We start from the raw sequence: 55,450 nt of genomic DNA on the forward strand, positions 1-55,450 counted from the left end.
GCACGAGGATCCACGCGTCGCCCGGCACCGCGCCGGTGACGGCCGCCCAGCCGAGCGCCGGCGGCATCGCGCCCGACGCGCCGCCGATCACGATGTTCTGCGGCGTCATCGGCTTGAGCAGCAGCGTGTAGACCACCGCGTAGCCGACGAACGTCGCGATCGTCAGCCACATCGTCAGCGGATTCGTGAACGTGTAGAGCGTCCATGCGCCGACGCTGCCGAGCACCGCCGAGAACAGCAGGATCTGCGGCGTCGTGATCTCGCCGCGCGCGGACGGACGCCACGCGGTGCGGCGCATCATCGCGTCGATCTTCTGTTCGACAAGGCAGTTGATCGCGAACGCGGCGCCGGCCAGCAGCCAGATGCCGACGGTGCCGCCGATCAGCACGTGCCACGGCACCATGCCCGGCGTCGCGAGGAACATGCCGATCACCGCGCAGAACACCGCGAGCTGCGTGACACGCGGCTTCGTCAGCGCCATGTACTGGGAAAAGCGGCTACCGGGCGATTGGGAGAGGGTGCTTTGCATGGGGACGGTCACGCCGGGGCGACGTCGCGCGCAGGCTGCGCGACACGGCCGGGGCGGCTTGAAAGGATGCGAAAGTTTAACATGACGACGAGCAGCAGCAGGATCGCGGCCCCGCCGTTGTGCGCGACGGCGACGGGCAGCGGCCACTGCAGCACGATGTTGGTCAGGCCCGTCACGAACTGCAGCAGCACGACCAGCAGCACGCCGTTCGCGGGCCGCCGCAGCGATTCGAAGCGGCGCATCTTCAGCGCGAACGCGACCAGATAAGCGACCACGACGAACGCGAACGTGCGGTGCGTCCAGTGGATCGCGACCAGCGCGTCCTGCGTGATCGCGTCGCCGTCCTTCGTCATCCCGAGCGCGCGCCACAGGTGGAAGCCGTGCTGGAAGTCCATCGGCGGAATCCACTGGCCGTTGCAGGTCGGGAAGTCGGTGCACGCGAGCACCGCGTAGTTGGTGCTCACCCAGCCGCCGAGCGCGATCTGCACGACCAGCAGCACGAGCGCCGCGAGCGCGGCCGCGCGGTAGCGGCCGGCCTCCGGGTCATGCGACGGCAGCGGCGTCTGCCGCGCCGCGAGCCAGCCGAGCGTGCCGAGCAGCGTGAGGCCGAGCAGCAGGTGGATCGTGACGATCACCGGTTGCAGCTTCATCGTGACCGTCCATGCGCCGAACGCACCCTGCACGAGTATCAGCAGCAGCAGGCTCGTCGGCCACCACGGCGACACGTGCAGCGGGCGGCGGCGCAGCCGCGCGGCCCACGCGATCGCCACCTGCGCGATGATCAGCACGCCGATCGCCATCGCGAAATAGCGGTGGATCATCTCGATCCACGCCTTCGTCATGCTGACGGGCCCGGTCGGCATCGCCTGGTGCGCGGCCGTGATCGCGGCGTGCGCGATGAACGGCGACGACGTGCCGTAGCAGCCGGGCCAGTCGGGGCAGCCGAGCCCCGAATCGGTCAGCCGCGTGAAGCCGCCGAACATCACGAGATCGAGCGTCAGGAACGTGGTGATCCACACGAGCTTGCGGAACTTGTCGTCGTCGGCCTTCACCCACACGTACGACAGCGGCAGCAGCGCGATGCACGCGCCGATCAGGCCGAGTTGCAGTAGATACGACATCGGAATGGTGCCTCGTTCTCTCGCCTTAACCGATGCTCGACCACTTCAGCAGCTTCGTCACGTCCGACTTGATCTTGCTGGGATTCGGGTCTTTCGGGAAACGCATCATCAGGTTGCCGTTCGGGTCGACCATGTAGATGTGGTCGCTGTCCTTCGTGCCGGCATCGGCCGGCAGCCACGCGGCCACCGCGGCCGGATCGGCGACGAGCCGGCGCGTGTCCGGATACGCGTCCAGCACCTTCTGCGGCGTCGCGCCCGCATCGCTGCGCAGCCACACCATCGTGATCCGGTGCCGCTCGCCCGCCTGCGTGACGCGGATCTGGCGCATGAAATAGAGCTTCTGCGCACACGCGTCGTCGCACGCGCTGCGGTCGGTCATCACGAACAGCCAGACCCCGCGCAGCGACGACAGCGGCACCGTCTTGCCGGTTTCGTCGGTGACCTGCAGATCCGCCGGGATCGGGCGCTGCGGCTCGATCAGCGTGCCGTAGTTCGTCGATCCGCCCTTCGGCTTGATTACGTAATAGGTGAAGTACGACGCGATCATCGGCGCCGCGCACACGAGACCGAGCAGCACGAGCATCCAGCGGCCGCGCTTGCGGGCCGCAGGCGACATCGGCGCAGCGGCCGGACCCTGACGGGAAGATTGCATGGACAAATCAGACCTCTCGAAACGAACCCGCGGCGCCGGCGCCGCGTCCTGGCATGACGCTCACGCGCCGGCCGACTTCTTCGCCGCACGCCGCGCGGCGTACAGGCCGAAGCCGAGCGCGGCCGCCGCCATCGCCCACCACTGAAACATGTAACCGTAATTGCGCTCGACGCCGGTCGTCGCCGCCGGCCAGTCGCGCACGAGCTTGTCGCCGTCGTCGCTCGTCTGCTGGATCACGAACGGCTGCAGCGGCAGCCCGGTTTCCTTCGCATACGCGGCGACGTCGAGGTTCTGCCGGATCTTCTGGTGCGCGGCCGACCCGCCTTCGCCGAGCTCGAACGCCCGCGACGCATCCGCGCGCGCGATGCCGACGATCTCGACGTCGCCCGCCGGCGTCGCGAACGGCTCGATCGCCGTGCGATCGGCGATGTTGCGCGGCAGCCAGCCGCGGTTCACGAGCACGACGCCGCCGCCCGTGAGTTTAAACGGCATCACGACGTAAAAACCCGGCTGGTCGTTATACGGCCGATTGTCGAGAAACACCGCCTGCTCGGGCAGGAAACGGCCCTTTGCCCGTACGCGATGAAACTCGATCGACGCGAGCGGCACCGGCCGCGCGCCGAGCTCGACCGGCGCCGCCTGCTCGTAGCGCGCGATGCTCGCCTGCAGCGCTTCCTTCTGGTGCGCGCGGTCGCGCTGCCAGAAACCGAGCCGGATCGTGACGGCGACGACGACGAGGATCAACAGCGCAGGCAGCCAGCGAATCTTCATCGGGCGGCCCGCCCGGCGCGTTCGCGAAAGCGAAGTGCGATAATTATCCTCTTCCTTTCGAATTGCCGTCGTCCGGTTCGCGTCATGCACATACTCGTTCCCATCGCCTTCGTCCTCATCATTGCCAGCATGGGCTCGGCGCTCTACTTCATGATGCACGACCGCGGCCATACGAAGCGCATGGTCTGGTCGCTCGCCACCCGCGTCGGGCTGTCGGTGTCGCTGTTCCTGCTCATCCTGTTCGCGAACTGGATGGGCTGGATCCATTCGACCGGTTTGCCGGTCGGACGTTGATGCCGTCGCCGCGCCGACCGCTGTGACAATTAGCCGCACGGCCGCGCCACCAAGTAAAAGCGCCGCCTGACTGAGTCGCGGCGGCGCCAGGGTGGTGTCGCGCGCAGCGTCGCCGCCGCGCCCGCGACACCAATGAAAACGGCCCGCGCATCGCTGCGCGGGCCGTTTTTCCATTTACAGCCAGTAGACGACGACGTACAGGCCGAGCCAGACGACGTCGACGAAGTGCCAGTACCACGCGGCGCCTTCGAATGCGAAGTGATGATCGGGCTTGAAGTGGCCGCGGATCATCCGCACCAGCACCACCGCGAGCATCGTGCCACCGAGGAACACGTGGAAGCCGTGGAAGCCGGTCAGCAGGAAGAACGTCGAACCGTACACGCCCGAGTTCAGCGTCAGGTTCAGTTCGTTGTATGCGTGGTAGTACTCGAAGCCCTGCAGGAACAGGAAGCAGACACCGAACACGAGCGTCGCGGCGAGCCACGCGATCGCCTTCTTGCGATGATCGTCGCGCAGCGCGTGGTGCGAGATCGTCAGCGTCACGCCCGACGACAGCAGGAACGCGGTGTTCAGCGTCGGGATCGGCCACGGGCCCATCGTCTTGAAGTGACCGGCGAGCGCGGCGGGGCCTTCGTTCGGCCACACGGCGGAGAAGTCCGGCCAGATCAGCTTGTAGTCGAGGCTGCCGAGCTGGTGCAGCGCGATTTCACGCGCATAGAACAGCGCGCCGAAGAATGCGCCGAAGAACATCACTTCCGAGAAGATGAACCAGCTCATGCTCCAGCGGTACGACTTGTCGACGTTCTTGCCGTATTGACCGCCTTCCGATTCGGCGATCGCGTCGCCGAACCAGTGATACAGCGTGAAGAGCAACCACAGCAGGCCGAGCAGCGCCGCATACGGCGCCCAGTCGTGACCGTTGATCCACAGCGCTGTCGACCCGAGCATGACCAGCAGGCCGATGGCCGCGCTGATCGGATGCTGCGACGGATGCGGCACGAAATAGTACGGGGTCTGGTTTTGACCGCTCATGCTTGATTCTCCACTTCAGTCCAATTTGTGTACCGGAAACCGCTCCGGCTTTATTTCTTGCGCGGCGAGACCGCCACCGCTCTTCCCTGCACGCCGCGCCGTGGCGCCGCGCACTGCATTCTTTCGAGGCCGCGGGCCGCTAGCCGCGCGCCTTCAGCCCACGACCGCACGCACGATCAGGATCAGCACGCCGATGAACACGCCGGCCGCGAGCAACGCGACGATCAGCACGTGCAGCGGATTGAGCTGCGTCGCATCGGCCTCCAGGTCGCGCCGCTTGCGCACCCCGAAGAACGACCACAGCACCGCTTTCAGCGCCTGACCGAACGTCCCGCTCCGCTTGGTTTCCGTCATCGCCCCGTCTCCTTCGTCATGCGTCCGGCTTCGCCGCACCCTGCGCCGCCGTACTGCGCTGCGCCGGCGCCGGCGTGGCCGGGGTATTCAGCTCGAAGAACGTGTACGACAACGTGATCGTCTTCACGTCCTTCGGCAATTTCGGGTCGATCACGAACACCACCGGCATCTTGCGCGACTCGTTCGCGGTCAGCGTCTGCTGCGTGAAGCAAAAGCATTCGATCTTCTTGAAGAACTCGGTCGCCTGCTTCGGCGCGTAGCTCGGAATCGCCTGCGCGACGACCGGCCGGCCCTGCCCGTTCGTCACGTCGTACACGATCGTCGTCAGTTCGCCCGGATGCACGTCGAGGCTGTTGTGCTCCGGCTTGAACCCGAGCGGCCCGCGTGCGTTCGCATCGAACTCGACCGACACCGTGCGGCTGGTGTCGACCTGCGAGTTCTTCACCTCGCGCTCGCTGACATCGCGCTGCACCAGGTTGTTGATGCCGGTGATCTGGCAAATCGCCCGATACATCGGGATCAGCGCGAAGCCGAAACCGAACATCAGCCCGGCCACGACGAAGAGCTTCACCAGCATCGAACGATTGAACGCGCGATCCACGGCGCCCGCTTCCGGCTCTTCCGGCTTCGACATACGACGACTTCCTCGCTACTGCGTCAGTTGCTGCATCAGTGGGTGGACAGCCACCACTGCTTGATCACGACACCCACGAAAAAAACGGCGGCGATGACGAGCAGGGTGAGGCCGAGCCGCTTGTTGCCCGCGCGAATCTGCTCGGGCGTTCGTCTTTCTGATGGATTCCGGGTCATCTGAAACTTCGCTGAAACTTCCGTTCCGCGCCCGCCGCGCCTGCCTGCGCGGCAGGCAGCGGCGAAACGCTCGGTGAAACTTACTCGACGTGCGGCGGTTGCTCGAACGTGTGGAACGGAGCCGGGCTCGGCACCGTCCACTCGAGGCCCGTCGCGCCATCCCACGGCTTGTCCGACGCCTTTTCCAGGTCGCCGCCGCCGCGGTAGGCCGGCAGCGCGACCGCGAACAGGAAGTACACCTGTGCGAGGCCGAAACCGAATGCGCCGATCGTCGCCACCTGGTTGAAGTCCGTGAACTGCGCCGGGTAGTCCGCATAGCGGCGCGGCATGCCCGCGAGACCGACGAAGTGCATCGGGAAGAACGTCAGGTTGAAGAAGATCATCGACGCCCAGAAGTGGATCTTGCCGCGCGTCTCGTTGTACATCCAGCCCGTCCACTTCGGCGCCCAGTAGTACCAGCCCGAGAACAGCGCGAACAGCGAACCGGCCACCAGCACGTAGTGGAAGTGCGCGACCACGAAGTAGGTGCCGTGATACTGGATGTCGAGCGGCGCCATCGCGAGCATCAGGCCCGTCAGGCCGCCGAACGTGAACACGAACAGGAAGCCGATCGCGAACAGCATCGGGGTTTCGAACGTCATCGAGCCGCGCCACATCGTCGCGAGCCAGTTGAACACCTTCACGCCCGTCGGCACCGCGATCAGCATCGTCGCGTACATGAAGAACAGCTGGCCGGTGACCGGCATGCCCGTCGCGAACATGTGGTGCGCCCAGACCATGAACGACAGGATCGCGATCGACGCCGTCGCGTACACCATCGAGCTATAGCCGAACAGCGTCTTGCGTGCGAACGCCGGGATCACCTGCGACACGATCCCGAACGCCGGCAGAATCATGATGTACACCTCGGGGTGGCCGAAGAACCAGAAGATGTGCTGGTACATCACCGGGTCGCCGCCGCCTGCCGCGTTGAAGAACGACGTGCCGAAGTGGCGGTCGAACAGCACCATCGTGATCGCGCCTGCCAGAACCGGCATCACGGCGATCAGCAGGTACGCGGTGATCAGCCACGTCCACGCGAACATCGGCATCTTCATCAGCGTCATGCCCGGTGCGCGCATGTTCAGGATCGTCACGACGATGTTGATCCCGCCCATGATCGACGACGCGCCCATGATGTGGACCGCGAAGATCGCGAAGTCCATGCCCGGGCCCATCTGCGTCGACAGCGGTGCGTACAGCGTCCAGCCGGCGGCCGTCGCGCCGCCCGGCGCGAAGAACGAGCCGACCAGCAGCACGGCCGCGACCGGCAGCAGCCAGAAGCTGAAGTTGTTCATCCGCGCGAACGCCATGTCGGATGCGCCGATCTGCAGCGGAATCATCCAGTTCGCGAAGCCGACGAACGCCGGCATGATCGCGCCGAACACCATGATCAGGCCGTGCATCGTCGTGAGTTCGTTGAAGAACTCCGGACGCATGATCTGCAGGCCCGGCTCGAACAGCTCGGCACGGATGCCGAGCGCCATCACGCCGCCCGACAGGAACATGATGAACGAGAACAGCAGGTACAGCGTACCGATGTCCTTGTGGTTGGTGGCGAACAGCCAGCGACGCCAGCCGTGCGGGGCTTCGTGCGCGTGGTCGTCGTGCGCGTGGTCCGCGGCTACGTCGTGCCCGATGCTAGACATGAGAATCTCCTAATGCGAATACGTCGACTAACTCAGCGACACGTCAAGCCGCCGGGCCGATCTCGACACGCCGGGCTTCCTTCGCGTCAGCCCCGCCCGTGATCGTTTCCGGCTTTTTGAGAATAATGTGGTCTTCCGCCACGCCTGCTGCCTTCAGCGCATCGCGCACGGCCTGCGCCCGATGCTTCGCCAGTTCGGCGTTCGCGTCGGCCGAGCCCGTCTTGTCGGTGAAGCCCGACAGCGCGAGCTTCGCGTCCGGATGCGCCTTCGCATAGTCGGCCGCGGCGGCGATCGCCGCCTTCGCGTCGGCCGGCAGCACGCTCTTGCCCGTCTCGAAGTAGATCGTCGACAGCGCGGCCGATGCCGCTGCCGCCGGCTGCTCGGCGCCCGACGCGGCTTGCGCCGGCGCCGAAGCCGCTTCGGCCGGGGCCGTTGCCGTCGCCGCGCCTGCCGTGTCTTCCGGCAGCTTGCCGTTGCGTGCGTCGGCCACTTGCTTCGGCTGCAGCAGGTCGTTCTTGTGGTTGCCCCACGAGTTGCGTTCGTACGTGACGACCGAAGCGATGTCGAGGTCCGACAGCGACGCCCACGACGGCATCGCGCCCTTGCCGTGCAGCACGCGCTCGACGTGCGCGGCGATCGGGCCGTTCACGATCGGGCTGCCGTCCATCGCCGGGAATGCGCCGAGGCCCTTGCCGTTCACCTGGTGGCAGGCCGCGCAGTTCGCCTTGTAGACTTCCTCGCCGTGCGCGACGAGTTCGGCCATCGTGTAGACCTTGTTCGGATCGACCGCCGCGCCGGCCAGCTTCGCCTTCTGCGCGGTGACCCACTTCGCGTAGTCGTCGTCCGACAGGACTTCGACTACGACCGGCATGTACGCGTGTTCCTTGCCGCACAGCTCGGTACAGAAACCGCGGAACGTGCCGACCTTGTCGGCCTTGAACCACGTGTCGCGCACGAAGCCGGGGATCGCATCCTGCTTCACGCCGAACGCGGGCACGTACCACGAGTGGACGACGTCGTTCGCGGTCGTGATGATGCGGATCTTCTTGTTGACCGGCACGACGAGCGGATTGTCGACTTCCTGCAGATAGGTGTCGGTGATCGGCTTCTTGCCCATCACTTCGTCGCGCGGGGTGGTCAGCGTCGACAGGAAGCCGATGCCCTCGCCCGGGCCCTTCACGTAGTCGTAGCCCCACTTCCACTGGTAGCCGGTGACCTTGATCGTGAGATCGGCGTTCGTCGTGTCCTTCATCGCGACGACGGCCTTCGTCGCCGGCAGCGCCATCAGCACGACGATGACGAACGGCACGATCGTCCAGATGATCTCGACGGTCGTGCTTTCATGGAAATTGGCGGCCTTGTGGCCCTTGGATTTGCGGTGCGCGAAGATCGAATAGAACATCACGCCGAACACGCCGACGAAGATCACCGTACACAGGATCAGCATCATCGTGTGGAGATCGTAGAGCTCCTCGGCGATCTTCGTGACAGGCGGCTGAAAGTTGATCTCGTTGACACGGGGGCCGCCCGGGCTATCACCGACCGCCAGGGCCGCACCGGCAAAGAGCAATCCGCTGCATGCCAGCACGCCCGCGAGGGCTCGCTTGATTGTTTTCATAGCATCCTTACCCAAAATTTCCATTCAAACCCTCCCCCGTCGCAAGCACCGGCCCGTTCCGGCCGATGACTGCGCCTCGTCAGCCGCAGCGCCTGAGCGACACGCGCAGTTCGTCGGCGAACTGCGCACGCTTGTACTGCGCGAGATGCTGCCCGATTACGACGGTCAGCCCGCGCGATACCAGTCGAATCGGATCGCGTGGCGTCGCACCCGGCTCGACCCGCACCCAGCGCGGGTTGAATTCGATCTGCGTGAGCCGCTCCGCATCCATCCGCTCGATCACGAGCCGGTGCGGAAACAGCCTGATGCGCTCGTAATCGACCGCATGGCGAGCATAGATCGCAAATGCGACACCCACCGCCAGCAGCTCGATGCCGGTGAAGGGCATGACGAGCCAGGCCCCTCTCCACATCAGCAACGCCGCGATCGCCAGCGAGAAGCCCGCGAGCGACGCATAAAACAGCACGAACTGGCGTGGCGACACCGAACAGTTGCGTTTCATCAGCCAGTCTTCGAGGACCGGTTCGCTGTCCGCCGTCTTCGCCAAAACGCTCGCTGCTTCCATCGCCGCCTCACGCGAATGGCATGCGATGCATGCCTGCATCGGACTCGTCGCCCCGTATTGCGGGGACCCCGGGACGACAAGCTGACGCATTATAGGCGGGTTCAATGGCATCCACAAGCAAGCGCCTATCGCCCGCCAAGCCAAGCGCGACAAGCTTTCCGGCCGTTTTTGCCGCCAATTCGACCCCGCTTTGCGCCGCTAATTTCGGACATAACAAAACCCCTCTTTACCGCTTTACCGATTCTTCGGACGCCCCTTGCCGATGTCCTCGATGCGCACGATCCCGTGCCCTTCCGCGGTCGTGCGCGGCACGGCCTTCCATGCGTGGCCGTAGATCACCTCGAACGTGAGCGGGATCGTGCCGTCCTCGCGCCGGCGCGCGTCGAGCGCATCGCCGAGCGCCGCGCGAAAGCGCCGCGTCGCATGCTGCGGCGCCGTGCGCTCGAACGGATAGGCGCCCCAGCGGCGCACGTCGGCGAGCAGCGTATCGGGGGATTGGTAGGTGACGGTCAGCACTTCCTGGTCCATCACGGGAATTTCGAAGCCGCTCTCGACGAGCATGTCGCCGAGGTCGTGCATGTCGACGAAATCGATCACGCGCGCGGCGGGCGGCGCGACGCCGAGCGCCGCTTCGGCGTCCGCGCAGGCCGCGCGCAGCTCGCGCAGCGTGTCGGGGCCGAGCGTGCTGAACATCAGCAGCCCATTGACGCGCAGCACGCGCTGCCATTCGGGGAAGACGGTATCGGGACGCGAATGCCAGTGGAGCGCGAGATTCGACCAGATCAGGTCGAACGCGCCGCCGGCAAACGGCAGCGCGGCGAAGTCGGCCTGCGCGACGCGCGGGCCGCGCTGGCCCAGCGCCCGGCCGAGCGACGCCGGCAGCCAGCGGCGCCAGGTGGTCTGCTCGACCTCGCGCTGACCGGCCCGCGCGAGCATCGCGCCGGACAGGTCCACGCCGAACACCGGCGCTTCCGGAAAGCGCGCGCGCAGCGCCGGCAGGTCGTCGCCCGGGCCGCAGCCCGCGTCCAGCACGGCCGCGGGGCTCACCTTGATGTATTCGAGGCGCTCGTTCATCCGCTGCGCGATCTCGCGCGGCAGGAACGCAACCGCGTCGAACGTGGCGGCACGGCGGTCGAAGATCCGCCGCAGGCGCCTGGCGTCATTGGCCGGACGGCCGGTGGAAGTCGAAGCTGGGGACATGTCGGGCACACTGGCGAAGAGCCCGAAGTATACTCGCTCGCCTCGCAAGCTTCATTGAGGCGGCATGCCAGGAGTGTTGCGATGGTCCGCGGTTCCGCCGAGCGCACGATGCGCGTCGTTTTGTCGCAGGTTCGCGCGCTGGTCGTGCGCGTCGCCGCGGTCACGCTGCCGAATCGCTGTGCATTGTGCGGCAATTTGTCACACGCGGTGATTTGCGGCGCCTGCGATGCCGCGTACTGGAATGAAGCGCGGCTGCGCTGCGAGGTTTGCGCGGTGCCGCTCGGTGTCGGGCACGCGCGGTCACGCGGCGGCGGTCGCAGCGGCGTCGGTAGCACGTCCGCGTACCGGTGCGAAACGTGCTGCACCGCGCCACCGCCGTTCGACGCGACGCTCGCGCTCGCCGATTACCGCGCGCCGCTCGACGAACTCGCGCGCGGCCTGAAGTTTCACGCACGGCTCGCGCTCGGCGGCGAATTCGCGGCCCGGCTGGCGCGGCTGGTCGACGATACGCGCGGCGCGAGCGGCTTCGATCTCGTCGCGCCGGTGCCGTTGTCGCACCGGCGACTCGTCGCGCGCGGCTACAACCAGGCGTGGGCGATCGCGCGTCCGCTCGCGCGCCGGCTCCGCGTGCCGGCGGACGCAGCCTTGCTCGCGCGCGTCGCCGACACCGCGCCGCAGTCGCGGCTCGACCGGCACGCACGGCGCGACAACGTGATGGCGGCTTTCGCGGTGGCAGGCGGCGTCGCCGGCCGCCACGTCGCGCTCGTCGACGACGTGATGACGTCCGGCGCGACGCTCGCGGCGGCCGCGCAGGCGCTGAAGGCGGCGGGCGCCGTGCGCGTGACGAATCTGGTTGCGCTGCGCACCGCCAGGGATTAATTAGATAGAGAGGCCGGCCGCCCGCAGGCGGCCGTCACGAACCGGCCGGCCGGGAACCCGCGCGCATCGCGCGGCCCCGTCGGCCCAGCCAAACCGAAACATGTTCAACGTCGTCCTCGTCGCCCCCGAAATTCCGCCGAACACCGGCAACGTGATCCGCCTGTGCGCGAACACCGGCGCGCACCTGCACCTGATCGAGCCGCTCGGCTTTCCGCTCGACGACGCGCGGATGCGTCGCGCCGGCCTCGACTATCACGAGTATGCGCAGATGCGCGTGCACCGCGACTGGGACGCGTTCGTCGCCGCCGAAGTGCCCGATCCCGCGCGGATATTTGCGTTCACGACGCGCGGCTCGGGCCGCTTCCACGATCACGCGTTCCTGCCCGGCGACTGGTTCGTGTTCGGCTCGGAAACGCGCGGCCTGCCCGCCGAGCTGCTCGAACGCTTCCCGAACGAACAGCGCGTGCGCCTGCCGATGCGGCCGGACAACCGCAGCCTGAACCTGTCGAACACGGTCGCGGTGGTCGTGTTCGAGGCGTGGCGCCAGGCCGGCTTCGAGGGCGGCGCCTGACGCGCGCCGGACGCGCCCCGCGGCGCTGAAGGCGTCAGGTTCGCGCGAGCCGCGCGCAGTACAGGTCGTAAATGTCGGGGGAAAAGCACGCGAATATCACGCGTGCGAGGCTCGGCGCCTGCGGCAGCATTTCGGCGACGGTGCCGACTGCAATGTCGACGGCCTCGCCGGCCGGATAGCGATAAATACCGCAACTGATCGCCGGAAACGCGATCGACGTCGCGGCGACTTCTTCGGCCAGTTCGATCGCGCGCCGGTAGCACGACGCGAGCAGATCGGCTTCGCCGCGTGCGCCGCCGTACCAGACCGGCCCCACCGCGTGGATCACGTAGCGCGCAGGCAACCCGTGGCCGCGCGTGAGCTTCGCGTCGCCGGTGTCGCAGCCGCCGAGCGTGCGGCACTCGGCGAGCAGGCCGGGGCCGGCCGCGCGGTGGATCGCGCCGTCGACGCCGCCCCCGCCGAGCAGCGAGCCGTTCGCCGCGTTGACGATCGCATCGACGTCGAGCGTCGTGATGTCGACGCGTTGCGCATCGAGCGTGGTGGAATGGATCTGCAGCATGACACCCTCGCGGAACGCCGGAGACGATTCAAGCGTAGTCCGCTTTGGCGCCGCGCGCCCGGCGCAATCGTGCCGGGCGATCGCGGCCCGTGCTACTCGGCGCGCGCGTCGCGGCGCAGCAGGCCGCTGACGGCGTCGCGCGGCGCGATCCCGTCGAACAGCACGCCGCACACGGCTTGCGTGATCGGCATGTCGATCGACTGCGCGCGCGCGAGCGCCAGCACGGCCTGCGCGCAGCGCACGCCTTCGGCCACGTGGCCGAGCGCGCCGAGGACGTCGTTCAGCGTGCGGCCGGCCGCCAGTTGCAGGCCCACCGTGCGGTTGCGCGACAGGTCGCCCGTCGCGGTCAGGATCAGGTCGCCGAGGCCCGTGAGGCCCGTGAAGGTTTCCGCGCGGCCGCCGAGCGCCACGCCGAGCCGCGACATTTCCGCGAGGCCGCGCGTGATCAGCGCGGCGCGCGCGTTCAGCCCGAGGCCGAGGCCGTCGGAAATGCCGGTCGCGATCGCCAGCACGTTCTTCACCGCGCCGCCGACCTCGACGCCGACCACGTCGTCGCCCGTATAGATCCGCATCGCGCCGTGATGGAACGCGGCAAGCGTGCGCTCGCGGCATTCGGCCGACGCGCTCGCCACCGTCAACGCGACGGGCAGCGACTGACCGACCTCGCGCGCGAAGCTCGGCCCCGACAGCACGCCGTTGCTCTGCTGTTCGGGCAGCTCGGCCGCGATCACCTGATGCGGCAGCAGATGCGTGTCGGCCTCGAAGCCCTTGCAGACCCAGACGACGTGCGCGGGCACGCAGCCCGCGTCGCGCATCGCGTGACACAGCGTGCGCAGCCCGGCCACCGGCGCGGCGATCACGCACAGCGCGTCGTCCGCGGCGCCATGCGCGAGCGCGGCGCCGAGATCGGCGTCGTAGCGCAGCGCGTCGGGCAGCGCGATGCCGTCGAGATAGCGGGAATTTTCGTGCCGGGCCTGCAGCCCGGCGATGAGCGCGGCGTCGCGCGCCCACAGAAGCGTATCGTGCCGCGCGGCCAGATGGCCCGCGAGCGCGGTGCCCCAGGCACCGGCGCCGAGAACGGCTACTTTCATACCCAGCACCGGTCCGAGCGAAACGTCAGTTCAGCGTCGTGCCATTCGGCGCGCCGTTCGGTGCACCTGCCGCGCCGGCCTGCTGCTGAAGCTGCGCGAGACGCTGCTCGTACAGCGCCTGGAAGTTGATTTCCGCGAGGTGGATCGGCGGGAAGCCGGCGCGCGTGATCGCGTCGGCGATGTTCGAGCGCAGGTACGGGAACAGGATCGTCGGGCACGCGATGCCGACGAGCGGATCGAGCTGTTCGTCCGGAATGTTGCGGATGTCGAAAATGCCCGCCTGCTTCGCTTCGATCAGGAACGCGACCTTGTCCTTCACCTTCGCGGTGATGGTACCCGACACGACGACTTCGAACACGCTTTCCGCGAGGCGGTCGGCCTTGACGTCGACTTCGACTTCAACCGACGGCATGTCCTGCTCGAGGAAGATCGCCGGCGAATTCGGCTGCTCGAGCGACATATCCTTCAGGTAGACGCGCTGGATGTTGAAGAACGGTTGGTTTTCGACGTCGGACATGGTGTTTCCCTAAAAGTGGTGACGGGGCGGCCCGGCTGTTCGCCGGCCGCCACGGATGAATCCTGCGCGCCCAAGCCCGCGGCGCGGCCGGCGGCCATTCTGCCCTAATCAGGCCGCTTGCAGAAGCGGCACGAGGCCGCCTTCGCGGTCGAGCTTCGACAGATCGTCGTAACCGCCGACGTGCGTGTCGCCGATATAGATCTGCGGCACCGTGCGGCGCCCCGTGCGCGTCATCATTTCCTCGCGGCGGGCCGGATCGCGATCGATCAGCACCTTCTCGATCTGCTCGACGCCGCGCAGCTTCAGCAGGCGCTCGGCCTGCATGCAATACGGACACACCTGCGTGCTGTACATCAAAACCTTGTTCACTTCGCCACTCCTTGTTTGACGACCGGCATCCCGGCCTGCTGCCAGGCGGCCACGCCGCCCTCGAGCACGTGCACCTCGGCGTAACCCGCCGCCTCGACCTCGCGCGCCGCCTTCTGCGACTGCTGGCCGTTCTGGCAGACGAGCAGCACCGGGGTGCTCTTGTTCTTCGCGACCTGCGCAATTTTCGCGCCGATCTCGCCCGCCGCGACCTGACGCGCCGACGGCAGATGGCCGGCGGCGAAATCGGACGCGGTGCGCAGGTCGATCACGACCGCGTTGCGGCGATTGATGAGCTGCGTCGCCTCCGCGGCCGACAGGCCGCCGCGGCCACGGCGCAGGGCCGGCCATGCCAGCAGGCCGCCGGAAACCAGCAGGATCGCGATAAGGGCCAGGTTCGTGTAATTGGTAAAGAACGTCACGGAATGTCGCCGGAAAAAGAGAAATCGGATGAGGACAATCCGGCCATTATAAAATAACCGCCTTGCGCGATGGCGGGCCCGGTCCGGGCGCCGCGCGACGCGCCCCGCTTCCCTCTCACTACCGACCGCAAGATCCATGTACAAACTCGTTCTCATCCGCCACGGCGAATCGACGTGGAACAAGGAAAACCGCTTCACCGGCTGGGTCGACGTCGACCTGACCGAACAGGGTCGCAACGAGGCCTACCAGGCCGGCGAATTGCTCAAGGAGGCCGGCTACACGTTCGACATCGCGTACACGTCGGTGCTCAAGCGCGCGATCCGCACGCTGTGGCACGTGCAGGACAAGATGGACCTGATGTACCTGCCGGTCGTCCATTCGTGGCGCCTGAACGAGCGCCACTACGGCGCGCTGTCGGGCCTCAACAAGGCGGAAACGGCCGCGAAGTTCGGCGACGAGCAGGTGCTCGTGTGGCGCCGCAGCTACGACACGCCGCCGCCCGCGCTCGAGCCGACCGACGAGCGCGCGCCGTTCAACGATCCGCGCTACGCGAAGGTGCCGCGCGAGCAGCTGCCGCTCACCGAATGCCTGAAGGACACGGTCGCGCGCGTGCTGCCGCTGTGGAACGAGTCGATCGCGCCGGCGGTGCGCGCCGGCAAGCAAGTGCTGATCGCCGCGCACGGCAACTCGCTGCGCGCGCTGATCAAGTACCTCGACGGCATCTCGGACAGCGACATCGTCGGCCTGAACATCCCGAACGGCGTACCGCTCGTGTATGAACTCGACGAGAACCTGAAGCCGATCAAGCACTACTACCTCGGCGACGCGGACGCGATCGCGCAGGCGCAGGCCGCCGTCGCGAAGCAGGGCAAGGCGGGCTGACGCCCGGCGCGGCGCCGGGCCCGGCCTCGGCCCGCACGCCGCGCGAACCTTCCCGGCCCTGCCGCGGTCGAATCCGCTTTCGAACCCCGCAGCGCGCCCGGCGGCGCCCCGGCCGGGCCCTCAGCGGCCTTTTCGACGCTTTTCGCGCCGTTCCACTGAGTAATCGGACGAACAGTTATACTTGTCCGCTACATCCCCGCTACCGCCACGCGCTTCCCGACCGCACCAGACTCTCTATGCGAATGAATTTGAAGAACATCGGCCTGATTGCCGCGGGCCTCGCCACGGGCGTGTTCGCCACGCTGCAGGTTTCCGCATCGGCCGAGCAGACCGCCACGGCGCCGCTTCCCCTCGACCAGCTCCGCCTGTTCGCGGAAGTATTCGGGCAGATCAAGCGCGAGTACGTCGAACCGGTCGACGACAAGAAGCTGCTGACGGCCGCGATCAAGGGCATGGTGTCGAGCCTCGACCCGCACTCGTCGTTCCTCGACAAGACCGACTATGACGAACTGCAGGAGCAGACGAAGGGCCGCTTCGCGGGCCTCGGCATCGAGATCTCGCAGGAAGACGGCCTCGTCAAGGTGATCTCGCCGATCGAGGATACGCCCGCGTTCCGCGCCGGCATCCGTCCGGGCGACCTGATCACGCGCATCAACGACAAGCCGGTGCGCGGCATGACGCTCGACAAGGCCGTCAAGCAGATGCGCGGCGAGCCGGGCACCAAGGTCACGCTGACGATCTTCCGCAAGAGCGACGACCGCACGTTCCCGGTCACCGTCACGCGCGCGATCATCAAGGTCCAGAGCGTGAAGATGAAGATGCTCGATCCGGGCTACGCGTACGTCCGCATCACGAGCTTCCAGGAGCGCACGACACCCGATCTCGCGCAGAAGCTGCAGGACATCGCGCGCCAGCAGCCGAACCTGAAGGGCCTGATCCTCGACCTGCGCAACAACGGCGGCGGCCTGCTGCAGAGCGCGGTCGGCGTGGCCGGCGCGTTCCTGCCGCCCGACTCGGTCGTCGTGTCGACCAACGGCCAGATCCCCGATTCGAAGCAGGTCTACCGCGATACGTACGACAACTATCGCCTGCCGTCCTTCGACGGCGATCCGCTGAAGAACCTGCCGCCGGTCTTCAAGACCGTGCCGATGATCGTGCTGACGAACGCGTATTCGGCGTCCGCGTCGGAAATCGTCGCCGGTGCGCTGCAGGATTCGAAGCGCGCGCAGATCATGGGCAAGACGACGTTCGGCAAGGGTTCGGTGCAGACGGTCCGCCCGATGACGGCCGACACCGCGCTGCGCCTGACCACCGCGTACTACTACACGCCGAGCGGCCGTTCGATCCAGAACAAGGGCATCACGCCGGACGTGCCGGTCGATCAGTACGCGGACGGCGATCCGGACGACGTGCTCGTGACGCGCGAGGTCGACTACACGAACCACCTCGCGAACACGCAGGACCCGAACGAGAAGAAGGAACAGGAAGAGCGCGAGCAGCGCCGGCTGGATCAGCTGCGCATTCTCGAGGAGCAGAACGACAAGAAGACGCCGGAGCAACGCCAGAAGGATCGCGATCGCAAGCCGATCGAGTTCGGCAGCGCCGACGACTTCATGATGCAGCAGGCGCTCAACAAGCTCGAAGGCAAGCCGGTCCAGGCGTCGAAGTCGCTGCTCGCCGAGAGCACGACGAAGGGCCCGGCCGCCAAGGCCGCCACGGCGGCGAAGGCATCGGGCGCGAGCGCCGCGAAGCCGGCTTCCGCACCGAAGCCCGCGTCGGCGCCGCAGTAAGCGCCGGGCGGCATCCAACGGGCCATCGCGGGAAGACCGCGATGGCCCGTTTTTCATGCGCGCCTAAAATAACGAACGTCCGCCCGCCTCGCTCACGATTCCCCATGAACGACGATCAACTCCTTCGCTATTCCCGCCACATCCTCGTCGACGAAATCGGCATCGATGCGCAACAGCGCTTTCTCGATGCGCATGCGATCGTCGTCGGCGCGGGCGGCCTCGGCTCGCCGGCCGCGATGTATCTCGCGGCGTCGGGGGTCGGCACGCTCACGCTCGTCGACGCCGATACGGTCGACCTCACGAACCTGCAGCGGCAGATCCTGCACGGGACGGCGTCGGTCGGCCGCAGCAAGGTCGAATCGGGGCGCGACGCGCTCGCGCAGCTGAATCCCGAGGTGACGGTGAACGCGGTCGCGGCGCGCGTCGACGACGCGTGGCTCGATGCGCACGTGCCGCACGCGAGCGTCGTGCTCGACTGCACCGACAACTTCGCGACGCGGCATGCGATCAACCGCGCATGCGTCGCGCACGGCGTGCCGCTCGTGTCGGGCGCCGCCCTGCGCTTCGACGGCCAGATCAGCACGTTCGATTTCCGCGACGCAGCCGCGCCCTGCTATGCGTGCGTGTTCCCGGAAGACCAGCCGTTCGAGGAAGTCGCGTGCGCGACGATGGGCGTGTTCGCGCCGACCGTCGGGATCATCGGCGCGATGCAGGCGGCCGAGGCGCTGCGCGTGATCGGCGGCATCGGCAAGACGCTCAGCGGGCGGCTGATGATGCTCGATTCGCTGCGAATGGAATGGACGACGATGAAGATCGCGCGCCAGGCCGACTGCCCCGTGTGCGGGGGCCGGCACTGACGCGCGACGGGCATGCGCCAGAGCGCGCATGCGTGACACTTCTCTACCGTTAGCGGCGGCGAAAACGCCTACGCGGCCGCATCCGCGCGCGGCTCGGCGACCGACAGCCGCTGCAGCGCCGCCTGCACTTCTTCCGGCTCGAACGCGGCCAGCACGTCGGCCGTCGGCTTCTCGAGCGCCTTCAGGTGCGCGCGCAGGATCTCCTGCTTCACGACGAGCAACTGGCTCGGGTGCATCGAGAACTCGGTGAGCCCCATCCCGAGCAACAGGCGCGTGAGCGCCGGGTCGCCCGCCATCTCCCCGCACACCGACACCGACACGCCCGCGCGCTTCGCCTCGCGCAACGTGTACGCGATCAGGTGCAGCACGGCCGGATGCAGCGGGTCGTACAGGTGCGCGACCGCGTTGTCGGCGCGATCGATCGCGAGCGTGTACTGGATCAGGTCGTTCGTGCCGATCGACAGGAAATCGAAGCGCTTCAGGAACAGCGGCAGCGCGATCGCCGCGGCCGGAATCTCGATCATCGCGCCGAGGCGCACGTTCGGATCGTATGCGAGCCCCGCGTCGTCGAGCTGGCGTTTCGCCTCGCGGATCAGGTCGAGCGTCTGGTCGATCTCCTGCGCATGCGCGAGCATCGGGATCAGGATCTTCACCTGGCCGAACGCGGACGCGCGCAGGATCGCGCGCAACTGCGTGAGGAACATCTGCGGCTCGGACAGGCTCCAGCGGATCGCGCGCAGCCCGAGCGCCGGGTTCGGCGCCGTTTCGTAGCCTTCGTCGAGCGCCTCGAGCGGTTTGTCGGCGCCGACGTCGATCGTGCGGATCGTCACCGGCATGCCCTTCATCCACTCGACGGCGCGCTTGTATGCGGCGAACTGCTCCTCCTCTTCCGGCATCGCCTTCTGATGCATGAACAGGAACTCGGAGCGAAACAGACCAACGCCGACCGCGCCGGCCTCGACGGCCGCCTTCGCGTCGTCGGGCAACTCGATGTTCGCGTACAGGTCGATCTTCGTGCCGCACAAGGTTTGCGTCGGCGAAAACTTCAGGCGCTGCAGCTTGCGTTGCTCGAGGAGCTTCTCGGACTGGCGATACGAGTATTCCTCGAGGACGATCGGCGCCGGATCGACGATCACGATGCCCTGGTCGCCATCGACGATGATCAGGTCGTCCTGGCGGATCAGCGAACTCGCATGCTGGACGCCGACCGCGGCCGGAATGCCGAGGCTGCGCGCGACGATCGCCGTGTGCGACGTGCGGCCGCCGAGATCGGTGACGAACGCCTGGAACGACTGCGTCTTGAACTGCATCATGTCGGCCGGCGCGATGTCGTGCGCGACGACGATCATCTCGTTCGTGCCGTTGCGGGCCGCGCGATCGAGCGCCTGCGACGCGGACGGCGCGCCGGCGAGCGCCTTCAGCACACGCTCGACCACCTGCTCGATGTCAGCCTTGCGCTCGCGCAGGTATTCGTCCTCGATGTCGTCGAAATGGCGCGTGAGCAGTTCGAGCTGCTCGGTCAGCGCCCATTCGACGTTGTAGCGGCGCGTGCGGATCAGGTCGATGGTTTCCTGCACGAGCATCTCGTCGCTCAGGATCATCGTGTGGACGTCGATGAATGCGCCGACTTCGCTCGGCGTGTCGTCGGTCAGGTCGGCGCGCAGCGCTTCGAGCTCGCGACGCACGACGTCGAGCGCCGTGCGGAACCGCTCGACCTCGGCGTCGGTCTGGTTGACCTCGATCAGGTAATGGGCGACGTCGAGCGCCGCCGGCGCGATCAGGTACGCTCGCCCGATCGCGATACCTCGTGAGACGGGAATGCCATGCAGCGTGAAGGACACGCGCACCTCCTCTGTACAAGTAAAGCCGCGGCACACTGCTGTGATGCGCTTATGACCCCGGTTAGCGATTATAAATTCCGCGACTCCCTGTTGACTGCATGCAGCGCAGCATTGCGCATTTCGCATCAATGCTTCCGACGAAAAAAATGCCGCGACATCCGCGGCATTCCGACTGGAAACGGCAACGATCGCGCGTCGCGATCACTGGCCTTCGCCGAACTTGTCGGCGATCAGCTTCAGCAGCGCGTCCATCGCTTCCCGCTCGTCGGGACCTTCGGTCTCGATCGTCACGGTGCTGCCGATGCCGGCCGCCAGCATCATCACGCCCATGATGCTCTTCGCATTGATCTTGCGCCCGTTGCGTGTCATCCAGACTTCCGACTGGAAGTTGCCGGCCAGTTGCGTAAGCTTGGCCGATGCGCGCGCATGGAGCCCCAATTTATTGACGATGGTGGTTTCTTGTTGAAGCATGATTCTCGGTCGGATCGGTCGGGACCGCCGGCGGCGCGCGCAGGCGGGTCGGTCTAAAACGAAAAACGGAGACGGAGGCTCAGGGCGATTCGGTGCGTGGCTGCGGTTCGGGCGGAATCGGCGCGCACTGGCCGCAGCCGGTTTCGCTCGGCGGCGGCGGCGTGCCGGACGACACCTCGTGGACGCCCTTCGCGCCGCCGGACAGCGCCTTGTCGACCAGCTTGTCGAGCGGCACGGTGCGGTAGCAGACGGCCCGCACGAGCATCGGCAGGTTCACGCCGGCCAGCACGCGCACGTTGTCGAGCTTCGCGAGCTGGCCCGCGATGTTCGCGGGCGTCGCGCCGTACATGTCGGTCAGCACGACCACGCCGTTCTCTTCGCGCAGCCGCGCAAGTTCCGCGTGCGCGAACGCCATCACCTGGGCCGGATCGCTGTCGGCCATCACGTCGATGCAGCCGATGCGGGCGGGCACGCCGCCGTAGATGTGCGCGATGCAGTCCCGCAGCGCGGTGGCGAGCGGCGCGTGCGCGATGATCAGGATCCCGGCCATGTCAAATCGCTCCCGGCCGCCCCTGGCGGGCCGATACCCCGCGGCGGGGCAATGAGCGTAGCGAGTATGGGGAACGTTTCATGTTCAGCCTTGCAACAGTGTCGGCCCGACCGCCGGGCCTTCGGTGCGCCGATCACGGCACCGGGCAAGCGGGCATTGTAGCAGGCCGATCAAGCTGCTCCGGCGACGGGGGACCTGCGCGGCCGCCGCCGGAGTTGCGCGGGAGGCGGCCTACGCGGCCGCACGCTCCAGCGCGTCGATGAACATCGCGGCGACGTCGAAGCCCGTCTGCTCCATGATCTCGCGGAAGCACGTCGGGCTCGTGACGTTCACCTCGGTCAGCCAGTCGCCGATCGCGTCGAGCCCGACCAGCAGCAGCCCGCGCGACGCGAGCACCGGCCCCAGCGTGTCGGCGATCGCGCGATCGCGCGATGTGAGCGGCTGCGCGACGCCGAGCCCGCCCGCGGCCAGATTGCCGCGCACCTCGCTGCCCTGCGGAATCCGCGCGAGCGAATACGGCACCGGCTCGCCGCCGATCAGCAGGATGCGCTTGTCGCCGGCCTTGATCTCGGGAATGAACTTCTGCGCCATCACCGAGCGCGTGCCGTCGTGGCTCAGCATCTCGACGATCGAGCCGAGGTTCATGCCGTCCGGCTTCACGCGGAACACGCCCATCCCGCCCATCCCGTCGAGCGGCTTCAGGATCACGTCGCCGTGCTCGGCGTGGAACGCGCGCAGACGCTGCGCGTCGCGCGTGACGAGCGTCGGCGCGACGAACTGCGGAAACTCGCCGATCGCGAGCTTCTCCGAATGATCGCGGATCGACTGCGCCTTGTTGAACACGCGTGCGCCGGCGCGCTCGGCCAGCTCGAGCAGCCACGTCGACGTCACGTATTCCATGTCGAACGGCGGATCCTTGCGCATCAGCACCGCGCCGAACGATTCGAGACGGCGCGCGTCGACCGCGCCGGCTTCGAACCAGGTGTCGCGATGCAGGTCGTCCAGTTCCCCGACGAACGTGATGCGCCGCACGTCGGCCTCGACCGCCGAGCCCGTCCACGCGAGATGGCGCGGTTCGCACGCGTACACCGCATGCCCGCGCCGGGCGGCCTCCGCCATCATCGCGTAGGTCGAATCCTTGTAGATCTTGAAACGCTCGAGCGGGTCGGCGATAAAAAGAATGTCCATGCGGGTCCTGTACGTAGCGAAGGTCCGTTACACCTGGATGGCTTCGGGGTCGGTCTTTTCCAGTTCGATCGACGACGCGATCAGCGACAGCCGCGCGACCACGCCATACATGTAGAAACGGTTCGGCGGCGCGGCGCCCGGCTTGGCGCCTGCATCCGGCAGCGCGGTGTGCTCGAAGCCGAGCGGCACGTAATGCATGCCGGGCGCGTTCAGGTTCTGGTCGCGCTCGCGGCCGCCGTGCGTGCGGTAGAAGCCGCCGACCACGTAGCGGTCGATCATGTACACAACCGGCTCGGCCACTTCGTCGCCGACGCGCTCGAACGTGTAGACGCCTTCCTGCACGATCACGTCGCGCACCGCGAGGCCGGCCTTCGATTCGGCCATCTGCGCGCGCTCGGCCTTCGTCATGCGGCCGATCTCGGCCGCGTCGTGCACGGTCATTACGCCGCGGCCCGCGGTGCCCGCGTCGGCCTTCACGACGACGTACGGCTTCTCGCTGATCCCGTATTCGCGATACTTGCGCGCGATCTTCTTCAGCACGCCGTCGATCGCGTCGGCGAGCGCCTGCTCGCCTTCATGCGCCTGCCAGTCGACGCCTTCCACGTGCGCGAAATACGGATTCACCATCCACGGATCGACGCCGACCATCTTCGCGAACTTCTTCGCGACGTCGTCGTAGCACGCGAAGTGCGTCGACTTGCGGCGCACGGCCCAACCCGCGTGCAGCGGCGGCAGCAGATATTGCTCGTGCAGGTTTTCCAGCACGGCCGGGATGCCGGCCGACAGGTCGTTGTTCAGCAGGATCGAGCACGGATCGAAATTCTTCAGGCCGAGGCGGCGCTGCGAACGCTCGAGCGGTTCGAGCACGATCTTCTGGCCGTCGGCCAGCGTGATCGGCGTCATGTCGGTGATGCCGGGGTCGAGCGAACCGAAGCGCACGTGCAGGCCGGCCTGGCGCATGATCGTCGCGAGCCGCGCGACGTTTTCCAGGTAGAACGCGTTGCGGGTCGGGAGCTCGGGAATCACGAGCAGATTCTTCGCGTCCGGGCAGATCTTCTCGATCGCGGCCATCGCGGCCTGCACGGCGAGCGGCAGCACTTCGGACGGCAGATTGTTGAACGCGCCGGGAAACAGGTTCGCGTCGACGGGCGCCAGCTTGAAGCCGGCATTGCGCAGGTCCACCGAACAATAGAACGGCGGCGTGTGTTCCTGCCATTCGAGCCTGAACCAGCGTTCGATCGCAGGCGTCGCGTCGAGGATCTTCTGCTCGAGTTCGAGCAGCGGACCGTTCAACGCGGTAACGAGGTGGGGAACCATGAATCACTCGCGAGCGGGAGAATGAAGATTGTAGAGCAATTGCCTTGCCCATTTGGGGATTGTTCCCGGCTTCGCAAGGGTTACGAGGAAGTTTTCGGCTATTGACCCGATAGCGTGAAGGGTTATCCGCTACGGCAGTGGGTGACAGGAGAAAAAAAACCCGCCGGGTGGGCGGGTCGAAGTCGCTGCGCTCATTCGGGGCGGGCGCCGTCTGCGCGGCGGCCCGCCATGGATTCGTGTGACTTATTCCACGTGCTCGCCGTGCAGGATCACGTCGAGACCTTCGCGCTCTTCCTCTTCCGTCACGCGCAGGCCGATCGTCAGGTCGATCAGCTTCAGCAGCACGAAGCTCAGCACGCCGCTGTAGACCAGCGTGATCAGCACGCCCTTCGCCTGCAGCAGCAGGCTGCCGTCGAAGCCGCCGATGTCCTTGACCGCGAATACGCCGGTCAGCAGTGCGCCGAGAATCCCGCCGATGCCGTGCACGCCGAACGCGTCGAGCGAATCGTCGTAGCCGAGCTTCGACTTGAGCCACGTCGCCGACCAGAAGCAGATCACGCCCGCCGCGATGCCGATCACGAGCGCACCCGGTACGCCGACGAAGCCGGCTGCCGGCGTGATCGCCACGAGACCCGCGACCGCGCCCGACACGATGCCGAGCACCGACGGCTTGCCCTTGGCGATCCACTCGGCGAACATCCAGCCGAGCGCCGCGCACGCGGTGGCGACTTGCGTCGTCAGCATCGCGAAGCCGGCACGGCCGTCGGCCGCGACCGCGGAACCCGCGTTGAAGCCGAACCAGCCGACCCACAGCATCGAGCCGCCGATCATCGTCAGCACCAGGTTGTGCGGCGCCATCGATTCGCGGCCGTAGCCAACGCGCTTGCCGAGCACGAGGCACGACACGAGGCCCGCGATACCGGCGTTGATGTGCACCACCGTGCCGCCCGCGAAGTCGAGCACGCCGTCGGCCGACAGCCAGCCGCTCGGCTCCCACACCATGTGCGCGATCGGCACATAGACGATCAGCGACCAGAGCGTCATGAACACGAGCATCGCCGAGAACTTCATCCGGTCGGCGAACGCGCCGCAGATCAGCGCCGGCGTGATGATCGCGAACGTCATCTGGTAGACGAAGTAGACCGATTCCGGAATCGTCGACGCGAGGTGGCTGACGGTCAGCGTGGTCGCCTTGTCGCCCTTGATGTAGTTCATGCCGTGCAGGAACACGCGCGACAGGCCGCCAATGAAGCCGTTGCCCGGCGTGAACGCGAGGCTGTAGCCGACCACCGTCCACAGCACCGTGATCACCGCGGTGATCGCGAAGCTCTGCATCACGGTTGCCAGCACGTTCTTCTTGCGGACCATGCCCGCGTAGAACAGCGCGAGGCCAGGGATCGTCATGAACAGCACGAGCGCGGTGGACGTCAGCATCCACGCGGTGTCGCCCGCGCTGATCTTCGACGAATCGACCGAGAACGGGGCGGTGGGCGCAGCCGGGGCGGCCGGCGCGGACGCGGCGGCGGCAGCCGATGCGTCGGTCGCGCCCGAAGCCGGTGCGGCAGCGGCGGTGGCGGATGCGTCGGCGGCCGGCGCAGAAGCGGCCGGGGCTGCGGCAGCCGATGCGTCGGAAGCCGTGGCGGCGGGTGCCGAAGCAGCCGCGGTGGAACCAGCCGCGGCGGACGCCGCGTCGTCCGCGAGCGCGGAACCGACGCCGGCCGCGATCAGCGAGCCGGCCATCAGCAGGGACATCAGAAGTTTGCGCATCTTGGGTTTCCTCTTGTCGCTTGTCTTGTCTGTTCTGTTACAGCGCGTCCGCGCCTGTCTCCCCGGTGCGAATCCGGATCACTTGTTCGATCGGCGTGACGAAGATCTTGCCGTCGCCGATCTTGCCCGTGCGCGCGGCCCGCTCGATCGCTTCCACCGCCTGGTCGACGAGATCGTCGGACACGGCCGCCTCGATCTTCATCTTCGGCAGGAAATCGACCACGTATTCGGCGCCGCGGTACAGCTCGGTATGCCCCTTCTGGCGCCCGAACCCTTTCACCTCCGTCACCGTGATGCCGGAGACGCCAAGCGCCGACAGCGCCTCGCGCGTCTCATCGAGCTTGAACGGCTTGATGATTGCGGTAATGAGTTTCATGAAGTCCTCTCGCTGGGTTGTCCCGTCGAATAGAGTTGGAATGTTGTAACGGACTCTTCTCAGCAACTCGCATGCCATGTTGGCCCGAACACCGTCTCGAAGGGCTCCGGAACGGGGTCATATCCCGCGGTGTAAGGCGCCGAAGCCCGGCCGAATGGCCAACATCGGCCGGTTTGCTGGCGCGGCGAAAGGATCGTTGCTAGAGTGCACGCACGTCCCGGATCGCCGGGCCATTCACCCATGCGGGCGCCATGCCCGGAATTCGCGCCCCGCGCGCACCATTTCCGGTCATGCGTGCATCATGGGCACGTACGCAACTGAAGATGCACATTTTTTGTGCAAGGAAGGGGAATCACATGAAGCAACCCAGCGACGTTTTCAACGATCTGCAGTCGCGCGTCAGCGATTTGCTGAAAAACTCGCCGGCCAAGGACGTCGAGCGCAACGTGAAGGCCATGCTGTCGCAAGGCTTCTCGAAGCTCGACCTCGTCACGCGCGAGGAATTCGACACCCAGGCACAGGTGCTCGCCCGCACCCGCGTGCGGCTCGAGGAACTCGAAAAGCGCGTCGCGGAACTCGAGCAGAGGCTCGCCGCCCCGCAGGCCTGACGCCCCACCCGGCCGCAAGGTCCGGGCGCGGGCCGCGTCGTGCGGCCTGCGCCCGCCACCCGAAGCCGTTCCGCCCCGCTTCGTCGTCCGTCGTTCTTCGCTGCACCCTCCGCTCTTCGTAGTCCATCGCTCTTCGCAGTCCATCGCTGTTCGTCGTTCGCAACACCTCGTTCTTTCCCCGCGCCACGCCGGCAAGCGCGCACCGATTTCTCCGATTCCCGCGGCATGCGGCCCCGAACGGCCGTCGCCGCCTGTCATGCAGGAGCCTCGCCATGTCGCTCGCCGTGGTGCGCAGTCGCGCGCCCGCTTCCGGCCGCGCGCCGGACGTCACCGTCGAAGTCCATCTCGCCAACGGGTTGCCGTCGTTCTCGATCGTCGGGCTGCCCGATCTCGAAGTCCGCGAAAGCCGCGAGCGCGTACGCGCCGCGCTGCAGAACTGCGGATTCGAATTCCCGGTGCGCCGTATCACCGTCAATCTCGCGCCGGCCGACCTGCCGAAGGAATCCGGCCGCTTCGACCTGCCGATCGCGCTCGGCATCCTCGCCGCGAACGGCCAGATCCCGGCCGACGCGCTGGCCGGCCGCGAATTCGCGGGCGAGCTGTCGCTGACCGGCGCGCTGCGGCCGATGCGCGGCGCGTTCGCGATGGCGTGCGGCGCCGCGCGGGACTGGCGGGCGGACGCATGCGGCGCGGGCGTCGTCGGCGGCGCGGGCCTGAATGCCGGCGCACCGCGCGAGTCCGTCGCGGCATCGCGTCCGCCCGAGCTGTACCTGCCGCTCGACAGCGCCGCCGAGGCCGCGCTCGTGCCGGGCGTGACCGTATTCGGTGCGCGCGACCTGCCCGCGCTGTGCGCGCACCTCGCCGATGCGCCGGACGGACGGCTCACGCCGGTCGCGGCGCCCTGTCTCGACGGCTTGCCGGCGCCCGCCGCGCCCGACCTCGTGGACGTCGTCGGCCAGCGCGGCGCGCGGCGTGCGCTGGAAGTCGCGGCCGCGGGCGGGCATCACATGCTGATGGTCGGCCCACCCGGGGCCGGCAAGTCGATGCTGGCCGCGCGCCTCGCCGGGCTGCTGCCGCCGCTGACCGATGACGAGGCGCTGACCTCGGCCGCGCTGCTGTCCGCGAGCCGGCTCGGCTTCTCGCCCGCGCAGTGGCGCCGCCGGCCGTTCCGTTCGCCGCATCACTCGTCGAGCGCCGCCGCGTTGGTGGGCGGCCGCAATCCGCCGCAGCCGGGCGAAATCACGCTCGCGCACCTCGGCGTACTGTTTCTCGACGAACTGCCGGAATTCGACCGGCACGTGCTGGAAATGCTGCGTGAGCCGCTCGAAGCCGGCCGCATCACGATCTCGCGCGCGGCGCAGCAGGCCGACTTCCCTGCCGCGTGCCAGCTGATCGCCGCGATGAACCCGTGCCCGTGCGGCTGGCACGGCGATCCGTCCGGGCGCTGCCGCTGCTCGCCGGACGTGGCCGCGCGCTATCTGCGCAAGCTGTCGGGGCCGCTGCTCGACCGCATCGACATCCAGATCGACCTGCCCGCGCTGTCGCCGGCCGAACTCGCGACCCGCGCGACGGCGCCCGGCGAGCCGAGCGCGGCGGTCGCCGCCCGCGTCGCACAGGCGCGGGCGCTGCAACTCGAGCGGCAGGGCAAGACGAATCACATGCTGAGCGGCCGCGAAACCGACGACCTGTGCCGGCCGACCGACGAGGGCGAGCGGCTGCTGCGCGAGGCCGGCGAGCGCTTCGGCTGGTCGGCGCGCGCGTATTTCCGCGTGCTGAAAGTCGCTCGGACGATCGCCGACCTGGCCGGCGACCCGCTGCCGACGGCCGCGCAGATCGCCGAGGCGATTCGCTACCGGCGTGCGCTGACGGCACTGTGAGCGCGCGAGGAGGACAAAATCAGGCTGTCAAGACTTGACTTATACACAATTCCACTCATCCGGCCCCGGATCGCGGCTCGCCGCGGCCTTTGCCGGACCGAATTCGTATCCTGTTGTTTTAATTGATTTTTCTCAAACGTCGAACGGGCGACCAAACGAGCCGGAAGGCCGTCCGGCGCGGCTTTGCGGGAAATACGCGCGACTTTTCAACAAAGTTATCCACATGCGCTGTGGATAGTCGAAAAACTCTCGCAAAATCCGGCGATTAGCGTCGAAAGCTGCGAATGAACTTTCAGTTGTCACCGCGTGTCTGAGCGCCCTCGCCGGCCACCGTCAATCGAGTTTGAACGAGCCGAAAAACTGGTCGAGCTGCTCCTGCGCGAGCGGCCCGTCGGCGATCACGACGGCCTGGTACGCGTGCCGGCCGCGCACGGCAAGCCGCGCGACGATCGTCTTGCGCGCGCGATCGCCGCCGGCGGCCGCGCCCGCGATGCGCAGTTCGAGCCCGTTCACCGCGCCGCCGGCGGCGAGCGGCACCGGCACCGACGCCGTCTGCGGCGTGCCTTCGAGGTTGCGCGACAGTCCCGCGCGCAGGAAGTCGAGCGCCGCGCGCCGTGTGTCGTCGCGATCGTCCGGCAACGTCAGCGTGCCGACCGCGAATACCGCGCCGTCGACGTGCGCGGCCTGCATCCGCATCGGCATCGACTTGCCGCCGAGCGCGACCGGCTGCTCCTCGACGGTCGGCTTCGCCGGCAGGTCGATCGTGTAGCCGGCGTCGTTGTGCAGCGTGCGCCAGTCGTAGGACGGCGAGCACGCGGCCAGCGCGGCGCTCACGCAGGCGAGCGCGGCGAAGTGCCGCAGCGGGCGAAAAAGGGGGCGCAACGAATCGGTGACGTCCTTCGGCATGGCATGGATCGCGGCAGGCAAAACGGCGATTATCCACCGAACCTGAAACGGGGATGCGCGGCGGCCGCCGATGCACACGCCGCATTCGCGCTAAAATAAGCGCCGAATTTCGACGTCCTTTGCATCGATCCGCGTCATCGACCCCGAGAGCACCAAGATGAACACCACGCCTCCCGCCCGCCGCAGCACCGGCCCCGTTCGCTACCTCGTCGCGGCCGCCGTCGTCGCGGCGATCGCCGTCGCCGGCTTCTTCGCGTTCAACGGCAAGTCCAGCGTGCCGGACGCGACCTTCACGCTGCTGTCGGGCCAGAAGGTCTCGACCGGCGGCGACCTGAAAGGCAAGGTCTATCTCGTGAACTTCTGGGCGACGAGCTGCGCGACCTGCATGCAGGAAATGCCGCAGATGGTCGATACCTACAATCGCTTCAAGGGTCAGGGGCTCGAATTCGTCGCGGTCGCGATGAACTACGATCCGCCGATGTACGTCGCGAACTACGCGCAGACGCGTCAGTTGCCGTTCAAGGTCGCGCTCGACGACGGCAGCGTCGCGAAGCAGTTCGGCAACGTGCAGCTCACGCCGACGACCTTCGTCGTCGACAAGGACGGCAAGATCCTGAAGCGCTACGTCGGCGCGCCGCAATTCGCGGAACTCGACGCGCTGCTCAAGAAGGCGCTCGACGGCAACGCGGCCTGAGCGCCGCACGACAGGACTCGCAGGGCCGCACGCCGCGCCCTGCTCCGCGAAACGGACCGCACTGCGGTCCGTTTGCTTTTCAGCGCTCGGTTTCGCCTTTCGCCGACAGCCCGTAGCGCTTCATCTTCTCGTACAGCGTCGCCTTGCCCACATGCAGCCGGTCGGCCGTCGCGGCGACCGCGCCGCCCGTCTGGTTCAGCGCCTCGGCGATCACCGCGCGCTCGAACTGCTCGATGCGCTCCTTCAGCGTCTGGTCGTTGTCGGCGTCGTCGCCGGCGCCCGTTTCCGGCGGCATGTCGGCCACGCCGAGCACGAAGCGGTCGGCCGCGTTGCGCAGCTCGCGCACGTTGCCCGGCCAGTCGCGCTGCATCAGGCTCGCGCGCTGCCGGTCGGTGAGCACCGGCGCGGGCCGCCCGTAGCGCACGGCCGCATCGAGCATGAAGTGCTCGAACAGCGGCACGATGTCCTCGCGGCGCTCGGCGAGCGGCGGCAGCGCGATCGTCACGACGTTGAGCCGGTACAGCAGGTCGCGCCGGAACGTGCCGGCCGCGACGAGCTCGCTCATGTCGCCCTTCGCGGCTGCGACCACGCGGCAGTTCACGCGGATCGGCTGGTTCGAGCCGAGCCGCTCGAGCACGCCGTCCTGCAGCACGCGCAAGAGCTTCACCTGCAGCGCGAGCGGCATGCTTTCGATTTCGTCGAGGAACAGCGTGCCACCGGACGCGTATTCGAGCTTGCCGACGCGCCGCTTCGCGGCGCCGGTAAACGCACCGGGCTCGTAGCCGAACATCTCCGATTCGAACATCGGCTCGGGCAGCGCGCCGCAATTCACCGCAATGAACGGCTTGTCGTGGCGCGGCGACAGCTCGTGCAGGCTGCGCGCGATCAGCTCCTTGCCGGCGCCCGTGTCGCCGTTGATCAGCACCGACGCGTCGGTCGGCGCGACGTTCGCGATCAGCTTGCGCACCTGCTCGATCGCGGGGCTGCGGCCGATGATGCGCGGCGCGACGACGTTCTGTCCAGCCAGCTCGCGCCGCAGCGCGTGGTTCTCGAGCACGAGCTCGCGGCGCTCGAGCGCACGGCGCACCGTCTCGATCAGGCGCTCGGCCGCGAACGGCTTTTCGATGAAGTCGTACGCGCCGTCGCGCATCGCCTGCACGGCCATCGAGATGTCGCCGTGCCCGGTGACGAGGATCACCGGCACGTCCGGCACGCGCTCGCGGCACTGCGCGAGCACGTCGAGCCCGCTCGCGCCGGGCAGCCGGATGTCGCTGACGATCGCGCCGGCGGTATCCGCGACGATCGCCTTCTCGGCCGCCTCGGCCGATTCGAAGCCGGCGACGTCGAAGCCCGCCAGTTGAAGGCTCTGCACGCTCGCCCGGCGCACGAGCGCATCGTCCTCGATATAGATCACTTGCAGCCGGTTGGCCATCTTGGTCACTTGCTCCTGACAGGCGCAGCGCTCGCGCGCGGCGCTCGTTGATGCCGGTCGTTCGCCGACCGGGTCTGCGGCCTACGGCGGGCTCGCGCTAATGCGAGCCCGCCGGCTCGGACACGGAGTCCGGATGATGCGTGCGGGCGCGACGCAGCGTCAAGACGAACAGCGCGCCGCCCGACGGGGCGTTGCGTGCGGTCAGCGCGCCGCCCGCGTCGCTCGCGATCGACGACGAGATCGCAAGGCCCAGCCCGAGCCCGCGCCCCATTTCCTTGGTCGTGAAGAACGGCTCGAACAGGCGCGGCAGCAGATCGGGCGCGATGCCGGAGCCGTTGTCGCGCACCTCGACCGCGAGCGTCGCGGCCGACACCGCGATCGTCACCTCGATGGCCGGCGCCGCGACGCCGGCGACCGCGTCGAGCGCGTTGCCGAGCAGGTTGATCAGCACCTGTTCGAGGCGCAGGTCCTCGCAGCGCGCGACGAGTTCCGGATAGTCGCGCGCCAGATCGAGCGACGCGTCCTGCGCGGGCGACACGGTCGCGTCCTGCAGCGTCAGCGTGAGCGCGACGCCGCGCAGGCGCTCGTCGAGCAGCGACAGCACGCTGCGCAGCGCGCGCACGACGAGCGCCTGCTCGTTGCGCGGCTTCGCGCGGCCGACGAACAGCTTCAGCTGGTTCGTGATCTTGCCCATCCGCTCGGTGAGCGCGGCGATCGCCTCGAGATTCTCGCGCGCGGCGGCCTGTTCGCCGCGATCGAGCAGCACGCGCGTGTTGTCCGAGAAGCTGCGCAGCGCCGCGAGCGGCTGGTTCAGTTCATGCGTGATGCCGGCCGCCATCTGGCCGAGCGCGGCGAGCTTGCTCGCCTGGATCAGTTCGTCGTGCGCGGCGCGCAGCTCCTGCTCCGCGCGGATCCGGTCGCCGACTTCCTTCTGCAACTGCTCGTTCGCTTCAGACAAATCGGCCGTACGCTCCTCGACGCGCCGGTTCAGCTCCGCGTACGCCTGTTGCAGCAGCGCACGGCCGCGGATCATCTCGCGCACGCGGGCGCGGCGCATCCGCCAGTAGAACGCGAGCAGCGCGACCGACACGAAGCCGAAGCCGGTGACGATCGTCGCGTTGCGCGCATCGGCATCGATCGGCGCGATCGGCGCGAGCGTGACGAGCTGCCAGTCGGGCTCGCCGATCCGACGCTTGCTGGCGAGAAAGCGCGGCGCGCGCCGGCCGGCGCCCAGGCGCACGATTTCCGCATCGGCGCCGAGCGTCTGCTCGACGCGCAGCGGCAGCGGCGTGACCGGTTGCTGCGCGTACTGGCGCGTTTCGTAGATCGATGCGGCCACAGGCCCCGTGAGCGGGCGCAGCGTATGGTACTTCCACGCGGGCACCGACGACAGGAACACGACACCGTGATCGTCCACGACGACGAGCGGCTCGGACGCATCGGCGCCCTGGAACCATTCGAGGTTGAGCTTCACGACGACGACGCCCGCGATCTTGCCGTCGTGCCACACGGGCTGCGAGATGTAGTAGCCGGGATCGCGCGAGATCGTGCCGATACCGAAGAAGCGGCCGACCCGGCCGTTCATCGCGTCGAGGAAATACGGGCGGAAACGGTATTCGATCCCGACGAAGCTGTCGGGCGCGCGCCAGTTGCTGGCGGCGACGCACAGGCCGTCCGCGCCGATCACGTAGGTGACGGTCGCGTGCGCGTGTTCGTTGAGGTCTTCGAGATAGCGGTTGACGCGGGCGGTGTAGTCGCCGCGCTTCGGCTCGGCGAGCAGATCCTGCACGTACGGATGGCTGCCGAGCAGATAAGGCAGCGATTCGTAGCGGTCGAGCGTGCTCTTGAGCGCGTTGGTGGTGCGATCGACGCGCACCGCGGCATTGCGCTGCAGCTCGGCGACGCCGCGCTGCCAGGTGATCGCCCACGTGAGCGCGCATGCCGCGACGAGCGCGGCGGCGAGCACGACGAGGATGAGCAGGCGGCGCGTCACGGTCGAGGCTTCCTGGCGATGCGGATCGCCTATTGTGTCATAGGCCTGCGCATCGATACCCCGGCCGCCGCGGGCCGCACGGCCGGCGGGCGGTGCCGCCGCCTGCTCGTTCATCGGGTCAGACGCCGGCCGTCTTCTCGGTCGGCGCGACTTCGCCGCCGCCCTTCAGCGCCTGGCGCAGCTTGTTGCGGTCGAGCTCCTTCTCCCATGCCGACACGACGACGGTCGCCACGCCGTTGCCGACGATGTTGGTCAGCGCACGGCATTCGCTCATGAAGCGGTCGATGCCGAGGATCAGCACCATGCCCGACAGCGGGATCGTCGGCACGACGGCCAGCGTCGCGGCGAGCGTGATGAAGCCCGCCCCCGTCACGCCGCTCGCGCCCTTCGACGTGAGCATCGCGACGGCCAGCAGCGTGAGCTGCTGCATCCACGTCAGCTCGATGTTGGTCGCCTGCGCGATGAACAGCACGGCCATCGTCATGTAGATGTTGGTGCCGTCGAGGTTGAACGAATAACCGGTGGGCACGACGAGGCCGACGACCGAACGCGAGCAGCCGGCCTTCTCGAGCTTTTCCATCAGCTGCGGCAGTGCGGCTTCCGACGAGCTCGTGCCGAGCACGATCAGCAGCTCTTCCTTGATGTACGACACGAAGCGAATGATCGAGAAGCCGGTGGCGCGCGCGATCCCGCCGAGCACGACCAGCACGAACACGACCGACGTCAGGTAGAACGTGCCGATCAGCTTCAGCAGCGGCACCAGCGAGCCGACGCCGTACTTGCCGATCGTGAACGCCATCGCGCCGAACGCGCCGATCGGGGCCAGCTTCGTGACGATGTGCACGATGCCGAACAGCACGCGCGTCAGGCCGTCGATGAAGTCGGTCACGACCTTGCCGCGCTCGCCGAGGTGCGCGAGCACGCTGCCGAACAGCAGCGCGATCAGCAGGATCTGCAGGATTTCACCCTGCGCGAACGCGTCGACCATCGTGTTCGGGATGATGTGCATCAGGAAGTCGACCGTCGACTGCCCGTGCGCCTTCGCCGCGTACGACGCGACGGCCTTGCCGTCGAGCGTCGCCGGATCGATGTTGAAGCCGACGCCCGGACGCAGGATGTGCGTGGCCGCGAGGCCGAGCAGCAGCGCGAAGGTCGACACGATCTCGAAGTACAGCAGCGCCTTGCCGCCGACGCGGCCCACCTTCTTCATGTCCTCCATGCCGGCGATGCCGGTGACGACCGTACAGAAGATGATCGGACCGATCACCATCTTGATCAGCTTGATGAAGCCGTCGCCGAGCGGCTTCATGTCGGTGGCGAGCGCCGGGTAGTAGTGGCCGAGGATCACGCCGACGATGATGGCGAAGATCACCTGCACATAGAGCACTTTGTAGAAGGGTTTCTTCTTCACGATGGTTCCTGCTGAAGTAGATGAGCCGATGGAAACGGCGTCACGCGCGCGGACGAATGTCAGGGGAGTCACTCGCCCGCGCGGCTGCCGTGCCGCAACAAGCGATGCCTCAGGACATCCCGAGGGGGAGGAAGGCAGTGGTCATCGGTTGTCTCCTTGCTTGCTGTAGTAGTTCGGCCGGGGGATGGCCGTGCGCTTTATATCGCAAGGTCGATGCCAGGTTTCCGGAACCCCTCAAGCCGTTGTTTTCATTGTATTTCCCATAATGCGGCAGGCAAGGAAATCCGGTATTCCGGATTTCCGGAAAATATCCGTCCGGCGATCCGGACGGATGCATCGTTTCATCGGATGAATCAATGGTGGACGGCGCGGCTCGCGAGCACGCCCGTCTGCGCATAGAACTCCTGCCGAGCGAACGCGTCGCGCTCGCGGCGTGCGCGTTCGCCGCGATCCGCGAGCGAGCCGACCACGATCCCGACGAACGCGAGCGGCACCGACACCAGCGCCGGGTTGTCGAGGAACACCGGCGCATGCGCATGGTGCAGCACGTCGACCCACACCGACTTCGACAGCACCGTGAGCGCGACCGCCGACACGAGGCCGAGGCCGCCGCCGAGCACCGCGCCGCGCGTGGTCATCCCGCGCCAGAAGATCGACATCGCGAGCACCGGGAAATTGGCGCTCGCGGCCACCGCCGCGACGAGCCCGACCATGAACGCGACGTTCACGTGCTCGAACAGGATCGACAGCGCGATCGCAATGGCCGACAGCCCGATCGTCGCCGCGCGAGAGATGCGCATCTCGAGCCGTTCGTCGGGCTTGCCGCGCGCCCACATCTGCGCATACAGGTCGTGCGAGATCGTCGTCGCGCCGGCGAGCGTCAGCCCCGCGACCACCGCGAGGATCGTCGCGAACGTGACGGCCGCGATGAACCCGTAGAACCAGTTGCCGCCCACCGCCTGCGCGAGCTTCACCGCGACCATGTTCGAGCCGCCGAGCAGGTCGTGCGTCAGGTTGAACGTGCCGTTCGCGCCGAGCCGGAAGAATTCCGGATGCTGCGCGAGCAGCACGATCGCGGAGAAGCCGATCACGAAGGTCAGCAGGTAGAAGTAGCCGATGAATCCGGTCGCGTAGAGCACCGACTTGCGCGCCTCCCTCGCGTTCGGCACCGTGAAGAAGCGCATCAGGATGTGCGGGAAGCCGGCCGTGCCGAACATCAGCGCGATGCCGAGCGACAGCGCGTTGGCCGGGTCGCGGATCAGCTTGCCGGGCCCCATGATCGACAGCGCGCCCGGATGCACGGCCACCGCGCGACGGAACATCGCGTCGATGCTGAAGCCGAATTCGCCGAGCGCGAGCAATGCGAGCAGCGTCGCGCCGCACAGCAGCAGCACGGCCTTGATCACCTGCACCCAGGTGGTCGCGGTCATCCCGCCGAAGAACACGTAGACGACCATCAGCACGCCGACGATCAGCTCGGCCGTGCCGTACGACAGCCCGAACAGCAGCTGGATCAGCTTGCCCGCGCCGACCATCTGCACGACCAGGTACAGCACGACGATCGTCAGCGCGTTCGCCGAGGTCAGCAGCCGGATCGGCCGCTGCGCGAAGCGGTACGCGACGACGTCGACGAACGTGAACTTGCCGAGGTTGCGCAGCGGTTCGGCGATCAGGAACATCACGAACGGCCAGCCGACCAGGAAGCCGATCGAGTAGATCAGCCCGTCGAAGCCGAACATGAATACCATGCCGGACAGCCCGAGGAACGACGCGGCCGACATGTAGTCGCCGGCGATCGCGAGCCCGTTCTGCAACCCGGTGATGCCGCCGCCGGCCGTGTAGAAGTCGCGCGTCGAGCGCGTGCGGCGCGCGGCCCAGCGCGTGAGCGCGAGCGTCGCGAACACGAACGCGAAGAACATCCCGATCGCGACGGGGTTCAGCTCGACCTTGTCGGGCATCGGGCCGGCAACGCCGGTCGCATGGGCGGTGGAGGAAACGAGGGAAACGAGGATGGCCAGCGCGCCGGGCGCGCTCGAAATGCATCGCATGTCGGGCTCCGTCACGAACGTTGCAGGATCGCGTCGACGCGGCGGTCGAACGCACGGTTCGCGCGCAGCACGTAGCACGCGGTCAGGCCGATCGCGACCAGGATGATCGCGACGCCCGCGGCGATCCCGACCGTCGTCGTCGCGCCGCGGTACAGCGGCGCGGCGAGCACGTGCGGCGCGAGCGCGACGAGCAGGATGAAGCCGTAGTACGTGGCGATCATCAGCGCCGTCAGCGTGAAGCTGAAGCGGCGCCGGGCCCGCACGAGCTGCTGGTAGTCGCGGCGCGCCGTGACCGATTCGATGACGGAAAGCTCCATGGTGTCTCCATTTCCGGCTCGTCATGGCGAGCGGTGTTGCGTGGCATGGTCGGCGCGCGTCGACTCACCGCCCGCGCCGCGGCGGAACAAGCGATCTACACGACGCGATCCGCCCGCAGCCGCGCGACGTCCTCCGCCGACATCCCGAGCCAGCCGCCGAGCACCGCGTCCGTATCCGCGCCAAGCACCGGCGGCGCACCGCGCACCGGCAGCCGCGCGCCGTCGAAGCGGTACGGCGGCGCGAGCACGTCGACGCCGCCCGCGACCGGATGCGGCTGCCGCGTGACGAGCCCGGCGCGGGTCGCGCGTTCGGACGTCAGCGCTTCGTGCAATCCGAGCACTTCGCCGCACGGAATGCCCGCCTCGGCGAGCGCCGCCAGCAGCGTCGCGCGCGAGCGGCGCGCGAGTTCGCCGCGAATCTCGGGCAGCAGGCAGGCGCGATTCTCCGAGCGGCCAAGGTTGGTCCTGTAGCGTTCGTCCGCGGCGAGATCGGGCCGCCCGATCGCATCGCAGAAACGCGCGAACTGCGTGTTGTTGCCGACCGTGATCACGAGCGGGCCGTCGGCCGCGTCGAACACGCCGTACGGCACGATCGACGGATGCGCGTTGCCGTAGCGGGGCGGGTCCTCACCCATCAGCAGCGCGTCGAGCCCGTAGTACGCGGTGATCATCAGCCCGCAGTCGAACAGCGCCATCTCGATGCGCCGCCCGCGCCCGGTCGCGTGGCGCTCGTACAACGCGGCGAGGATCGCCTGCGCCGAATACATGCCGGTGAACAGGTCGACCGCCGCGACGCCGAACTTCAGCGGCGGCTGGCCAGCCTCGCCGTTCAGCGCCATCAGCCCGGCCTCGCCCTGCACGACGAGGTCGTAGCCGGGCCGCGCGGCCTCCGGGCCCGAGCGGTCGTAGCCGGAGATCGCGCAATGCACGAGCCGCGGATTCAGTTCGGCCAGCGCGTCGTAGCCGAGCCCGAGCTTCTCCGCGCCGCCGCACTTGAAGTTGTGGAGCACCACGTCGGCCTGCGCGGCCAGCTCGCGCGCGATGCGCTGGCCGGCTTCCGTCTGCAGGTCGACGCAGATCGACCGTTTGCTGCGATTCACGCTGTTGAAATAGGTGGTCTCGGTGTCGCCGATCCGCAGCCCCCAGTCGCGCGTATCGTCGCCGCGCGCCGGATGCTCGACCTTGATCACTTCCGCGCCGAAATCGGCGAGCACCATCGCGCACCACGGGCCCGCGAGCACGCGCGAGAAATCGAGCACTTTCACGCCGGCCAGCGGCAGCGCGCGCGTGTCGTTCGTCATCGTCGTCTCCTCCATTCGCGTTTTCCGCGCTTATTGTTTCGACAGCGCGATGTAGCGCGCGAGGTGGTGATCCTCGTCGCCGAGCTGATGATCGATCATCACGAGACGCTTCGCGTAATGCGACAGCGGCAGCTCCCACGTCATCCCGATCCCGCCATGCAACTGGATGCTTTCTTCCGCGACCAGCGTGCCGATCCGGCCGATGCTGTATTTCGCCGCCGAGAGCGCGCGCTCGCGCACCGCGCGCGGCGCATCGAGCTGCGCGGCCGCGTTGATCACCGCCGAGCGCGCCTGCTCGACTTCGAGCAGCAGGTCGGCCATCCGGTGCTGCAGCGCCTGGAAGCTGCCGATCGGCAATCCGAACTGCTTGCGCGTGCGCAGGTAGTCGAGCGTGTGCGCCTTTGCGACGTCCATCGCGCCGAGCGCTTCCGCCGACAGCGCGAGCAGCCCGTAGCCGAGCACGCGTTCGAGCAGTTCGGCGCCCGCTTCGCCGTCGAGTGCATCCGGCGCGCCGAGCGCGGCATCGGCCGGCAGCGCGACACGCTCGAAGCGCACTTCGGCCGCGCGACCGCCGTCGATCTTCCTGTAATCGCGCAGCGACACGCCCGGCGCATCGGCCGGCACGACGAACAGGCCGATGCCGGCCGCGTCGTCGTCGTTGCCCGACACGCGCGCGCTGACGACGAAGAACGCCGCCTGCGCGGCCTGGTCGACGACGCCCTTCGCGCCCGTCAGCACCCAGCCGTCGCCCGACCGTTCGGCGCGCGTGCGCACCGTCGTCAGTTCGTAGTGCGAGCCCGGTTCGTCGTGCGCGAATGCGGCGCTCGCGCTGCCGTCGATCAGCGCGGCGAGCCGCTCGCGATGCGCATCGCCGCCGGCGAGCGCCAGCGCACGGCCCGCGAGCAGCGCGCCGAGGAACGGCTCGACGACGAGCCCGCGTCCGAGGCATTCGAACACCACGGCGATGTCGAAGCCCGCGCCGCCGAAGCCGCCGTCGGCTTCGGCAAACAGCGCGCCGACCGTGCCGAGTTCGGCGAAGCGCTGCCACATCGCGCGGTCGAAGCCTTCGGCCGACTGCGCGATGCGGTCGCGCACCGGGAACGCGTACTGTTCGGCGATGAAGCGGTTCAACGTGTCCGCCAGCATCCGGCGGTCTTCTGTGTGCTGGAAATCCATCGTCGCGTCCCTCTTACAGCCCGAGCATCATCTTCGCGATGATGTTCTTCTGGATCTCGTTCGAGCCGCCGAAGATCGACAGCTTGCGGTTGTTGAAATACTGCTGCGCGGCGCTCGCGGCTTCGCCGGGGCCGACCGGTTCGCCGGCATAATCGGCGTCGAGCGCGTCGTCGACGAACGGCTGCGCGTACGGCCCCATCGCGCGGCGCATCAGCGCGGTGATCTCCTGGCGGATCTGCGTGCCGCGGATCTTCAGCATCGAACTTTCCGCGCCCGGCACGCCGCCGCCCGCGACCGCGGCCAGCACGCGCAGGTTGGTCGTGCGCATGTTTTCGAGCTCGATCTCGACGCGCGCGACGCGTGCCGCGAAGAACGGATCGTCGGCGAGCGGCCGGCCGTTCTTCGTGACCTTCGCGGCGACCGCGCGCAGCCGGTCGAGGGCCGCGGTCGAGAAGCCGATCCCGGCGATGTTGGTGCGCTCGTACGTGAGCAGGTATTTCGCGTAGGTCCAGCCGCGGTTCTCTTCGCCGACGAGGTTCTCCACGGGCACGCGCACGTCGGTGAAGAACACCTCGTTCACCTCGTGCTCGCCGTCGAGCGTGATGATCGGGCGCACTTCGACGCCCGGCGTGTTCATGTCGATCAGCAGGAAGCTGATGCCTTCCTGCTTGCGCACGTCGGTCGCGGTGCGCACGAGGCAGAAGATCATGTTCGCGTAGTGGCCGAGCGTGGTCCATGTCTTCTGGCCGTTCACGACGTAGTGATCGCCCTGCGCGTCCACACCCCGCACCGCGCTCGTCTTCACCGCCGCGAGGTCGGAACCGGCGCCCGGCTCCGAATAGCCCTGGCACCACCAGTCGGTACCGTCGAGGATGCGCGGCAGCCAGTGGCGCTTCTGCGCTTCGCTGCCGTACTTGATCAGCACGGGGCCGAGCATGTTCACGCCGAACGGCACGATGCGCGGCGCACCGGCGAGCGCGCATTCGTTGTCGAACAGGAACTTCTGCGCGACGCTCCAGCCGGGGCCGCCGTATTCGCGCGGCCAGTGACTCGCGAGCCAGCCGCGCGCGTTGAGGATCGCATGCCATTTGCGCATGTCGTCGCGCGTCAGGTGCAGGCCGCCCTTCACCTTGCGCGCGATGCGCTCCGGCAGTTCGGCTTGCAGGAAGCGCTGCACTTCCGTGCGGAACGCTTCCTCTTCGGGAGTGAAATTAAGGTCCATCGTGGGTCCGTGGCGAATGCGGTGGGCGTTCAGTCGATGCGGTTCAGGCTCGCGAAATCCGCGCCGCGCGCGACGAGATCGACGAGCAGCGGCGACGGCTTCCAGAACAGCGGATCTTCGTTCGCGAACGCGCGGATATCGGCGAGCACGTTCGCGAGGCCGACCGTGTCCGCATAGTGCATCGGGCCGCCGCGATAGCGCGGGAAGCCGTAGCCGTACAGGAACACCGCGTCGACATCGAGCGGACGCAGCGCGATCTTCTCGTGCACGACGTTCGCGCCTTCGTTGATCATCGCGGCGAGGTAGCGGCGCAGGATCTCGTCATCGGTGAACGTGCGCGGCGTGACGCCCTTCTTCGCACGCTCTGCCGCGACGATCGCGTCGACTTCCGGGTCGGGCGTGCCGACGCGCGCGCCGTCCGGATACAGGTAGTAGCCGCGGCCGGTCTTCTGCCCGAACCAGCCGCGCTCGCACAGCCGGTCGGAAATCTCCACGTAGCGCGCGTTCGGATCGCGCGTCGCCGCGCGGCGCTTGCGGGTCGCCCAGCCGATGTCGCCGCCCGCGAGATCGACCACCTGAAACGGGCCCATCGGGAAGCCGAATTCGCGCACCGCGCGATCGATCTGGTACGGCGACGCGCCGTCTTCCATCAGGGTGTCGGCGGCAGTGCGATAGACGGCGAGGATCCGGTTGCCGATGAAGCCGTCGCACACGCCCGCGCGCACCGGCGTCTTCTTCAGTTGCTTCGCCAGCGCGAACGCGGTCGCGACGACGTCCGCGCTCACGCGCGCCGGCACGACGATCTCGAGCAGCTTCATCACGTTGGCCGGCGAGAAGAAATGCAGGCCGATCACGTCGGCCGGCCGGTCGATGCTCGCGGCCAGTTCGTCGATGTCGAGATACGACGTGTTGGTCGCGAGTACCGCCCCTGGCTTGCACACGCGCGCAAGCTCGGCGAACACGGCCTGCTTCACGGCCATGTCCTCGAACACGGCCTCGATCACGACGTCGGCCTGCGCGAGCGCGTCGTACGACGTACTGCCCTTGAAGCGCGCGAGCCGCGCCGCGTGCGCGGCCGGCGTCATCCGTCCTTTCGCGACGAGGCCGTCGTACACCTTCTCGACGTGCGCACGGCCGCGCTCGAGCGACGCTTCGTCGCGTTCGATCATCGTCACCGGCAGCCCGGCGTCGAGCGCCGCGACCGCGATGCCCGCACCCATCGTGCCGCCGCCGACCACGCCGATCCGTTCGACCGGCCGCGCGCTCGCGCGCCGCGCCTCGGGCGCCTTCGCCGCTTCGCGCTCCGCGAAGAACGCATGCACGAGGCCCGCACGCTGCGGGCTGTCGATGCATTGCAGGAACAGGCTGCGTTCGTACTTCATCCCGGCGTCGAACGACTGCGTGAGCGCGGCCTCGACCGCGTCGACGATCTTCGCCGGCGAGAAGAGCCCGCGCGACTTCTTCGGCAATTCCGCGCGCGCCGCGTCGATCGCGGCCTGCGCGGCCGCGCGGTCGGCCAGGCCCTGCGCGTCGCGCGTGCGGCGCACCGGCGCGCCGAGCGACACGAGTTCCTGCGCATAGGCGAGCCCTTCGGCGAGCGTGTCGTCGCTGTGCGCGATGCGATCGACGAGGCCGAGCACGAGCGCTTCGTCGGCGCTCGCATGGCGGCCCGTCAGCATCAGGTCGAGCGCGGCCTTCGCGCCGATCAGGCGCGGCGCGCGCTGCGTGCCGCCCGCGCCGGGCAGCAGGCCGAGCGTCACTTCGGGCAGCCCGAGCTTCGCGCCGGGCACGGCGAGCCGGTAATGGGCGGCCAGCGCGACTTCGAGGCCGCCGCCGAGCGTCGCGCCGTGCAGCGCGACCACGACCGGCTTGGCACCCGATTCGATCCGCTCGCACACGTCGGGCAGCGACGGCGGCACGGGCGGCTTGCCGAATTCACGGATGTCGGCGCCCGCGATGAAGTTGCGGCCGGCGCCGACGATCAGCACCGCGCGGATCGCGTCGTCGGCCTGCGCGGCGTCGATCGCGTCGGCGAGGCCGCGCCGCACGTCGGCGGACAGCGCGTTGACGGGCGGATGGTCGATCGTGACGACGAGCACCTTGTCGCGCCGTTCGCGCGTGACGGTGCCGGCCATCGGGCTGGCAGGGGAAGCGGTGGCATTCATCGTGTCTCCAGTGGTGCGGTGCGCCGGGCGGCAGGAACCGGTCGGGCCGGCTAGCAGGGCCGGTGCGCGAGCCGGTCCCGGCGGCGCGGGAAACCGTCCGGCATGGTTGCCGGGCATGACTCGATTCTCGATTGATCGAGATTCATTGACAATTCCCGCACGCCTTTACAAGCTGTCAAGTCTGACTTGACACTGAATGCTTCCGGACCGTTTCTGTGCGTTAAACGGGACGGATCAGGAGACACCCGCATGGACCTGAACGCGCTGACGCTGCTCGTCGAGATCCTCGACGCCGGCAATCTCAGCAAAGCCGCGCAGCGACTCAAGATGAGCCGCGCGAACGTCAGCTACCGCTTGAACCAGCTCGAACGCTCGATCGGCCAGCAGCTCGTGCGCCGCACGACGCGGCGCATGGAGCCGACCGAGATCGGGCTGACGCTGTACGAGCACGGCCGGCGCATCCGCAACGAACTGCTCGCCGCGCAGGAATCGGTGACGACGCTCGGCCAGGACCTGCAGGGCCGCGTGCGGCTGTCGGTGCCGAGCGGCTACGGGCAGATGGTGATGTCCGACTGGCTGCTCGCGTTCAAGCGGCTCCATCCGGGCATCGTGCTCGACGTGGTGTTCGAGAATCGCGTGGAAGATCTGATGCGCGACGAAGTCGACATCGCGATCCGCGTGATGTCCGAGCCGCCGCAGAACCTCGTCGCGCGCGACATGGGCGCGGTGCGCTACGTCGCATGCGCGTCGCCCGCGTTCGCGGCCGCGCACGGGATGCCCGCGAGCCTCGGTGCGCTGGCCGCAGCTCCCGTCGTCACCGCGACGGTGCTGGGCCGGCAGTTGCGGATCGCCGCGTATCTCGGCGACGAGCGCCACGAGGTGCTGCTCGAACCGACGCTGATTTCGGAGAACTTCCTGTTCCTGCGCCAGGCGATCCTCGCGGGGATCGGCGTCGGCATCGTGCCCGACTACGTGATGCAGGACGACCTGCGGCACGGCGCCGTCGTCACGTCGCTCGATGCGTACCGGCTGAGCATCTTCGGCACCCACATGTACATGCTCTACATGCCGAACCGCCACCACACGCGCGCGACGTCGACGTTCATAGAGTTCATCCTCGAACAGGCCGGAAAGACCGGCCGGGGCGGGCCCGGCGGGATGCGTCAGGGTTTCCTGTCGGATGACAAGCCGCCGGGCGCACGGCGACAATAGCGCGCCGGGGCGGGCAGCGCCGTTGCGCCCGCACCGATGTCAACGTCAACGCCGCTCTCCTTCGAATTCACTGCTGCCGAGGGTTCCATGTTCGACCGGATTCGTCCGCATTCGCGTCCCTGGACGCTGCTCGCCGCCGTCGCGCTCGTCGCGTTGAACGCCGGCTGCACGTCCCCGTCCGCGCCGTCGGGCGCCGTCGTCCCGGTCGCCGCCGCATCGGGCGCGGCCGTCCCGCTGCCCGGCGTTCATACGCCCGAACTGTCGTCCGGCTGGACCGACAAGCCGGGCTGGACCTCGCAGCACTTCATGATCGCGGCCGCGAACCCGCTCGCGACGCAAGCCGGCTACGACATGCTGAAGGCCGGCGGCACCGCGATCGACGCGGCGATCGCGACGCAGATGGTGCTCGCGCTGGTCGAGCCGCAATCGTCGGGGCTCGGCGGCGGCGCCTTCATGCTGTATTTCGACGGCAAGTCGACGCAGGCGTACGACGGCCGCGAAACCGCACCGGCCGCCGCGACCGACCGGCTGTTCTACGGCCCGACCGGCCAGCCGATGAGCTTTTACGAAGGTGTCGTCGGCGGGCGTTCGGTGGGCACGCCGGGCGTGCTGCGCATGCTCGACGCCGCGCACCGCGCACACGGCAAGCTGCCGTGGCGCCGGCTGTTCCAGCCGGCCATCCGGCTCGCCGAGCGCGGCTTCACGATCAGCCCGCGCCTCGCGATGCTGATCGCGAACGACAAGTACCTGAGCAGCGATCCGGCCGCGCGTGCGTACTTCTACAACAAGGACGGCTCGCCGAAGGCGGCCGGCACGGTGCTGAAGAACCCCGCGCTCGCGACCGTGCTGCGCCAGGTCGCCGACCACGGCGCGAATGCGTTCTACACCGGTGCGATCGCGCGCGACATCGTCGCGAAGGTGCGCAAGCATCCGACCAACCCGGGCCTGCTGTCGCTGCAGGATCTCGCACGCTACAAGGCAAAGGTGCGTGCGCCGCTGTGTACCGATTACCGGCGCTCGGTCGTGTGCGGGATGCCGCCGCCGTCGTCGGGCGGCCTCGCGATCGCGCAGATGCTCGGCATCCTCGAAGCGATGCCCGACTGGCAGCAGATCGGCGCGCAGAAGCCGGTGCGCAACGACGTCGGCTACGAGCCGACACCGTTCGCCGCCCACCTGTTCAGCGAAGCCGGGCGCCTCGCGTATGCGGACCGCGCGCGCTATGTCGCCGATCCCGATTTCGTGCCGCTGCCGGGCGGCAGCTGGGCGAGCCTCACCGACAAGACCTATCTCGCGCAGCGCGCGCACCTGATCGGCGACAGCAGCATGGGCGTCGCGCAGGCCGGCACGCCGCAGGGCGCGGCGCTCGCGATGGCCGACGACCGCAGCCCCGAGCTGCCGTCGACGTCCGACATCGCGATCGTCGACCGCTACGGCCAGGCGCTGTCGATGACGACCAGCATCGAGGATGCGTTCGGTTCGCGGCTGATGGTGCGCGGCTTCATGCTGAACAACCAGCTCACCGATTTCTCGTTCGTGTCGAACGACAACGGCCGGCCGGTCGCGAACCGCGTGCAGCCCGGCAAGCGGCCGCGCTCGGCGATGTCGCCGGAGCTCGTGTTCGACAAGAAGACGAAGCAGGTGACGATGATCGTCGGCTCGGCCGGCGGCCCCGCGATCATCAATCACGTCGCGAAGACGCTGGTCGGCGTGCTCGACTGGGGGATGACGATGCAGCAGGCGATCGCGCTGCCGAACTTCGGGTCGATGAACGGGCCGACGCAGCTCGAACGCGGCCGTGTGTCGGACGCGCTCGCCGACGGGCTGAAGGGCCGCGGACACGACGTACGGGTCGTCGAGATGAACTCGGGGCTGCAGGGGATCCAGCGGCTGAACGTGCAGGGGCAGACGGTGTGGTTCGGCGGCGCGGATCCGCGGCGGGAAGGGGTGGCGATGGGGGATTGAGCGGGCCCGTGCGCGGCGGCGCACCGCGCCGCGCGAACCCATTCCACGGCCCATCTGTGCCGACATACGGACTCGTCTTACGGGCGCTGCGCGCGTCCTGCCTTTCGACCCGGTCTGACCGCGATGTCGCACTTCGCGCCTAATATCGCGTCTCATACCTATCGCCTCAAATTTCGTATTCGTCTGATCGACGGCCTATAAGTCGCTCCGTATAGTCGTCCGCTCAAACCGCAGCCGCCTTATTCGCTCATCCCGTTCGCAACGGCGATGCGCTCCGCTGCAGTCGATGCGTATCGTCGCCATTTCCGGCAGCGTGCGCGAAATTGAACGATCAGGAGTCCGATTCATGTTCCACCCCGTCACCCCACCACCCGACAACGCGCGTGCCCGCTCGCGCATTGCGACGCACCGGCCGCGCCTGTCCGCACTCGCCTTCTCGCTCGTCGCGCTCGCGTCGGGCTACAGCCATGCCGCGCAGCCCGATCTGGTCCTCGACAACCTTGTCGTCAAGGCCGGCGCAACCCCGCCACCCAGCGCAACGGGCGCAGGTTCGATCGCCCTTGGTCCCGGCGCGCAGGCAAAAGGAGAAGACGGCGGTGATTACTCGGCAATCGCGATTGGCGGAGCAGCAATCGCCGACGGGCGATCCACGATCGCCATCGGCGAAGGAACGAACGTTCACGGCGATCGCTCGAGCGCGCTCGGGGTCGGGTCGAACATCAACGCGAACCGCGCGCTCGCACTCGGCGCGGATGCGGTGGTCACCGCGCACGACGCGGTCGCGCTCGGGCAAGGCAGCGTCGCCGACCGAGGCAACACCGTGTCGATCGGCAAAACCGGCAACGAGCGGCAGCTCGTCAATCTTCGCGCCGGTACGAACGACACCGACGCAGTCAACCTGTCGCAGCTCAAGCCGGTCGTCGAGGCGCTCGGCGGCGAAGCCACGATCAACGCGGACGGAAGCGTACGCAGTCCGAACTATACGGTCGACGGCAAGTCGTTCAACGATGTCGGCAGCGCGCTGACGAGTCTGGACGATCGAGCCAAAGCCAACACGCAATCGATCACGATGCTCGACGGCCGCGTCACGAACGTCGAAGGCGACGTCAAATCCATCCGCGTCGATGTCGACGATCTTGGCACGCGCGTCAACAACGGCACCACCGGCCTCGTGCGCCAGGATCCTGCGAGCCTCGCGATCTCGATCGGCGCCGACAAGGGCGGCGCGTCGGTGAGCCTCGCAGGCACGGACGGCACGCGTACGCTGACCGGCCTGTCGAACGGCGTGGGCGACACCGACGCCGTGACGATCGCGCAGTTGAAGGCAACCGGCCTGGTCGACCCGGACGGCAAGCCGCTCAGTGCGCTCGTGTACGACGACCTGTCGCTCGGCCGCGCGACGCTCGGCGGGGTCGGCGGCACGCTGCTCGACAATGTGCGGCCCGGTGCGATCGTCGCGGGCGGCATGCAGGCCGTCAACGGCGGGCAGCTCTTCACGATGCAGCAGCAATTCGACAGCCGCTTCGATTCGCTGAACACGCGCCTGTCGGACATCGAGAAGAACGGCCCCGCCGTTACGCCGCCGGCGGGCAACCATGGCAACGACTTTGCGCAGCTCGGCGACGGCTCGGGCGCGACCGGCTCGAATTCGATGGCGCTCGGCAAGGGCTCGACTGCGTCCGGCGACGATAGCCTTGCGATCGGGAACAACGCGACGGCATCGGGCAACAATTCGGTCGCGCTCGGCAACAACTCCGTCGCCGACCGCGACGACACGGTCTCCGTCGGCGCGCCCGGTCAGGAGCGGCAGATCACCAACGTCAAGGCCGGCACCGCACCTACCGATGCCGTGAACGTGCAACAATTGCGCGACCAGATCGGCAGCGTGCGTAACGACATTGACCACTATCGTCGCGACGCAAGCGGCGGCATCGCGTCCGCCGTCGCCATCGCAAACCTGCCGCAGGCATCGCTGGCAGGCGAAAGCATGGTCTCGATCGCCGGCGGCACTTACAGCGGGCAGTCGGCCGTCGCGTTCGGCCTGTCCACCGCCACGCGCAACGGGCGCTGGGTGGTCAAGGCGTCCGGCTCCACCAATACGCGCGGCACGGTCGCGGTCGGCGCCGGCGCCGGTTATCGCTGGTAAGCCGTCGCCACTCGGCCACCGGTATCACGCGACAAGGGCCGGGCTTCGCTCGACGCGAAGCCCGGCCCTCTTTCCGCCTGCAGCGCAGAGCGACTGCCCGCGTCACGCCCCGTCGCGCCCCCCGACCTATCCCCGCCCCTTCCACGGCACCACCCGCCGCTCGATCCATCGCATCGCGAGATCGAACAGCCACGCGATCGCGCCGATGATCAGGATCCCCATCACGACGATATCCGTGCGCAGGAAGCTCGATGCGTTGAGCACCATCTGCCCGAGCCCGGCCGTCGCGGCGACCATCTCGGCCGCGACGAGCGTCGTCCAGCCGAACCCGATCGCGATCCGCAGCCCGGTGAGGATCTCCGGCAGCGCGGCCGGCAGCACCACATGCCGCACGATCTGCGCGAAGCTGCCGCCGAGCGAATACGCGGCGTTGATCTGCTCGACCGTCGCGGCGCGCACGCCGGCGCGCGCGGCCATCGCGATCGGCGCGAAGCACGCGAGGAAGATCACGACGAGCTTCGCCGTTTCGTCGATGCCGAACCAGATCACGACGAGCGGCAGGTATGCGAGCGGCGGCAGCGGCCGGTAGAACTCCAGCAGCGGATCGAGCACGCCGCGTGCAAGGCGGCTCACGCCCATCAGGATGCCGGCCGGCACGCCGATCGCGGTGGCGAGCAGGAACGCGCCGAACACGCGCGCGGCGCTCCACAGCAGGTGGTCGGACAACGGCAGGCCACCCTGGATGCGGCCATGCCAGGCGTCGACGAATGCCACCCACACGGCTTCCGGCGCGGGCAGGAACAGCGGCGGCAGCCACTGGCGATGCGTGGCGACCCACCACAGCACGGCCAGCGCTGCAACCGTCGCCGCGCTCAAGGCCGCCGTCTTCCCCTCCCCCGGCAACCGGTAGCGGTGCGACGACGGCGCACGACGCGCGGATGCCTGAGTCCGCGTGCGATCGTCCTGCTCGAAACCTGCGACCGTCCCGCCGGCCGTCCACGAATCCTGCGTGCTCATGCTGTCCTGCCTGTGCAAAGTGCTGATCCGACCGCGTCCGACCGACGCGCCCTGTCGCGCGAGTTCGTGCATCACGCGGCCGCCTCGGCTGCCTCGTCGCGATGCAGATACGCGATCAGCCGCTCGCGCCACGCGATGAATTCCGGTGACGACTTCACCGCGCGCGCATCGCGCGATTCGACGTAGCGCCGCGCGAACGGCAGTTCGAAGGTTTCCGCGATCCGGCCGGGGCCGGGCGTCATCACGACGAGACGCGTCGCGAGGAACAGCGCCTCCTCGACGTCGTGCGTAATGAAAAACACCGTCTTGCCGGTGCGCGCCCATACGTCGAGCACGAGCGCCTGCATCGTGCCGCGCGTCATCGCGTCGAGCGCGCCCATCGGCTCGTCCATCAGCAGCACGCGCGGGTCGCTCGCGAGCGCACGCGCGATGCCGACCCGCTGCTGCATCCCGCCCGACAGCTCGTACACACGCGCATGCGCATGGCGCTCGAGACCGACGAGCGCCAGCATTTCTGTTGCCCGCGCTTCACGCTCGGCTTTCGACACGCGCGCGAAGCGCAACCCGAGCGCGACGTTGTCGAGCACATCGAGCCACGGCAGCAGCGCGTATTTCTGGAACACGACGCCACGATCCGCGCCGGGGCCCGTGACCGGCACGCCGTCGACGCATACGTCGCCGGTCGTCGGCGCGACGAAGCCGGCCATGCAGTTCAGCAGCGTGGTCTTGCCGCACCCGGACGCGCCGAGCGCGACGACGAATTCACCGGACTCGATGCGCACGTCGACGCGCGCGAGCGCCTGCGTCGTCGGCCTGCCGCGCTCGCCCGGATAGGCGACCGATACCTGACGGACTTCCAGCGTGCTCATGATCGAAGGGCTCCGCGATGAGTGGGCTGAGGGGCCGCGCTCAGCGCGCGGCCTTCTGCACGAATTGCGGATCGACGCCGACCGAATAGTCGGCGAGCACCGTCTGGATCGTGCCTTGCGATTTGAGGAATGCAGCCGTGGCCGCGAGCGACTTCGCGGCGCCCGATTGCGCGCCGCCGCCGAGCCACGTCGGCGAAGCCTGTTCGGCCGCCGTCGGGAACGCGTAGAGGGCGAGGCTGGCCGGCACGTCCTGCGCATTCGCGCCGGACACCTTCGCGACCGCCGCGACCTGCGGCGAGCCGACCTTCCACGCCGCCGCATGCGCGCGGTAGTCGGCGTCAGCCGCCGCGAGCACCTTCACGAAGCGCGCGACGAACTCGGGGTTCTCGCGCGCGAACTTGCGGCTCACGACGAAGCCGTCGAAGGTCGACTTGCCGCTTTCCTTCGCAACCTGGCCGGACGTCGTCAGCACGGTGCCCGACTGCTTGACCTTCGCGAGCACCGGATCCCAGATGTAGGTCGCGTCGATGTCGCCGCGCGCCCAGGCGGCCGCGACCTCGGGCGGACGCAGGTTGACGATCTTCACGTCGTTCGGATTGACGCCCGCGGCCTGCAGCGCGACGAGCGTATGGAAGTGCGACGTCGACACGAACGGTACGCCAATCTTCTTGCCCTTCAACCCGGCGACGCTGGTCACGCCCGAACCGTTGCGCGCGACGAGCGCCTCGGCGTCGTTGATGTTGTCGAGCACCCAGAACAGCGAGATATCGAGCCCCTGCGACAGGCCGGCCGCGATCGGACTCGACCCGGCCTCGCCGAGCTGCACGGAGCCGGACGCGAGCGCGCGGATCACGTCGGCGCCGCTGTCGAGCTTGCGGAACCTGACCTTGTAGCCGGTCGCCTTTTCGACTTCACCGCTCGCTTGCGCATAGCGCCACGGCACGACCATGTCCTGGTACGCGATCACGACTTCGCGCGATTCGGCGTGCGCCGCGCCAAGCGCGGCAAAGGCGGTCAGCGCGACGACGGCGCGGCGGATGAAGCTGAAACGGGACATGCGGCTCTCCTTCGGAATGCGGGCATTGCTGCGGGAGAGCCGACTTTACGGGCTTTGCGTGCGGCGGGAGCGAACTTATCCTGCGAAGCTATCGATGATGTTTCAGCTTTGCTTTTCGCGCTGGATTGGATCGCGCGTCCGGTCGGGTGGCGATTGCCGTGCGCATGCGCGGATCATCGCCGCGCCAACGAAAAAACCCGCATCGCTGCGGGCTTTCGGGACTGCTGCTGCAAACGCGACGCTCAGACCACCCCCGCCCCATGCGCCTGCAGGTCGGCATGATAGCTCGACCGCACCATCGCGCCGACGGCCGCGTGCGTGAAGCCCATCTTGTACGCCTCTTCCTCGTACATCTTGAACGTATCCGGATGCACGTACGCCCGCACCGGCAGGTGGTGCTCGGACGGCTGCAGGTACTGGCCGATCGTCAGCATGTCGACGTCGTGCGCGCGCAGGTCGCGCATCACCTGCAGGATTTCCTCTTCGGTTTCGCCGAGGCCGACCATCAGGCCCGACTTCGTCGCGACGTCCGGATGCAGCGCCTTGAAGTCCTTCAAGAGCTTCAGCGAGTGCGCGTAGTCCGAACCCGGGCGCGCTTCCTTGTACAGGCGCGGCACCGTTTCGAGGTTGTGGTTCATCACGTCCGGCGGGGCGGCGTTCAGGATCGAGATCGCGCGGTCGAGACGGCCGCGGAAATCCGGCGTCAGGATCTCGATGCGCGTGTCCGGCGACTGCGCACGCGTTTCGCGAATGCACTCGACGAAGTGGGCGGCGCCGCCGTCGCGCAGGTCGTCGCGGTCGACGCTCGTGATCACCACGTACTTGAGCTTGAGCGCGGCGATCGTGCGCGCGAGGTTCTTCGGTTCATCCGCATCGAGCGGATCGGGACGGCCGTGGCCGACGTCGCAGAACGGGCAGCGGCGCGTGCACTTGTCGCCCATGATCATGAACGTCGCGGTGCCCTTGCCGAAGCATTCGCCGATGTTCGGGCAGCTCGCTTCCTCGCACACGGTGTGCAGGTTGTGCTCGCGCAGGATCGTCTTGATCTCGTTGAAGCGCGAGCTGCCGGTGGCCGCCTTCACGCGGATCCACTCGGGCTTCTTCAGCTTTTCGATCGGAATGACCTTGATCGGGATGCGCGCCGTCTTCGCCTGCGCCTTCTGCTTGGCGGTCGGATCGTAGGCCGGGGTCGCGGCCGAATCGGCCGGTGCGGGAGAAGCGGTAACGTCAGTCATTCGATTGTTCCAGTGCGTGCGGCTTGTCGGCGGCCGCGGATGCGCCGTCGAGGTTGGCGATCAGACGGCCCACCAGCGTGTGGGCGACGTCGTTCCAGTCGGCGGCAACCGCGAGGCTCGCCATGTCGACGGTTTCCAGTCCGGCATAGCCGCACGGGTTGATCGCAAGAAACGGGCGCAGATCCATCTTCACGTTCAGGCTCAGCCCGTGATAGCTGCAGCCGTTGCGGATCTTCAGGCCGAGGGCCGCGATTTTCGCGCCCTCGTGCAGGCCGGATGCCACGTAGATCCCCGGCGCGCCCGCCTTGCGGACCGAAGCGAGATTATACGCCGCGAGGGTTTCGATCACGGCCTCCTCGATCTTCGTCACGAGCGTGCGCACCATCAGCTTGCGCCGGCGCAGGTCCAGCAGCAGGTAGACGACGATCTGGCCGGGGCCGTGGTAGGTGATTTGTCCGCCGCGGTCGACCTTGACGAGCGGCACGCCGCTGTCGGCCACCAGCAGGTGCGCCGGGTCGCCGGCCTGGCCGAGCGTGTAGACGGGCGGATGCTCGACCACCCAGATTTCGTCGCCGGTGTCGGCCGTGCGCGTGTCGGTGAACGCGCGCATCGCGTCGAAGCTCGCGTCGTACGCCTCGCGGCCCCGCCATCGCACGGTGACCGGCTGGGCCGGCTGAGCCGGGACTCCGGCGGGCGATGCGGAAACGGCGACAGGCGTGGACACGATGGAAACCGGCGAAACGGACATGGGCGGTAGTTTACCGAAAACCCGTGGGTCTCGCCGGCCTGGGGACGGGGACGGATCGCCGGTATCCGTCGGATGAAACGATGGTCAGACGGTACGCCAGCCGTCGTGCAGCAGCGCGTTGACGCGTTCGCGCAGCCGGGACAGCCCGCCGAGCGCGACTTCCCGCGGCGGGCGCGACACCGAGAACGCGACGCATGCGCCCTCGCGGCCTTCCGCGCTGAGCCACAGCCGCTCGCCGCGGCGCAGCTTCAGCGTCTCGCCGTCGGCCAGAAAGTAGTCGTCGACGTCGTTGCTGCGCGTCGCCCAGACCGGCCCGCACTGGACAATCAGCCGCGTGCTGCGTTGCACCTTCATCGGTACGGTCTCGCCCGGGGGAATTTCGAAGGTGATGCTTGAAGAGATTTCTTGCATGATCGACTCCGCCAATAAGTGCTTCGATGACTACAATCCTAGTCACTTGAAGGTGTCCGACCAAACGACCAATTTTCACGTCGATGTGAGGAAAATTAGCAAATGGACCTCCGCCAGCTGCCGGCGCTGAACGCGATTCGCGCGTTCGAAGCCGCCGCCCGCCACGAGAACTTCTCGCGCGCCGCCGACGAGCTGTTCGTCACGCACGGCGCGGTCAGCCACCAGGTGCGCGCGCTCGAGGAAGAGCTCGGCGTGCAGCTGTTCACGCGCAACGGCAAGCGGCTGTGCCTGACCGACGCCGGCATGCGCTACGCGCAGCAGATCCGTACCGCGCTGATGGTGATCGCCGACGCGACGCGCGACGTGCGCGCGAGCGACCGCGACCGGCGGCTGGTGGTGTCGATGCTGTCGTCGTTCGCCGCGCGCTTCATCACGCCGCGCATCGGCACGTTCATCGAGCGGCATCCGGAAATCGACGTCGAGCTGCAGTCGACCAACTCGCTCACCGATTTCGCGCGCGACGACGTCGATCTGGCGATCCGCTTCGGCTTCGGCAGCTATCCGGGGCTGCACGTGGAGCCGCTGTTCGAGGAGGTGTTCTTTCCGGCGTGCGCGCCGACGCTGAACGGCGGCAAGCTGCCGCAGACGCCCGCCGATCTCGTGCACTACCCGCTGCTGCGCTCGGACGACGAGCTGTGGCGGCCGTGGTTCGACGCGGCCGGGCTCGATACGCTGACCGAGCCCAAGCGGGGGATCCTGTACCAGGATTCGTCGAACCTGCTGCTGGCCGCGATCGAAGGCCAGGGCATCGCGCTGGTGCGCCGCTCGCTCGCGGTGCACGACCTGCTCGACGGGCGCATCGTGCGTCTGTTCGACATCGACGGGCCGAGCCCGTGGCACTATTTTTTCGTGTGTCCGCCGCCGCTCTTGAACACGCCGCGCGTGCAGGCGTTCAGGACCTGGCTGTTCGAGGAAGTGGCCGAATACAAGCGGCTGTGCGACGAGCTGGACGCGCGGCGCGCGGCGGGAAAATGCCCCGCCGAGTGCGCGCTGGAGGGAGGATGGAAAGGGATCAGCGGCCGTTTGCGCTGACCCCGGACGCCGGAACGGGCGCTTAAAGCACGACCTTGACCATCGGATGGCCGGTCAGCGCACGGTAGATGTTGTCGAGCTGTTCCTGGCTCGTCGCGCGCACGGTGATCGTGAGGCCCGTGTAATTGCCGCCGCTCGACGCGCGCTCCTCGATCTTCTCGACGTCGATCTCGTTGTCGTGAACGGCCACGACCTTGAAGATCGTGTCCTTGAATTCGGGGTGCGCCTTGCCCATGATCTTGATCGGGAAATCGCACGGAAACTCCAGCAGCGACTCCTTCCGGGTCTCGATCGCGCCGGTGACCTCGACGGTTTTGGTCGGTTCGCTCATCATTTTCTCCGGGTTAGGTCAAACTGTTCAAACTCGCGTGCCTTCGCACGCTGGTACGCGTCATACAGCGCCGCGAACACGGGGCCCGGCTTGCCGCCCTGCACGGGCAGATCGTCGAGCGACGTCACAGGCAGGATTTCC

The 55,450-nt window shown here is 67.9% G+C and carries 55 protein-coding genes (2 of these 55 only partly in view); 13 read left to right on the forward strand and 42 right to left on the reverse strand.

Going from position 1 to position 55,450, the window contains the following annotated elements; all coding sequences use genetic code 11:
* The 4 genes in view from cyoE to HWX76_RS26530 are tightly spaced (at most 60 nt apart) and all read right to left on the reverse strand, a layout consistent with a single transcriptional unit that may run on beyond the window.
* Nucleotides 1-529, reverse strand: partial view of a heme o synthase gene (gene cyoE / locus HWX76_RS26515; RefSeq protein WP_050014816.1) — the 5' portion only. The gene continues 374 nt to the left of window position 1, outside the view; 529 of the gene's 903 nt are visible here — the first part of the coding sequence; it begins with the start codon at nt 527-529; the stop codon falls past the left edge of the window.
* A gap of 8 nt (nt 530-537) precedes the next feature.
* A complete protein-coding gene (locus tag HWX76_RS26520) occupies nt 538-1,650 on the reverse strand; it encodes a COX15/CtaA family protein (RefSeq protein WP_050014814.1) in 1,113 nt (370 codons plus the stop codon).
* 25 nt (nt 1,651-1,675) lie between these two features.
* Nucleotides 1,676-2,302, reverse strand: a complete 627-nt coding sequence (locus HWX76_RS26525; protein WP_050014811.1) for a cytochrome c oxidase subunit I — start codon at nt 2,300-2,302, stop codon at nt 1,676-1,678.
* Between the two features lie 60 nt (nt 2,303-2,362).
* Complete coding sequence (locus HWX76_RS26530) at nt 2,363-3,073, reverse strand: SURF1 family protein (protein WP_050014808.1); 711 nt, start codon at nt 3,071-3,073, stop codon at nt 2,363-2,365.
* Nucleotides 3,074-3,157: 84 nt separating this feature from the next.
* On the opposite strand from HWX76_RS26530, the gene HWX76_RS26535 reads away from it, so the two are divergent.
* A complete protein-coding gene (locus tag HWX76_RS26535; RefSeq protein ID WP_050014806.1) occupies nt 3,158-3,367 on the forward strand; it encodes a twin transmembrane helix small protein in 210 nt (69 codons plus the stop codon).
* 174 nt (nt 3,368-3,541) lie between these two features.
* On the opposite strand, the gene HWX76_RS26540 is transcribed toward HWX76_RS26535, so the two are convergent.
* From HWX76_RS26540 to HWX76_RS26575, 8 genes are all read right to left on the reverse strand, one after another.
* Nucleotides 3,542-4,399, reverse strand: coding sequence for a cytochrome c oxidase subunit 3 (locus HWX76_RS26540; RefSeq protein WP_050014804.1), 858 nt, complete (start codon nt 4,397-4,399; stop codon nt 3,542-3,544).
* Between the two features lie 153 nt (nt 4,400-4,552).
* On the reverse strand, nt 4,553-4,753 hold the full coding sequence (locus tag HWX76_RS26545; protein WP_050014802.1) for a DUF2970 domain-containing protein: 201 nt from the start codon (nt 4,751-4,753) through the stop codon (nt 4,553-4,555).
* A gap of 16 nt (nt 4,754-4,769) precedes the next feature.
* On the reverse strand, nt 4,770-5,387 hold the full coding sequence (locus HWX76_RS26550; protein WP_050014800.1) for a cytochrome c oxidase assembly protein: 618 nt from the start codon (nt 5,385-5,387) through the stop codon (nt 4,770-4,772).
* A gap of 35 nt (nt 5,388-5,422) precedes the next feature.
* Entirely contained in the window at nt 5,423-5,563 is a 141-nt protein-coding gene (locus HWX76_RS26555; protein ID WP_089435671.1) for a cytochrome oxidase small assembly protein, read from the reverse strand.
* Nucleotides 5,564-5,643: 80 nt separating this feature from the next.
* Nucleotides 5,644-7,251, reverse strand: coding sequence for a cytochrome c oxidase subunit I (ctaD, locus tag HWX76_RS26560; protein WP_050014798.1), 1,608 nt, complete (start codon nt 7,249-7,251; stop codon nt 5,644-5,646).
* A 43-nt stretch (nt 7,252-7,294) separates the two neighbouring features.
* Complete coding sequence (gene coxB, locus HWX76_RS26565) at nt 7,295-8,893, reverse strand: cytochrome c oxidase subunit II (protein WP_124556152.1); 1,599 nt, start codon at nt 8,891-8,893, stop codon at nt 7,295-7,297.
* A 55-nt stretch (nt 8,894-8,948) separates the two neighbouring features.
* Complete coding sequence (locus HWX76_RS26570) at nt 8,949-9,473, reverse strand: DUF2244 domain-containing protein (RefSeq protein WP_176016569.1); 525 nt, start codon at nt 9,471-9,473, stop codon at nt 8,949-8,951.
* 195 nt (nt 9,474-9,668) lie between these two features.
* A complete protein-coding gene (locus tag HWX76_RS26575) occupies nt 9,669-10,634 on the reverse strand; it encodes a methyltransferase domain-containing protein (RefSeq protein ID WP_050014794.1) in 966 nt (321 codons plus the stop codon).
* Between the two features lie 81 nt (nt 10,635-10,715).
* Between HWX76_RS26575 and HWX76_RS26580 the strand changes: the two genes are divergently transcribed.
* Both HWX76_RS26580 and trmL read left to right on the forward strand, forming a co-directional pair.
* Entirely contained in the window at nt 10,716-11,513 is a 798-nt protein-coding gene (locus HWX76_RS26580) for a phosphoribosyltransferase family protein (protein ID WP_050014792.1), read from the forward strand.
* A gap of 100 nt (nt 11,514-11,613) precedes the next feature.
* Nucleotides 11,614-12,084: a tRNA (uridine(34)/cytosine(34)/5-carboxymethylaminomethyluridine(34)-2'-O)-methyltransferase TrmL gene (gene trmL / locus HWX76_RS26585; protein WP_050014789.1), complete on the forward strand. Its 471-nt coding sequence runs from the start codon at nt 11,614-11,616 to the stop codon at nt 12,082-12,084.
* A gap of 34 nt (nt 12,085-12,118) precedes the next feature.
* Here the strand turns inward: trmL and HWX76_RS26590 are convergent, their stop codons facing one another.
* From HWX76_RS26590 to HWX76_RS26610, 5 genes are all read right to left on the reverse strand, one after another.
* Nucleotides 12,119-12,643: an O-acetyl-ADP-ribose deacetylase gene (locus tag HWX76_RS26590; protein WP_050014787.1), complete on the reverse strand. Its 525-nt coding sequence runs from the start codon at nt 12,641-12,643 to the stop codon at nt 12,119-12,121.
* A 92-nt stretch (nt 12,644-12,735) separates the two neighbouring features.
* A complete protein-coding gene (locus HWX76_RS26595) occupies nt 12,736-13,734 on the reverse strand; it encodes an NAD(P)H-dependent glycerol-3-phosphate dehydrogenase (RefSeq protein ID WP_050014785.1) in 999 nt (332 codons plus the stop codon).
* Nucleotides 13,735-13,759: 25 nt separating this feature from the next.
* Complete coding sequence (gene secB / locus HWX76_RS26600) at nt 13,760-14,251, reverse strand: protein-export chaperone SecB (RefSeq protein WP_089488845.1); 492 nt, start codon at nt 14,249-14,251, stop codon at nt 13,760-13,762.
* A gap of 108 nt (nt 14,252-14,359) precedes the next feature.
* Nucleotides 14,360-14,620 (reverse strand): glutaredoxin 3, encoded by a 261-nt coding sequence (gene grxC, locus HWX76_RS26605; RefSeq protein WP_006477722.1) that lies wholly within the window; start codon nt 14,618-14,620, stop codon nt 14,360-14,362.
* Nucleotides 14,617-15,039: a rhodanese-like domain-containing protein gene (locus tag HWX76_RS26610; RefSeq protein WP_050014781.1), complete on the reverse strand. Its 423-nt coding sequence runs from the start codon at nt 15,037-15,039 to the stop codon at nt 14,617-14,619. The genes grxC and HWX76_RS26610 overlap by 4 nt, the downstream gene beginning before the upstream one ends.
* A 136-nt stretch (nt 15,040-15,175) precedes the next feature.
* Here HWX76_RS26610 and gpmA point away from each other — a divergent pair, with 136 nt between their 5' ends.
* The 3 genes from gpmA to moeB all read left to right on the forward strand — a co-directional run bounded on the left by gpmA (nt 15,176) and on the right by moeB (nt 18,569).
* The gene (gene gpmA / locus HWX76_RS26615) at nt 15,176-15,922 is read left to right on the forward strand and encodes a 2,3-diphosphoglycerate-dependent phosphoglycerate mutase (RefSeq protein WP_050014779.1); all 747 of its coding nucleotides are present in this window, start codon (nt 15,176-15,178) and stop codon (nt 15,920-15,922) included.
* A gap of 236 nt (nt 15,923-16,158) precedes the next feature.
* Nucleotides 16,159-17,712: a S41 family peptidase gene (locus HWX76_RS26620; RefSeq protein ID WP_050014777.1), complete on the forward strand. Its 1,554-nt coding sequence runs from the start codon at nt 16,159-16,161 to the stop codon at nt 17,710-17,712.
* Between the two features lie 104 nt (nt 17,713-17,816).
* Entirely contained in the window at nt 17,817-18,569 is a 753-nt protein-coding gene (moeB, locus tag HWX76_RS26625) for a molybdopterin-synthase adenylyltransferase MoeB (protein ID WP_050014775.1), read from the forward strand.
* Nucleotides 18,570-18,637: 68 nt separating this feature from the next.
* On the opposite strand, the gene ptsP is transcribed toward moeB, so the two are convergent.
* From ptsP to HWX76_RS26660, 7 genes are all read right to left on the reverse strand, one after another.
* Nucleotides 18,638-20,410 carry a phosphoenolpyruvate--protein phosphotransferase gene (gene ptsP / locus HWX76_RS26630; RefSeq protein WP_050014919.1) on the reverse strand — a complete coding sequence of 591 codons (1,773 nt, stop codon included), beginning with the start codon at nt 20,408-20,410 and terminating at the stop codon, nt 18,638-18,640.
* Nucleotides 20,411-20,611: 201 nt separating this feature from the next.
* A complete protein-coding gene (locus HWX76_RS26635) occupies nt 20,612-20,881 on the reverse strand; it encodes an HPr family phosphocarrier protein (RefSeq protein WP_006477716.1) in 270 nt (89 codons plus the stop codon).
* A 79-nt stretch (nt 20,882-20,960) separates the two neighbouring features.
* Nucleotides 20,961-21,431 (reverse strand): PTS fructose transporter subunit IIA, encoded by a 471-nt coding sequence (locus HWX76_RS26640; RefSeq protein WP_050014761.1) that lies wholly within the window; start codon nt 21,429-21,431, stop codon nt 20,961-20,963.
* Between the two features lie 231 nt (nt 21,432-21,662).
* Nucleotides 21,663-22,619, reverse strand: a complete 957-nt coding sequence (gene gshB, locus HWX76_RS26645) for a glutathione synthase (RefSeq protein WP_050014759.1) — start codon at nt 22,617-22,619, stop codon at nt 21,663-21,665.
* A gap of 27 nt (nt 22,620-22,646) precedes the next feature.
* Nucleotides 22,647-23,936 (reverse strand): glutamate--cysteine ligase, encoded by a 1,290-nt coding sequence (gene gshA / locus HWX76_RS26650; RefSeq protein ID WP_050014757.1) that lies wholly within the window; start codon nt 23,934-23,936, stop codon nt 22,647-22,649.
* Nucleotides 23,937-24,179: 243 nt separating this feature from the next.
* Nucleotides 24,180-25,703, reverse strand: a complete 1,524-nt coding sequence (locus tag HWX76_RS26655; protein WP_176016570.1) for an ammonium transporter — start codon at nt 25,701-25,703, stop codon at nt 24,180-24,182.
* 37 nt (nt 25,704-25,740) lie between these two features.
* Nucleotides 25,741-26,079, reverse strand: a complete 339-nt coding sequence (locus tag HWX76_RS26660) for a P-II family nitrogen regulator (protein ID WP_006398175.1) — start codon at nt 26,077-26,079, stop codon at nt 25,741-25,743.
* Nucleotides 26,080-26,435: 356 nt separating this feature from the next.
* Between HWX76_RS26660 and HWX76_RS26665 the strand changes: the two genes are divergently transcribed.
* Nucleotides 26,436-26,687, forward strand: a complete 252-nt coding sequence (locus tag HWX76_RS26665; protein WP_050014749.1) for an accessory factor UbiK family protein — start codon at nt 26,436-26,438, stop codon at nt 26,685-26,687.
* Nucleotides 26,688-26,959: 272 nt separating this feature from the next.
* Nucleotides 26,960-28,564 carry a YifB family Mg chelatase-like AAA ATPase gene (locus HWX76_RS26670; protein ID WP_089488846.1) on the forward strand — a complete coding sequence of 535 codons (1,605 nt, stop codon included), beginning with the start codon at nt 26,960-26,962 and terminating at the stop codon, nt 28,562-28,564.
* 333 nt (nt 28,565-28,897) lie between these two features.
* Here HWX76_RS26670 and HWX76_RS26675 read toward each other — a convergent pair whose 3' ends face one another.
* A complete protein-coding gene (locus tag HWX76_RS26675; protein ID WP_050014746.1) occupies nt 28,898-29,470 on the reverse strand; it encodes a hypothetical protein in 573 nt (190 codons plus the stop codon).
* A 157-nt stretch (nt 29,471-29,627) separates the two neighbouring features.
* Between HWX76_RS26675 and HWX76_RS26680 the strand changes: the two genes are divergently transcribed.
* Entirely contained in the window at nt 29,628-30,164 is a 537-nt protein-coding gene (locus tag HWX76_RS26680) for a TlpA disulfide reductase family protein (RefSeq protein ID WP_050014745.1), read from the forward strand.
* Between the two features lie 79 nt (nt 30,165-30,243).
* Here HWX76_RS26680 and HWX76_RS26685 read toward each other — a convergent pair whose 3' ends face one another.
* The 9 genes from HWX76_RS26685 to HWX76_RS26725 form a co-directional block, all read right to left on the reverse strand.
* Complete coding sequence (locus tag HWX76_RS26685) at nt 30,244-31,596, reverse strand: sigma-54 dependent transcriptional regulator (RefSeq protein WP_176016590.1); 1,353 nt, start codon at nt 31,594-31,596, stop codon at nt 30,244-30,246.
* Nucleotides 31,597-31,693: 97 nt separating this feature from the next.
* The gene (locus tag HWX76_RS26690; RefSeq protein WP_050014743.1) at nt 31,694-33,703 is read right to left on the reverse strand and encodes an ATP-binding protein; all 2,010 of its coding nucleotides are present in this window, start codon (nt 33,701-33,703) and stop codon (nt 31,694-31,696) included.
* A 4-nt stretch (nt 33,704-33,707) separates the two neighbouring features.
* Nucleotides 33,708-35,000, reverse strand: a complete 1,293-nt coding sequence (locus HWX76_RS26695; protein WP_050014741.1) for a dicarboxylate/amino acid:cation symporter — start codon at nt 34,998-35,000, stop codon at nt 33,708-33,710.
* 353 nt (nt 35,001-35,353) lie between these two features.
* Nucleotides 35,354-37,048, reverse strand: a complete 1,695-nt coding sequence (locus HWX76_RS26700; RefSeq protein WP_050014739.1) for a cation acetate symporter — start codon at nt 37,046-37,048, stop codon at nt 35,354-35,356.
* An 11-nt stretch (nt 37,049-37,059) separates the two neighbouring features.
* Nucleotides 37,060-37,365, reverse strand: a complete 306-nt coding sequence (locus tag HWX76_RS26705; RefSeq protein ID WP_014895931.1) for a DUF485 domain-containing protein — start codon at nt 37,363-37,365, stop codon at nt 37,060-37,062.
* 95 nt (nt 37,366-37,460) lie between these two features.
* Complete coding sequence (locus tag HWX76_RS26710; RefSeq protein ID WP_089488939.1) at nt 37,461-38,666, reverse strand: CaiB/BaiF CoA-transferase family protein; 1,206 nt, start codon at nt 38,664-38,666, stop codon at nt 37,461-37,463.
* A 30-nt stretch (nt 38,667-38,696) separates the two neighbouring features.
* Entirely contained in the window at nt 38,697-39,842 is a 1,146-nt protein-coding gene (locus HWX76_RS26715) for an acyl-CoA dehydrogenase family protein (RefSeq protein ID WP_089488847.1), read from the reverse strand.
* Nucleotides 39,843-39,855: 13 nt separating this feature from the next.
* Nucleotides 39,856-41,064 carry an acyl-CoA dehydrogenase family protein gene (locus tag HWX76_RS26720; protein WP_089488848.1) on the reverse strand — a complete coding sequence of 403 codons (1,209 nt, stop codon included), beginning with the start codon at nt 41,062-41,064 and terminating at the stop codon, nt 39,856-39,858.
* Between the two features lie 29 nt (nt 41,065-41,093).
* Complete coding sequence (locus tag HWX76_RS26725; protein ID WP_089488849.1) at nt 41,094-43,229, reverse strand: 3-hydroxyacyl-CoA dehydrogenase NAD-binding domain-containing protein; 2,136 nt, start codon at nt 43,227-43,229, stop codon at nt 41,094-41,096.
* Nucleotides 43,230-43,478: 249 nt separating this feature from the next.
* Here HWX76_RS26725 and HWX76_RS26730 point away from each other — a divergent pair, with 249 nt between their 5' ends.
* The 3 genes from HWX76_RS26730 to HWX76_RS26740 all read left to right on the forward strand — a co-directional run bounded on the left by HWX76_RS26730 (nt 43,479) and on the right by HWX76_RS26740 (nt 48,549).
* On the forward strand, nt 43,479-44,441 hold the full coding sequence (locus HWX76_RS26730; protein ID WP_124630926.1) for a LysR family transcriptional regulator: 963 nt from the start codon (nt 43,479-43,481) through the stop codon (nt 44,439-44,441).
* Between the two features lie 87 nt (nt 44,442-44,528).
* Complete coding sequence (ggt, locus tag HWX76_RS26735) at nt 44,529-46,403, forward strand: gamma-glutamyltransferase (RefSeq protein WP_176016571.1); 1,875 nt, start codon at nt 44,529-44,531, stop codon at nt 46,401-46,403.
* 346 nt (nt 46,404-46,749) lie between these two features.
* Nucleotides 46,750-48,549, forward strand: coding sequence for a YadA family autotransporter adhesin (locus HWX76_RS26740; RefSeq protein WP_124630928.1), 1,800 nt, complete (start codon nt 46,750-46,752; stop codon nt 48,547-48,549).
* Between the two features lie 126 nt (nt 48,550-48,675).
* Here HWX76_RS26740 and HWX76_RS26745 read toward each other — a convergent pair whose 3' ends face one another.
* The 6 genes from HWX76_RS26745 to HWX76_RS26770 all read right to left on the reverse strand — a co-directional run bounded on the left by HWX76_RS26745 (nt 48,676) and on the right by HWX76_RS26770 (nt 53,886).
* Nucleotides 48,676-49,638 carry an ABC transporter permease subunit gene (locus tag HWX76_RS26745; RefSeq protein WP_176016591.1) on the reverse strand — a complete coding sequence of 321 codons (963 nt, stop codon included), beginning with the start codon at nt 49,636-49,638 and terminating at the stop codon, nt 48,676-48,678.
* The gene (locus HWX76_RS26750; RefSeq protein WP_176016572.1) at nt 49,638-50,435 is read right to left on the reverse strand and encodes an ATP-binding cassette domain-containing protein; all 798 of its coding nucleotides are present in this window, start codon (nt 50,433-50,435) and stop codon (nt 49,638-49,640) included. The genes HWX76_RS26745 and HWX76_RS26750 overlap by 1 nt, the downstream gene beginning before the upstream one ends.
* A 40-nt stretch (nt 50,436-50,475) precedes the next feature.
* Entirely contained in the window at nt 50,476-51,492 is a 1,017-nt protein-coding gene (gene tauA, locus HWX76_RS26755) for a taurine ABC transporter substrate-binding protein (protein ID WP_176016573.1), read from the reverse strand.
* Between the two features lie 242 nt (nt 51,493-51,734).
* Nucleotides 51,735-52,727, reverse strand: a complete 993-nt coding sequence (gene lipA / locus HWX76_RS26760) for a lipoyl synthase (protein WP_012329293.1) — start codon at nt 52,725-52,727, stop codon at nt 51,735-51,737.
* A complete protein-coding gene (lipB, locus tag HWX76_RS26765) occupies nt 52,720-53,475 on the reverse strand; it encodes a lipoyl(octanoyl) transferase LipB (RefSeq protein WP_050018153.1) in 756 nt (251 codons plus the stop codon). The genes lipA and lipB overlap by 8 nt, the downstream gene beginning before the upstream one ends.
* 84 nt (nt 53,476-53,559) lie before the next feature.
* Nucleotides 53,560-53,886, reverse strand: coding sequence for a DUF2917 domain-containing protein (locus tag HWX76_RS26770; protein WP_050018167.1), 327 nt, complete (start codon nt 53,884-53,886; stop codon nt 53,560-53,562).
* Nucleotides 53,887-53,988: 102 nt separating this feature from the next.
* Here HWX76_RS26770 and HWX76_RS26775 point away from each other — a divergent pair, with 102 nt between their 5' ends.
* Nucleotides 53,989-54,978: a transcriptional regulator GcvA gene (locus tag HWX76_RS26775; protein WP_006485238.1), complete on the forward strand. Its 990-nt coding sequence runs from the start codon at nt 53,989-53,991 to the stop codon at nt 54,976-54,978.
* Nucleotides 54,979-55,000: 22 nt separating this feature from the next.
* Here the strand turns inward: HWX76_RS26775 and HWX76_RS26780 are convergent, their stop codons facing one another.
* Both HWX76_RS26780 and HWX76_RS26785 read right to left on the reverse strand, forming a co-directional pair.
* Nucleotides 55,001-55,309, reverse strand: a complete 309-nt coding sequence (locus HWX76_RS26780) for a YbeD family protein (RefSeq protein WP_011546305.1) — start codon at nt 55,307-55,309, stop codon at nt 55,001-55,003.
* On the reverse strand, nt 55,309-55,450 hold the 3' portion of the coding sequence (locus tag HWX76_RS26785) for a D-amino acid aminotransferase (protein WP_176016574.1). The gene runs 785 nt beyond the window's last position; the window shows 142 of its 927 coding nt (coding positions 786-927); the start codon falls outside the window, past its right edge; it ends in the stop codon at nt 55,309-55,311. The genes HWX76_RS26780 and HWX76_RS26785 overlap by 1 nt, the downstream gene beginning before the upstream one ends.

Source organism: Burkholderia sp. BCC0398 (assembly GCF_902833245.1).
Classification (GTDB): Bacteria; Pseudomonadota; Gammaproteobacteria; order Burkholderiales; family Burkholderiaceae; genus Burkholderia; species Burkholderia sola.

Excerpts from the sequence above, each read along its gene's own strand:
- HWX76_RS26715 (WP_089488847.1), bottom strand. The coding sequence starts at position 39,842 with ATGGATTTCCAGCACACAGAAGACCGCCGGATGCTGGCGGACACGTTG.
- lipA (WP_012329293.1), bottom strand. The coding sequence starts at position 52,727 with ATGACTGACGTTACCGCTTCTCCCGCACCGGCCGATTCGGCCGCGACC.
- HWX76_RS26665 (WP_050014749.1), top strand. The coding sequence starts at position 26,436 with ATGAAGCAACCCAGCGACGTTTTCAACGATCTGCAGTCGCGCGTCAGC.
- HWX76_RS26640 (WP_050014761.1), bottom strand. The coding sequence starts at position 21,431 with ATGGCCGGGATCCTGATCATCGCGCACGCGCCGCTCGCCACCGCGCTG.
- HWX76_RS26725 (WP_089488849.1), bottom strand. The coding sequence starts at position 43,229 with ATGAATGCCACCGCTTCCCCTGCCAGCCCGATGGCCGGCACCGTCACG.
- HWX76_RS26740 (WP_124630928.1), top strand. The coding sequence starts at position 46,750 with ATGTTCCACCCCGTCACCCCACCACCCGACAACGCGCGTGCCCGCTCG.
- HWX76_RS26530 (WP_050014808.1), bottom strand. The coding sequence starts at position 3,073 with ATGAAGATTCGCTGGCTGCCTGCGCTGTTGATCCTCGTCGTCGTCGCC.
- HWX76_RS26545 (WP_050014802.1), bottom strand. The coding sequence starts at position 4,753 with ATGACGGAAACCAAGCGGAGCGGGACGTTCGGTCAGGCGCTGAAAGCG.
- gshB (WP_050014759.1), bottom strand. The coding sequence starts at position 22,619 with ATGGACATTCTTTTTATCGCCGACCCGCTCGAGCGTTTCAAGATCTAC.
- HWX76_RS26750 (WP_176016572.1), bottom strand. The coding sequence starts at position 50,435 with ATGAGCACGCTGGAAGTCCGTCAGGTATCGGTCGCCTATCCGGGCGAG.
- HWX76_RS26655 (WP_176016570.1), bottom strand. The coding sequence starts at position 25,703 with ATGCGCAAACTTCTGATGTCCCTGCTGATGGCCGGCTCGCTGATCGCG.
- ctaD (WP_050014798.1), bottom strand. The coding sequence starts at position 7,251 with ATGTCTAGCATCGGGCACGACGTAGCCGCGGACCACGCGCACGACGAC.
- HWX76_RS26550 (WP_050014800.1), bottom strand. The coding sequence starts at position 5,387 with ATGTCGAAGCCGGAAGAGCCGGAAGCGGGCGCCGTGGATCGCGCGTTC.
- gpmA (WP_050014779.1), top strand. The coding sequence starts at position 15,176 with ATGTACAAACTCGTTCTCATCCGCCACGGCGAATCGACGTGGAACAAG.
- HWX76_RS26620 (WP_050014777.1), top strand. The coding sequence starts at position 16,159 with ATGCGAATGAATTTGAAGAACATCGGCCTGATTGCCGCGGGCCTCGCC.
- HWX76_RS26720 (WP_089488848.1), bottom strand. The coding sequence starts at position 41,064 with ATGGACCTTAATTTCACTCCCGAAGAGGAAGCGTTCCGCACGGAAGTG.
- secB (WP_089488845.1), bottom strand. The coding sequence starts at position 14,251 with ATGTCCGACGTCGAAAACCAACCGTTCTTCAACATCCAGCGCGTCTAC.
- HWX76_RS26555 (WP_089435671.1), bottom strand. The coding sequence starts at position 5,563 with ATGACCCGGAATCCATCAGAAAGACGAACGCCCGAGCAGATTCGCGCG.
- HWX76_RS26525 (WP_050014811.1), bottom strand. The coding sequence starts at position 2,302 with ATGCAATCTTCCCGTCAGGGTCCGGCCGCTGCGCCGATGTCGCCTGCG.
- HWX76_RS26730 (WP_124630926.1), top strand. The coding sequence starts at position 43,479 with ATGGACCTGAACGCGCTGACGCTGCTCGTCGAGATCCTCGACGCCGGC.
- HWX76_RS26780 (WP_011546305.1), bottom strand. The coding sequence starts at position 55,309 with ATGAGCGAACCGACCAAAACCGTCGAGGTCACCGGCGCGATCGAGACC.
- moeB (WP_050014775.1), top strand. The coding sequence starts at position 17,817 with ATGAACGACGATCAACTCCTTCGCTATTCCCGCCACATCCTCGTCGAC.
- HWX76_RS26670 (WP_089488846.1), top strand. The coding sequence starts at position 26,960 with ATGTCGCTCGCCGTGGTGCGCAGTCGCGCGCCCGCTTCCGGCCGCGCG.
- HWX76_RS26710 (WP_089488939.1), bottom strand. The coding sequence starts at position 38,666 with ATGACGAACGACACGCGCGCGCTGCCGCTGGCCGGCGTGAAAGTGCTC.
- HWX76_RS26595 (WP_050014785.1), bottom strand. The coding sequence starts at position 13,734 with ATGAAAGTAGCCGTTCTCGGCGCCGGTGCCTGGGGCACCGCGCTCGCG.
- gshA (WP_050014757.1), bottom strand. The coding sequence starts at position 23,936 with ATGGTTCCCCACCTCGTTACCGCGTTGAACGGTCCGCTGCTCGAACTC.
- HWX76_RS26635 (WP_006477716.1), bottom strand. The coding sequence starts at position 20,881 with ATGCTTCAACAAGAAACCACCATCGTCAATAAATTGGGGCTCCATGCG.
- HWX76_RS26680 (WP_050014745.1), top strand. The coding sequence starts at position 29,628 with ATGAACACCACGCCTCCCGCCCGCCGCAGCACCGGCCCCGTTCGCTAC.
- HWX76_RS26770 (WP_050018167.1), bottom strand. The coding sequence starts at position 53,886 with ATGCAAGAAATCTCTTCAAGCATCACCTTCGAAATTCCCCCGGGCGAG.
- ggt (WP_176016571.1), top strand. The coding sequence starts at position 44,529 with ATGTTCGACCGGATTCGTCCGCATTCGCGTCCCTGGACGCTGCTCGCC.
- coxB (WP_124556152.1), bottom strand. The coding sequence starts at position 8,893 with ATGGAAATTTTGGGTAAGGATGCTATGAAAACAATCAAGCGAGCCCTC.
- HWX76_RS26570 (WP_176016569.1), bottom strand. The coding sequence starts at position 9,473 with ATGCAGGCATGCATCGCATGCCATTCGCGTGAGGCGGCGATGGAAGCA.
- HWX76_RS26580 (WP_050014792.1), top strand. The coding sequence starts at position 10,716 with ATGGTCCGCGGTTCCGCCGAGCGCACGATGCGCGTCGTTTTGTCGCAG.
- HWX76_RS26540 (WP_050014804.1), bottom strand. The coding sequence starts at position 4,399 with ATGAGCGGTCAAAACCAGACCCCGTACTATTTCGTGCCGCATCCGTCG.
- HWX76_RS26575 (WP_050014794.1), bottom strand. The coding sequence starts at position 10,634 with ATGTCCCCAGCTTCGACTTCCACCGGCCGTCCGGCCAATGACGCCAGG.
- HWX76_RS26775 (WP_006485238.1), top strand. The coding sequence starts at position 53,989 with ATGGACCTCCGCCAGCTGCCGGCGCTGAACGCGATTCGCGCGTTCGAA.
- tauA (WP_176016573.1), bottom strand. The coding sequence starts at position 51,492 with ATGTCCCGTTTCAGCTTCATCCGCCGCGCCGTCGTCGCGCTGACCGCC.
- trmL (WP_050014789.1), top strand. The coding sequence starts at position 11,614 with ATGTTCAACGTCGTCCTCGTCGCCCCCGAAATTCCGCCGAACACCGGC.
- HWX76_RS26705 (WP_014895931.1), bottom strand. The coding sequence starts at position 37,365 with ATGGAGCTTTCCGTCATCGAATCGGTCACGGCGCGCCGCGACTACCAG.
- HWX76_RS26690 (WP_050014743.1), bottom strand. The coding sequence starts at position 33,703 with ATGAACGAGCAGGCGGCGGCACCGCCCGCCGGCCGTGCGGCCCGCGGC.
- HWX76_RS26520 (WP_050014814.1), bottom strand. The coding sequence starts at position 1,650 with ATGTCGTATCTACTGCAACTCGGCCTGATCGGCGCGTGCATCGCGCTG.
- HWX76_RS26685 (WP_176016590.1), bottom strand. The coding sequence starts at position 31,596 with ATGGCCAACCGGCTGCAAGTGATCTATATCGAGGACGATGCGCTCGTG.
- HWX76_RS26590 (WP_050014787.1), bottom strand. The coding sequence starts at position 12,643 with ATGCTGCAGATCCATTCCACCACGCTCGATGCGCAACGCGTCGACATC.
- HWX76_RS26700 (WP_050014739.1), bottom strand. The coding sequence starts at position 37,048 with ATGCGATGCATTTCGAGCGCGCCCGGCGCGCTGGCCATCCTCGTTTCC.
- HWX76_RS26535 (WP_050014806.1), top strand. The coding sequence starts at position 3,158 with ATGCACATACTCGTTCCCATCGCCTTCGTCCTCATCATTGCCAGCATG.
- HWX76_RS26660 (WP_006398175.1), bottom strand. The coding sequence starts at position 26,079 with ATGAAACTCATTACCGCAATCATCAAGCCGTTCAAGCTCGATGAGACG.
- lipB (WP_050018153.1), bottom strand. The coding sequence starts at position 53,475 with ATGTCCGTTTCGCCGGTTTCCATCGTGTCCACGCCTGTCGCCGTTTCC.
- HWX76_RS26675 (WP_050014746.1), bottom strand. The coding sequence starts at position 29,470 with ATGCCGAAGGACGTCACCGATTCGTTGCGCCCCCTTTTTCGCCCGCTG.
- HWX76_RS26745 (WP_176016591.1), bottom strand. The coding sequence starts at position 49,638 with ATGCACGAACTCGCGCGACAGGGCGCGTCGGTCGGACGCGGTCGGATC.